Here is a 55,662-nt window from a genome sequence, read left to right on the forward strand (position 1 = left end):
ACTATTACTGGAGAACAACGCATCAAACGACGTTATTCTAACAAACCGCCTTGGTACGGATCCGTATGCCGGGTGGTGTGAGAGGACAGATAGGGAAATAATCCCTATCTTCCTACTCGATTATCAATTTGTTGATTTATTCATATCACAGCCACATCCGGCACCACAACCATTTTTGTTTTTCGATTTTGATGGGATAAATTTTCTTACCACACTTATTACAGCTGCTGCAAATATGATGGCAATAATAATGTATTGAATGGTTAATGACATACTCTTTATTTTAAAATTTGATAAGCTATCAGCGCCGCTATATAGGCTAATGCGGTCATAAATCCAGCTTGGATCAATGTCCATTTCCATGAGCCTGTTTCTTTGCGTACTACACCGATAGTCGCCATACATTGCATGGCAAAAGCATAAAACAATAATAACGAAATACCTGTAGCAAAATTGTACGTTGGCAATCCTGTGTTTCTGTTGATCTCCGATTTCATGCGTTCAAAAAGTGTAGCTTTTTGCGTATCATCTTCGATATCGACATCATCACCCAATGAATATACGACTGCAACAGTACCTACGAAAACCTCACGCGCAGCAAAGGATGCCAATAGACCGATACCAATTTTCCAATCATAGCCGAGTGGTCGGATAGCCGGTTCGATACCCCTTCCTAAATAGCCTAAATAGGAATATTCTGTTTTATAAGCCGATACTTCCAGTTGTATTTCTTCTTCAGATAATTGAGGATTTTCTGCAGCAATATATTTTTCAGGTTCGGAGAAGCGGTCATTAGGTCCGAAATTGCCCAATACCCATAGAATAATGGATATCGCCAAGATAATCTTACCCGCACCGATCAAAAATCCCATGGATTTTTCCCAAACTGTGTTTAAGACATTTTTTACATCTGGTCTTTTGTAGGTTGGTAGTTCAAAGATCAGGAATGAATTACGTACCGACTTGATGATTTTGTTCAATACCAAGGCAGAACCTAAAGCTCCCACAATACCCAGAATATACATAGCAAATAGGGTAATTCCCTGCAGATTGAAACCTAAGAAATCGGAGTCTGGAATCACCAAACCAATGATGACAATATAGATAGGCAGTCTCGCCGAACAGGTCATAAAAGGCGTAACCAACATCGTCAATAGGCGTTCTTTCGGATTTTCGATATTACGGGCAGCCATCACCGCCGGAATAGCACAAGCAGCTCCCGACATCAAAGGAATCACCGATTTACCATTCAGTCCAAAAGGCTTCAACCAGCGGTCCATCAAAAATACCACGCGGCTCATATAGCCCGTCTCCTCCATGATGGCAATAAATAAGAACAAAATGATAATCTGCGGCAAGAAAATAACAATTCCTCCAATACCCGCTATTATACCATTTACCAATAAATCATTCAGAGGGCCCTCTGGAAAATTTGATCCAATAAATTCGCCAATAAAGGCGAAGGACGCATCTACAGCATCCATTACTGGACCGGACCACGCATAGATGGCCTGGAAAATAAAAAATAATATCCCGAAAAAGATCACATAGCCTAGGATAGGGTGCATAAGCACTTCATCTATTTTCTCCGTAACGGATAATTTCTTGTTCTCCGATTTTTGAACGATTGCGGTTAGCGCCTGCTGTACTTTTTCATGACGCAGTATCGCTTCATCCTTTTGTAATTGTTGGGTGGATAATTGATATTTAGCACGGATAGAAGCTAGTTGCTGACTTGTCTCGAGACCGTGCGTATTTTGAGCGTCTAGACCCAAATACATCCAAGTTTTATATTCTGTATCCAATGGAAACAGTTTTTTAGCCTCATTAAGTGCTTGATCGTACTGTTGTGGCAAGGATAGAGAACCGAAATATGGACCTATTTGATTTTCAAATCCAGCAATTAATGTGTCAATTCCTTTGCCGTTACGTGCGTTGGTACGGTATACTTTTGTTTTTAGATAGCTTTCGAGTTTATCGTAATCTATCTTCAAACCTTTGTCAGCCATTTCATCTTCCATATTAATGACGAAGATGGCTGGAAGTCCCAGCTCACGCACTTGCTGATAAATAATGATACCTCTGGTCAGGGTGCTCGGTTCAGATACTACGACTACCAAATCCGGAAAATCTTTATTTTCCTTTTGGAGCAACGTATTGAGCACGACCTCTTCATCCAACGAATTAGGAAAAAGGGTATAGGTGCCCGGAAGGTCAATTATAGTGTATTCTGTTTGGTTAAGTTTGGCTGTTCCTTGTCTTTTTTCGACGGTAATTCCAGGATAATTACCTACTTTTTGGTTGAGTCCTGTGATACGGTTAAAAAGAGAGGTTTTACCCACGTTAGGGTTACCTAGTAAGGCTATAGTCTTTTTTCTCATTATTTTTTACGGGCTAGAATTAAAGCGGCTTCAGATTTACGGATAGCTATTAAGGAGTCGTCATGTAAAATATTGATACATATAGGACCATTAAAAGGAGCTTTGTGCTTTACTTTAATAATAGATCCGGGTGCAAAGCCGAGTTCATAAAACTTAGCAGGCAGTGAGTCATTCGCGAAAGAATCAATGATTGCTTCATCTCCCTTATTCAGCTTATCTAGCGCTATTTTGTCTTGCATTATGCTCGTGTTAAAACAAAAATTAATTGATTTGAAGTCTCAAAGATAAAGAAAATAGATGGAGGGGTAGGAAGGGTTATTGTCAAATCTTTGTTAGTTATTTAGAATGATTTAAAATAATGGGGAGGTAGTGCGAAAAAATAAGTCCAAATCGAAGATTTGGACTTATTTATATATTTTAATGATGATGATCTGAATGGTCATCGTGGTCATGGTCATGATGCTCGTGATTGTGGTCATCATGATTGTGCTCATGCTGATGATCCGGTCCATGATGGCTGTGATCATGCGTAGGAAACAAAAATGTAGTTAAGGACAATGCAATACCCAAAAATACAGCAGCCATTTTTTTCTTATTAAACTTGTGGTGATCCGCAGAACCCGATTCAAATAAAATTGTAGTCGAAATATGTAAAAATATACCGATCACGACAGCCATAATTTTATCAAAATGTTGAGAAATATTGCTGATTTCGCCATTGCTCAAGAAGCTGCTTGTCAGGTAACCCAGCGGAGTCATAGCAGCAAATATCAAAAGCAAAATGATAATGCTATTTTTGGTAAGTCGGGTGTTAAGCAATAAACTACCTAACGCAAATGCTGCAGGAATGTGGTGTATAGCAATCCCAAATACCAATTGCGACTGATGGCCCGCCACCAAAGGCATGCCTTCCAAAAAAGCGTGTAAGCACAAGCTTACCATAATACCCAACGGGAATCCCGAATTTTCATGGTGATGAATATGACCATGTTCGATTCCTTGGGAGAATTGTTCTAATAAAAGTTGAAATATAAATCCCCCCAGAATATATAGTCCGATGACTTCGGGACTTGTATTTCCGTCACTGTACGCATGAGGAATAAGATGCAATACGGTAATTGCAAATAAGTAGGCCCCACTGAATGAAAGTATTAATTTCAAATAGTTGGTGTTGTCACGTTTTACAAAAAATACTGCCAATCCTGCGATGGAGGCAGAGATAAAAAGTATGGCAACAATTAGAAAAGAACTCATATAATTATTCAGAAGTTAAATGCTGTTTTTCGCGGAAGAAAGAAGGGACAAATCGATTAAATAAATAACCCGACGTCAGCCCGATAAGTATTCCCAATGCGGCGCCACAAAGTATATCAAATGGATAATGGACCCCTACATATATTTGCGAAAAAGCGATAGATGCTGCCCATAATATGCATAACCATAAGGTATGCTTCCACTTGCGACGAAATAATATTATCCAAAAGAAAGCCATCGCAAAATGATTCGTAGCATGTGAACTCGTAAAACTATAACCCGAACCACAGCGTACCCTGACATTTACGTCATGTTTGAACTCTATATCATTGCAGGGCCGAATTCTTTTTACACTTTTCTTAATGAGATGCGAAGATACAGCATCCGATATGCCGAAGTTCATCAGCGTGCAAGCCACGATTATAATACCTAGTTTGCCATAATGCTTGATAAAGAAAATTATCAAAAAAAGATATAAAGGAGCCCACGTATAGGGATTCCTTAATATCGGTAGCAACCAATCAAACACCGGATTGCTCAGTCCTTGATTGATAGCCAGAAATATTTCCTTATCTATTTCGATGATCTGTTGTAACATATGCTCGGTTTCTATTGTATATGATAAATTAAAAATACATTATTTTAAGTAAACTGAAACAGCTTTTAATTGCAAAATACACAATGTTGCAACAAAGGTATGTTTTTTGTGATTATTTAGGAATATTATCTTGTCTTTTTTTTATAATGTCTTATTTTTACAAATCATAAACTGCAAATAAAAATATGACTTTAATAAAATCCATTTCAGGAATTCGTGGAACCATAGGTGGCCGTGCATCAGAAGCCCTTACACCTATTGATATTGTGAAGTTTACGGCGGCATTTGGTAAAATTCTTATCAATAAGTCGGGTAACAATAAAATAGTAGTAGGTCGTGATGCCCGTGAATCCGGAGAGATGGTAAGCAACCTGGTCATAGGTACTTTGCAAAGTATTGGCGCCGAAGTCATTAATTTGGGATTGTCTACTACACCTACAGTAGAAATCGCCGTGCCGCTAGAGCAAGCTGCTGGAGGAATTATTTTGACAGCTTCGCACAATCCGGGTCAATGGAATGCGTTGAAATTATTAAATGAAAAGGGTGAATTCATCTCCGATGCCGAGGGCAAGGATGTGTTGACATTAGGTGAGAGCTTGGATTTCGATTTTGCAGAAGTACAGGATTTGGGTAAAGTAATCAACGATGAATCTTATTTGCAAAAACATATCGATGCGGTACTGGCCCTCGAATATGTGGATGTGGAAGCCATAAAAAAAGCAAATTTTAAAGTCGCTGTGGATGCAGTAAACAGTACTGGTGGGATTTTTATCCCTGCCTTGCTCGAAGCATTAGGTGTAGAGACTATTTATAAAATTCACTGTGAGCCCAACGGTAAGTTTCCGCACAATCCAGAACCTTTAAAAGAGCATTTGACAGATTTGTCTGCTGCCGTATTGGAGAATGGAGCGGACTTAGGTATCGCTGTCGATCCAGATGTAGATCGTTTGGTATTCATGATGGAAGATGGTGAGTTGTTTGGTGAGGAATATACTTTAGTGGCTGTTGCCGATTATATTCTTTCCAAGCAAAAAGGTAATACAGTATCCAATTTATCTTCTACCCGTGCTTTGCGTGATGTGACTTTAAAACACGGCGGAGAATATTATGCCGCAGCAGTAGGAGAGGTCAATGTCGTAACAAAAATGAAAGAAGTGGACGCTGTAATCGGTGGTGAAGGTAATGGTGGCGTGATCTACCCAGCTTCACACTATGGTCGTGATGCTTTGGTGGGTGTGGCTATATTATTATCACACTTAGCGGAATTGGGTAAGAAAATGTCAGTTTATCGCGCCGAATTGCCACAGTATTTTATGTCCAAAAACAAAATCACTTTGACTCCTGACTTGGATATCGATGGTTTATTGGATGCTATGCAAAAGAAATATGCGCATGAAAATCATACTACAATTGATGGTTTGAAGATCGATTTTGAAAACGAATGGGTTCATTTACGTAAGTCCAATACAGAGCCTATCATTCGAATCTATTCAGAGGGACCAAGTTCTGAAGCAGCTGAAGCCATAGCGCAGAAGATCATGAACGAAATGCAAGAAATAATTTATAAATAAAGAATAGCCTTCGACAAATGTCGGAGGCTATTTCAATAGAATTAAAAAAAATTAAACTTATTTTATGCTGTAAGCATCTGTTGATAATGTCGTTGCAGTCTTCTCTTGTTTTTGCCATCCAGATGTGACGCTACCGCCCAAATAGCTGCTGGCAACCAACCTATAAGCGTACATTGTAAGATGACGCATACTATTCCTCTCAAAATTTTACCTCTTAGAAAGAAGGACAGCCAAGGAAATATAACTGCAATTAATATCATTTTTCAGTGTATTGTATTAAATAATTTATACTAAAGGATTTGAATCTTCATTTACCGGTTCTGCATTTACTTTTTCTTCGGTTTTCGGCTCCTCGTCTTTACGTTCTACGATAATTTTACAATCGGTAACGATGGCTGCGATAGCACCTACAGCTGCGAAAATTGGAGCCAGGAATAAACCTACTAGACCTAGTGAAACAGGAAAGCTAATAATTTCTCTTTCATTCTTATCAGCGATAGTAATTTTAGTTACGTTAGCTTCGTTAAAAAGCTCTTTTACTTTTTTTAATAAGTTCTCGCCTGAAATATTAAAGGTTTCTTTGTACGCCATGATTTCTTTGTTTTAAATATATACTTAACAATTATTTTTCTGATTATGTTTCAAAAATAACCTATAATTTTTGATGCGATTACTCGATTTAGGCGAACCTAGTTGCTTCTTCGGTAAAACACCGATTTGCTTCGGTTAATAATTACATAGATAAATAGGGTTACGCTAATTTTGTGTAAATCAGCAGATTGACAAGAGACTAAATTATCAAATATACGGCGAAATATAAATTCTGGAGCAGGAAAATGAAATATTAATGAATGTCTAAAAATACAAAAGAGGCTCCAATCGATTAAGCCTCTTTTGTATTTATAACGTTTTCATATCTATCAAATCCCGAATAGCTACTGAGGCGATTGCTCCCCCAAATACTGCGGGAAGGTATGACATCGTGCCGTACGCAGATTTCTTGTAATTGCTGCCGTCGGTGTACAGAAGAGAAGCTTTGTCCGGTAATTCGGTGGAGAAAGCAACTTTTACACCTTTACGGATATCATGTTTGCGGAGTTTTTTGCGTATATGATGTGCTAATTTACAATTGTATGTATCGCTAATATCCGCAATTTTGATTTTAGTAGGATCCACTTTTCCACCTGCACCCATTGAACTTACGAACGGAATTTTGGCCGCATAAGCCTGACGTATCAAAAACAATTTGGGCGTGATGCTATCAATAGCTTCTACAATGTAGTCCGGCTGTTCGGCGATTAATTTTTCTACACGATCAGGGATGACAAACTCTTCATAGACGGTCAAATCCAATTGGGGATTGATATCCAGCAAGCGTTGTTTCATGATTTGCGCTTTGGCTACGCCATGGTTGGTTGCTAATGCGGGCAATTGTCTATTACGGTTTGAAGGGTCTACCGTATCACCATCGATGATGGTCATCTTGCCCACACCTGCACGCGCGATAAATTCGGCAGCAAATGAACCCACGCCACCTAGTCCCAATACCAATACATGCGAATTCGCCAATTTTTCTAAAGCCTCACGACCTATTAAAGCTTCTGTTCTTGACAACCAAGATAAATCTCTCATTAAATATTATAATTTTACCTATTTTACGGTTTAAATATTTGATAATCAAATAATTATGTTACTATAAATATTAGCATCTTGAAAATCATTGCTAAAAATATCAGATATTATTGCTTATTTTGTTTCTATAAAATTTACAAATAATTTACAGCAATATTTACAAAATAAATGGCTTCAATTTCAGCGACTATTCTAAAGCATCATAAAAAACAAAATGGAACTTGGGGGGTGAAAATCAGAATTTCACAAAAAGGTTCCTCTGTATATTTAGATACATCAATTGTTGCAAATAAAGAAGATTTGGACACAAAGTTACGATTAAAAAAAATATTTATTGATAGATTTCTTAGTATAGAACTGAATAGAATGCGCGAAGAAGTGAATGCTCTTGGCGTAAAAGGTGAGGTGATGACTGCTGTTCAACTAAAGCAATATTTTGAAAGGAATGATGAAGTATTAGACCTGTTTGCGTTTTTTAAAGAATGGAAAAATAGATATCAAGGTAGTGCTGGTACAATTCTTAAACTTAGTGACTCAATGAAACGCTTAAAAGAATTTGTAAAAGCTGATAGCCTTTCCCCGTTGGACCTCAATGTAAAATTTCTTCAGGAATTCCAGATATTTCTGCGCATACCAATACGTAAAGATGCAATCGCCCGAGGATCGAGATCAAATCAAACCATTCTCACCACAATAAATAACGTTATGACAATCTTTAATGCAATGAAGGATCAGTATAACGATGAGGATACTGGGCAAATTAAAATTCCCAATGATCCATTTCGTAAGCTTGTTAAGGTTAAAGTAAAACCTTCGGAAAATCGAAATTTGTCATTAGAGCAAATTAAATCCATTAGAGATATAGAGTTAAATATTGAAGCTGATGTAATAGCTAGAGATTTATTTATGTTCTCCTTTTATATGTGTGGTATTAATGCTGCTGATATATTCAACAGTCTTGGGAAGAAGCATGTTGTGAGGTTTAATTACAATAGATCTAAGACTGAAAATAAAAGATCAGATAATGCCTTTATGTCAGTGAAAATTCCAGATGAGGCAAAAAATTATATTATTAAATATTCTGAAAGCTTATTTAGAAGGTACAAAACTATTAAGTCATTAAATAATAGACTTAGCAATTCATTGCGAGACATTGGTGAATTATTAGGAATTGAAAGACTTACTTTTTACCATGCTCGTCATACATTTGCGAGCCTGGCTAGAAACGAATGTAGATTTAGTAAGGATGATGTGGCTGCTGCACTAAACCACTCATCGAATACAATAACTGATGTTTATATTGCCAAAGATTGGCAGATTGTTGATGATGTACAAGAAGGGGTGTTGGCCCTTTTGCGAGAGAAATCTATTTAGTAACTCTTTCTCTGGTTATTTTCTCTGGATCTGATATTTTACGACTTGATAATTTTTCACCAGTCAATAACCAATTTAGGTCCATATTGTATTTTTTAAGCATGTATATCATAAGTTCATGCCCAGGAAGTCTGTTCCCGTTTTCGATCCTTGATACATTTTGCTTTTGCATGATATCTATATCAGTTTGTTTGATATTATGGGTCAAACGGAATTCTTTAAAGCGACGTCCAACCTGTACCTCTAATGAATTAGGATCCTTTTCTTCTTTCATATTAGTTTAAGTTTTGATGTGTGTGTTATATAAAAGGGGCAATTGCCCAGCCATAAATAAGGTGAAATTCTAAATGTCTGAAATTCCATGTTTTGATAGTACCTACGAAATATTAAATTTTTCGTAAGTACAGAATCAATTAGAGTATAATAAAGAAACTCAGTATAATCTAAGACTCTTTCTTTTTCAGTATCTTGGTAATTAAGGTTGACTGACATAATAAATTCTTTTGTTATCCTTTGAAAGGATTCTCTTTTGTGAAGAGTTCCGTTTATTTCGAATAAGTCTAATCGTGAATTTTTTGGTTTTGGTTTTATAAATATTCCGCCGGTGATTTCAATGCCTTTTGATTTAAATTCCGATTTTATTCGATTTTTAACCAAAGTCAATATCCTAATTTCAGCATCAGTATAAACCCAACCAGGTGCCATTTTATTTTAATTCTCTTTTTACCACATTAAAAATCTGGACACAGTCATCTAATTTTATTTCAAAATCGGGATATCTGTCTTTATCCGGATTTAGTGATCTTAAAGTTAAGGTACCTGTTTCTAAGTTTTGTTTTGCAATTTGCTTCGCGACAATACCTTCAGTTTTATGTACAATAATCCAATTTGGCCATTCATGAGTATGAAATTTACTTGTCCAAAGTTCACGCTTTACTTCACGACAGGTTACAATGGTGCCATGAGGTAGAGCATCTTTTATGCTTCCATTGTCCATACTATCTCCAGAAATCTCAAATGCTTTATAGTTTCCTTTTACAAATTTATCTACGGTAATATAATGTTTCGGCAATTCTTCTAAATATTGTTGGTCCATGTATCCAGATAAGTATCCAGCTTGAGCGTATACGGGTACAAGTTCAACTCCCATTCTGTATCGACCAGGAGATATTTCAACAAATTTATTTAAGCCCTCCTCATCATAAATAGTGGCATCACCTAAATCTCTAGCGTTTTGGTGAATAGGTCTAATAACAGTCTGTCTATTAATTCCAAAAACATCTTCTTCTGAGGTCTGAAATTTTGACAATATATTGCTTACGGTTTCTCTTTCTAGAGAGGTTGACTTAAAGTATTGATAAACGGTTTGGCGAGAAACTCCTAATATTTCAGCTGCTTTTGATGCCCCAATGTTTTTAGACTTCAAAAATTCTTTAAATTTTTCTCCTTGATAATCAATCATTTGCAAAATAATTTCACAAAGTAAGTAAAATACTTATTGACACTGTAAGTATTATGTTTACATTTGTACCATACGAACAAAACAAAGGTAATATAATTACTTAATGCAATCAATCACAAAATAGTACCATATGAATAAACAAAAAATATACGCTGGGATGATTGACAAAGGAGCTGAGATTTGGGAGGATTTTGACACAAAAATTCTTTGGTGCTCCCATAATAAGAGACAATATAAGTGGCCATTCTTTCCAAAGAAAGTGATTGACCTAGTCAAGCAGGATATGTTGAATAATCCTGATAAGATAATCTATCTAAATCAATGGCCAAATCTAAGAAGAGAAGATCGAATTTACAGATACATGCTTTGCAATTTCGGCGGTCTGGATGACAAGCCTGATTTTGATAAGCATGGCAATGTGAGCCGGTCAGAATACTACGATTGTGGATTAAGAGGTAAATGTCAATTCGAGGGAAAACTATGTTGCTCAATTAAAGTGTCTAATGGATACCTGAGTAAATCTGAAATTGAAGTTCTAAAGCTTATAAGATTACCCGACAAGCTAATAGCGGACACGCTTCATCGGTCCCCAGAAACTATATCTACGCATTTGCAAAATATTCGGGAGAAGACTGGGGAGTCTGATAAAGTCAATCTTGCGCTCTTCGCGTTAAGCATCGGGATAACATTAAATAAACCAACTAAAACTTATAAAAATGGAAATCATAAAAATAGATAAACAACCCTCAGTAACAGATTATATCGCTCAGATGGACCCAAATGGTGAATCTGTGAAAAGATTTCATTTACAACATATAAAGGCTGTACGCGAAGCAGCTGGACGTAAAATGAAATTTGAAAAACCCAATTATAAATATGAAACCACCGTTAACGCAATCGATGATGGTGGATACATTGAAGTTGTAGTATCCGAAAAGAAAAGGAGCGCAAATAAAAGTAGGAGGAATAATGAGATCAGTATTTGATTATGAATTGCGCAACATGCTTACATCAGCAGCTGAGCTGGGTGCAACAAAAGCATTATCTGAAACAGGAGCGATTAAACCCTATATCAATAAATCCGAAGCTTACAGGACATATGGTCGCGCTAAAGTAGACAACTGGATAAAAGATGGCCTGATAACCCCTCGAGGAGAAATAGGCAAGTCTTGGCAAATCGATAGAGTGGAAATCCAAGCCTTAGCTGCATCAAGAACTGTCGCTGAATATATAAATAGCCAATACTTCAAAGATAAAGGTGTAAAGATAAATGCAAAATAGAAAGATATGCTGACACATGAGAAATTGAAAAGTCTTGGATTTAAAAAGTTTGAATGGCAGGACGACGACGGTGATCAGGTAGTTGATTACAAATTAAAGAAAGGTAATGTGGTGATTGAAATAACGAATCTTCAAACAGTTGAAATTACTACTCAGGGAAACTACATCAACCTTCCAAAAATCAATGATGACAAAAAACTGGAGCAATTAATAAATCTATTATCATAATTAAAAGAATATGAATATCCTAATCAAAACACTTACAATGGTCAACTTTAAAGGAGTAAAGAACTTCTCAGTTGATTTTAAATTTATCACCAATATCTATGGTGCCAATGCGTCTGGAAAAACTACAATTTTTGATGCCTTTACCTGGTTACTCTTTGGAAAGGATTCCTCCGATCGTAAGGATTTTAATGTAAAACCCTTGGATAACAAAGGTGAAACTAAAAACCGTACGGAAAATGAAGTGTCAGCAATTATTGAAGTCGATGGACAAGATATTTCTATCCGCCATATACAAAAAGAAAAATGGACGAAGAAAAGAGGTGAAGAAGTCGCAGAATTCACTGGTAATGAGCATCTATATTTTTGGAATGAAGTTCCGGTAAATGCGGGTGAGTTTCAAGCCAAAGTAAATGATTTATTGCCAGAAAATGTGTTCAAGCTAATCACGAATCCGCTATACTTTAATTCTCAAAAATGGCAAGATCAAAGAGCTGTATTATCCGAATTGGCCGGCGAAATTACAGATGATTTTTTAGTAGGTAAATATCCAGAATTACAACAGTTATTAAAATCTCTGGACGGCAAGAGCCTAAAGGAATTTAAAGCAATGGTGGCTCTTAATAAAAAGAATCTTAAGGATGCTTTATCCTCTATTCCATCACGAATCGACGAAGCGGAAAGAAGTAAACCTGAACCAATTGATGAAGACTCTATTAATAATCGTATAGCTGAACTTCAAACGCAATACGACGCTTTGGAGCAGGCTATTGTTGATAAGAATGCAGCAAATGAAAGTGAGAATAAAAGAATTCAAAAGGTTCAGCAAGATATCCATGCATTAAAGCTAGAAATTCAGAATATCGAAGCAGATCATCGCAGTGCGTATAATTCTGAAATAAACCAAGCTAATTCCGGAGTGAATGAAGATAAAGCAAAGCTCGCTAACCTTGAATCACAATTAAGAATCCAGGAAAGCCAACTAAAACAACTAGAATCTTCACATGCGGACCAGCTTGCAAGAATTGAACGCGATAAGCAAGATATAAATGATAGGCTTGCGAGTCTTAGAATACTATTTGCTTCTGTAAATGGGCGCACTTTAAATCCTGAAGATAAGATTTGTAAAGAATGTGGTAGAGAACATGAAGAGGATAACATCAATGGATTACAAGCTAAGTTTGATTTTATAAAACGTAAAGAATTAGAATCTATTAATGAGCAGGGGAAAGGCTTGAAAAGTGATCTAAACAAACGTGAAGATGATATTAAGCATGCTGTAGACCAATTTGAGTTAACTAAATCAGCCCTTCTTACATCAATAAGTAATCTTAAAATTTCCATAGGAGAGGTTACTCGCCGTATTGAAAATTCAGCGAACAACAAAGTGGAGGTAGTTTCATTTGAAGATCGTGTTCAATTGGATGATCGAATTAAGCATAACAATTCTAAAATTTCTGAATTGGAAACGCAGCTTGAATCTATACCTGTAGATTATGGTGATTTAAGAATTCGGAAAGCGACTATCAATGCGGAGCTTGATTCTGAGAAAAGAAAGCTAAATAATAGTGATCAAATAGCAAAAATTGATTTACGTATCCTGGAACTTAAAGACCAAGAGAAATCAATGTCGCGGGAACTGGCTTCCCTAGAAAAACAAGAATTCATTGCTGAGAAATACGAAAGGGCAAAATCTGAAGAATTAGAAAATCGCGTGAACAGTATGTTCAAGTTTGCAAAATTCAAATTATTCAAACCATTAATTAATGGAGGTGAGGAGCCAACATGTCAAACTACTTACAATGGTGTACCATTTTCGGATCTAAATACTGCAGGTAAAATTCTAGTCGGAATAGATATCATCAATACACTATCTGCTCATTATGGAGTAGTCGCGCCGGTATTCCTGGATAACCGTGAATCTGTATCTGCAATTCCTGATACAGCAGCACAAACCATAAATCTTATTGTTTCACCTCAAGATGAGAAATTAAGAGTGGCGTAATGGCAAAAAAAGTAGTCGCGCCTACATCCATACCTAAAGTGTCATGCTCGGGATGTAAATATAAAATCCCGGGCGAACACATAGCCTTAATGTACTGCGATAAAATCAAAATGCCAATGCCATCAAACCAACTAAATCATTGTATTTATAAATCAATAAAATAATATATCATGTCAAATCAAAATTTAGCAACAACTTCTAACAATCAAGTTGCCCCTCAACAAGAATCACAATCAGAGCGTTTTACCCATGCAGTAATGCGTGAATTTACAACTAATGCAGGCTCATTGGAAGTAACAAACTTCCAAAAGAAACTTATCCAAAATTACTTTATCAAGTTGGATATGACTTTAAAGGATAATGAAATTAAAAGGTTATCAAAAAGAGATTCAGACCCATTAGAATTTGCATGGAAAAACGTTAATATGTCTCAATTAGCATTGGATGTAGTAGCTTATTCAAGTATAGGATTGGACCCGCTTCAGGATAACCACATCAATTTAATTCCGTACAAAAATAATAAGACAAGTAAATTCGATATTGGGTTTATTATTGGTTATGAAGGGATGAAAATTAAAGCTATAAAATATGGTTTTGAAGTTCCTGATGATGTGATTGTTGAGGTCGTTTACTCAAATGACAAATTCAAGTCTTATAAAAAGAATAAAGACAACAAAATTGAATCCTATGATTTTGAGATAGTAAATGACTTTGACCGCGGTGAGATTATAGGCGGGTTCTATTACCATGTATTCCACAGCAATCCTGAAAAGAATCGTCTAAAAGTTATGACGATGAAGGATATCGAAAAACGTAAACCTAAATACGCGTCTGCTGAGTTTTGGGGTGGGGAAAAGAAAAAGTACAATTCAAATGAAACCGAGCATATTGAAGGTTGGTTTGAGGAAATGGTGGAGAAAACAATTAAACGTGCTGCATATAATTCAATTACTATTGACAGCGAGAAAATTGATGAGCACCTTGTTAAAATGATGCAACAGGAGGCGATAACTCTTACTGGAAGTGATCAAACTCTTCTTCAAGTTAAATCTGATATCTCAAATAATGCTAATAAGCTTGAGATAGGTTTTGAAGATGCTAATGTTGTAGAAGAAAAACCTAGGTATATAGAGCCGGAGAAACAAGCCCCTGCTGCAAGTGTAATGCAGCCCAACGAAAACCCTGTCGATGATACGCCAACTTTAGGATTCTAAAATGAGGCTGAACATCATAAATAGCAATAGTGATGGAAACTGCTACCTTTTCACCGACAATAATGGGGAAACTCTTATTGTCGAGTGCGGGGTAAGGTTTGAAAAGGTCAAACAAGCATTGAATTTTGATTTAAGCAATGTTGTTGGCTGTTTGGTTACCCATGAGCATGGTGATCATTGCAAAGGCGTCAAGGACTTGGTTAAATCGGGGATTGATGTCTATGCATCTGCCGGAACTATAAAAGGTTTTAAATTTCAGAGCCATAGACTTAATCCTATTGTTAAAAACAAGAAATTTTCAATAGGTCCATTTGATATCATAGGATTTGATGTGCATCATGATGTTATTGAGCCATTAGGCTTTTTAATTCGACACAATGAAATGGGAACTACGTTATTTTTAACGGATACAATCTATTGTGATTATAGGTTTCCTGGTCTAACCAATGTTTTAATTGAAGCCAATTATAGCCAAGATATAATTGATCGGCAATTGGCAGAAAATCAATTTCTACGCAATAGAGTTTTAAAATCACACATGAGCGTGGAAACAGCTATCAAAACACTTAAAGCCAATGATCTATCAATGGTTAATAATATAGTGCTTATACACTTGTCTGATAGAAACTCAGATGCAAAAATCTTCAAAAAGAGAATTGAAGATGCAACATTAAAAACAGTCACGATTGCAACATCAGGGCTGGTATTAGAAAATTTTAATATTTATCCTTTTTAGTTATGACCGACAACGAAAAAATAAATGACATGTTTCTTCGCATTCAGAACTTTGATTTTCCATCATGCGATAATCCACAATTTATTCAGCTTGTATCAGAAGTTAAAGAAGGCTTTGATATCATACTTAAGGGAGTACGTGCTGGAGCCTATAATATCAAAGCAAATAGCAGGACTGAAGCTTTAGAAAAAGTGCAAGCAGAACCTTTACAAGTTAAACCAGGTGTATTTGATATTGCTCCCGATAAAATAGAATTAGGGTTTTAATTGTTAAATACAAGTAATCTATTTGGATAACTTGTATTTATATTGTACATTTGATGTACCAATTGTATCGTCTCACATTAATACAATTAATAAGACATTTTAGCCCTTGTTAGGATGAACCAGAAGTGAGACGCTGGGGATTCCTGATGAGGGCTTTTTAATTTTAAGAGATATGATTGTTGAATTAAAAAAGGTGAAGATTACTAAATCAATTTTAGGTCAGCTGACATCGCCACAGTTTAAAGATATATCCAATTACGAAGTGTTGGGGTGGGTATTTGATAAGTCAAAATATATTCTTCTCTATAATAAAGAAAATAAAACTCTTTCAAAAATGAGAGTGTTATTCGGTCTTCGCATTGATAGCCAAAAACCTAATCAGGTCCTTTATACCCAAAATGGATTAGCATCATTTAAAGTATTTCATTCAAATCAAGAAGCATTAAACTGGTGTGCATTAATTAATACTATTCAATCACAAGCCATCATACAAGGCCAATTATTTATATAGATATGAAAATTAAACCAATACTATTTAGTACTCCTATGGTAGATGCTATACTAAAGGGAAGAAAAACACAGACTAGACGGATAATTAAAAGCCGTCATGAAAGTGGTTTGTTTCGAATTGGGCAAACAAAGGATGGATTAATTACAGAAGTAACTTCATTAGATTGGGATGAAAGACCTAAAAATGATAATTGCAATGACATTAAGCCCATTGCTAATGTAGATGATATTCTTTGGGTACGAGAGACATGGAGGTGGAGTGATGATCTAGAAGATTTTTGTTATAAAGCAAATTCAGAAAATCCTGACTTGAGTAAATGGAAACCTTCGATATTCATGCCTAAAGAGGCAGCAAGGATTTTCTTAAAAGTGACTAATGTACGAGCAGAGAGACTGCAGGATATTACACAAGATGATGCGATAGCTGAAGGTTTGAATCCTTTACTCATGAGTAGACTACAATTAGCTTCACAAGGACAATTGTATCAAAATTACTTAGATAATAACAAGCTATTTAATGATGGTCTGCCTCCATATTGGTCATTCAATTCTTTGTGGTGTAAAATTAATGGTGCAGATTCATGGGATTCTAATCCCTGGGTATGGGTGTATGAATTTGAAAAGGTTGAAAGACCAGCTAATTTTTTAGGAGAAAGTAAGGAGGTAGAATGAGAAAGTGTATAAGATGTGGGGATTCACATGACAATAAAAAAATATGCAATTCCTGCCTTTCTAATTGGTCAGATATGAGAGGTGTAATTTGGGATACTATGATGATTGTTTACGGTTATTTTAGCCCTTCAACTCACAAGGGATGGGTAAAAGAGACTAAAAGACTAGAAGCTATTTGGCGTAAAAACAAAGCAGAATTTGAAAAAGAGATTGAACTTATTAAATCTGATCATGAATAATCTAATGATGTGGTGTAACAGATCGGACATATTTTAAAAATAATCAACGTAGGATATATCCAATTGAATATTTTGTATCCTCTTTTATCCCAGTTCCTGTTAGCAAAAAAGAAATTGATAGTTTACGTCCAGTAATTGAAGATGTAATTAATAAAAAGTATAAAAACAACTAGTTATGATTTGTTGTAATGTAAAAAAGGCTTCTATAAAATAGAATCCTTTTTTAGTTATCATACATTTAAGTTAAAATTCATTGTTGTATATTAGGACAATTTTTAACTTAAATATTGTTATGAAAAATATACTTTTACAAGCTGCCGCTGGAACAGGTATCGGAAGCTTGGTTTACTTTACTATTGTAATCGCAGTTATTGTTGTATTATTTGTTGTTTTTAGAAATCTTATATTATGGTATTACAAATTAGATGTTATAGTTTCTAATCAGCAAAAGCAAATTGAACAGAATAACAAAATAATAGATCAACAGGGCATAATAATAGATGGCTTGGTGGCAATAAAAAACAGTGTAGAAGGAAAAATAACTGAGGGGATTTAATATGAATCATAAATATTATCCCCTATTAAAATGGGCTGCTATAATTCTTGTTATTATATTTATTATGGATCAGTGTTTTAAATCGTATAAACAGCAAAGTGATTATGAAGCTAATGATCCCAAAGGTAGAATAGAAAGACATTTTTCTAAATATGACGGTTCATACACAAAATTTAGAAACTATATAAAGGATAATTTAAACGATCCCTCAAGCTTTGAACATGTGGAAACAAGGTATACAGATAATAAAGATGGCACTGTAAACGTGATTATGAAATATAGAGGTAAAAATGCATTTGGAGGTATAATTACTAAATATGCTAAATGCACATTGAATACTTCTACAGGTGATTTTTCAGATGTAGTAACGGAATAAAAAATTAATTTGCATAATTCAAATTAGTTTAGCTATATTTGTGATAGCGAAATAAATTAAAGTGGACAGTAAAGGCACTTCTTCCAAAAAACTTTACTAAAAATATTTTCAAGCACAAGGTGCTTTGCTATACAGGTAAACCCTGTCGATGTGGTTTCAATTTCGAGTTCTTTACTCACTTTGATTTATTTCGCGACCCACACGGCAGGGCTTTTTTGTTGCCGTTAATTTTGAATAAAATGCGAAATAAATCAAAATTCCCAACAATGCCAATTACGGCAAACTCTATCGGTTCAAAAATTGAAGAGATCCAAAGCGCTATTAATTCTTTAGAAGCTTTAATTGAAAAGTTCTACAATCACCCAGATCACCTTGTAGCGGAAGAATACAATCCAGAAATATTCGAAGCAGTATGCGAACTGCGTGAGGTATTATGGTATCTAAATAATTCCCAAATTTCTAAAGCAGCGTAACCATGGTTCATAAAGAAATCAACGCAGGTAATGTCAACGAGGTTGATGTTATCAGGGAAGACCTACGCCTAATTTTTGATAACGCGAGCAAGTATGGGTCAGAATATGGCTATGAGGTATCAATGTTCATATCGATTATTGGGAGGCAAATAAACGCGCTTTATGACTTTTCTGAACTAATTGAAAATGAAAGCTTACAATCAAAGATAATTGATATTATAGGCGAAATAGAATTGCTTCTAAAGACGCTTTCAAGTAAAGTTAACAACCAAGTATTCATTGAAATAAGCGATGCTATTTACACGGCTAAAAAATATTTAATAAAATAAAAAAAAGTTATCCATTAGGATTACTTAAAATAAGTTGTAAATTTGGATTACTTAATATATCGAACCGCCATTCGAAAGAAGATATTCATAGCCTTATCTAAGGGAGGAGCTGGCGGGCTCTAACCTTGGTAAGGCTTTTTTAATCAAAAAAAATTACTAATCATGAAAATTTTGGAAAAAGATTTGAAAAAACTTGTCAGGGAAGCAGATTTAACGGAATTGAGAGAAAGAGGTTTTCCAGTAGCACTCCCTAGCAAAAGAATAAAAGACTTGCGAGTTGGAAACTATGGGTCAGTTGATATGATTTTTGTCGATAGGGTAGACGGACATTTTAATATTTCTTTATTCTTCTTCAAAGAAGGTAAGATCGGTTTATCTGCTTTTCTTGAATCTATTAAATTAAGACGAGGGATGGAGCGGTACCTAAGAAAAAGAACGGGAGCTATAAAAGAACGGATGAAAATCCGCATTTATTTAATAGGGAATGAAGTAGACACATCTGGAAGATTCTGTTATCTTACTGACATTTATTGTGATATTGGTTTCTATATCTATTCTTTTGATTTACATGGAGTTTCATTTAAAGAGTCAAGGGGATATTACTTATCTGACGAAGGTTTCTAATTATGGCAGCTACAAAGAAGGTTATAGGGGATAACAATAGTATCAATGGTTATCAGCTCACCAGAGCGTGGTTTGATTTTGCCTTTGAAAAAATTGAGGCAAAAGCAATTCATACCGCGTTATTTATGTGGATCCTTGAGCTTAACAATAGGTTAAATTGGAAAAAGCACTTCGGCTTACCTACTCAAGACACAATGGAAGGTCTTTCAATAGGGAATAAAAAAACCTACTTAACAGCTTTAAAGGATTTATCTGACTGGGGTTTTATTAAGATAATCCAAGAGAGTAAGAACCAATATAGTGCATGTATTATTGAAATATGCCGTGTCAAAAATGCAACAGCACAGCATACAGCATTGAGCCCAGCATTGCGACAACATTCAATACTGCCGTATCAAAAAAGCAACGGCATTGATAATAGCACCGACCACAGCATTGACTTTAGCATTGATTCTAGCACTGGCTCTAGCACTGCACCCATAGATAAACCAATAAACAATGAAACAAAGAAACCAATAAACAATGAAAGTATGATAGAAAATGAAAATCTTCCACCTTCCATTCAAGAAGTTGATTTAGATAAAATTTTACCTGATGCAGTTATCAGTGTTGAAACTGTTATCAAACTATTGAAATCTGAAAGATGGGGAGCATGGAGAGATAGATTTGGAATGAAAAATTCAGTCTTACCTGATAAAATGTTTATACTCCTTGATTTGTTTGAAGAGCATCTTAAAGATCAAAACCAATTCACTAAATCCACAAGGGATGCCCAACTGCATTTTGTTTCATGGTATGGTAAAGTTTATTTAAAAAACGTTCAAAAGGAATCAGCGCTGAGTAAAGATGTTGGTGAAAAACCAACCCATGAAGGAGTAGACAAAGAGATTGTTGGAAAGTGGATTTGGAGATTTGGCGATTGGCGTGATACTACAACTTTAACAGCCGATCAAAAGAAAAGAAACGGATTGAAATGAGAAAAGAAAAGGATTGGTTAGGGAAGCTGCCGCCAATGGCTCTGGATTTGGAGCAAACAGTTTTGGGTTCAATTTTATCAGAAAGCACTGCTTTGATGTTTGTGGCTGATATTCTGAGACCTGAAATGTTTTACAAAGAAGCTCATCAGCTGATTTACAAAGCCGCTCAGGAAGTTTCAATTTCGGGTGATCCTTTGGATTTGATGGTTGTGATGCAGAAACTTCGAAAGACTGGAGACTTAGAAAAAGTTGGAGGAGCTTACTATCTCACTGAACTTACTGATCGGGTGGTGAACTCTGTAAACATCGAATTTCATTCTAGAATTATCGCTCAAAAATTCATGCAACGTGAATTGATTAGGTTATCTAGCATCACGATAAATGACTGTTATGATGAAACAAAAGATGTTTTTGATATCCTTTCAACTTACGAAACTGAGCGCGATGGATTGGTAAATCATGTTTCAAGTCGCAAAGAAGTAAGTCAGAAACAAGCATTAAATGAAGTGCTTGCTGATATGGCTAAAAAAGCCGCAATGGGAGTAAAAGATGTAACGGGTGTAGATACAGGCAATGACCAAATGAACGCTTTAACCGGTGGCTGGCAACCTTCGGATTTGATTATCTTAGCCGCACGCCCTGCTATGGGAAAGACGGCATATGCACTCAAGAAAGCAATAAATGCTGCGAAAGCAGGTAAACCCGTTGCTATTTTTTCTCTTGAAATGGCTAAGGAGCAATTGATTCATCGAATTCTATCATTCGAAACAGGGATTGCGCTTGAGAGAATTAAGAAATTAAATCTTGCTGATCACGAGTGGCAACAACTTCATTCCAAAGCTGCAATACTTGCAGAATTACCAATTCATTGGGATGATACCCCTGGATTGACATTGATCGAATTATCTTCTAAAGCTAAACGTCTTAGACGATTGCACGGAATTGAAATTATTGTAATCGATTATCTTCAGCTTATCACTGTTCATGGAAAATCCCGATTTGATGCAGTGAGCGATATTTCTAGGGGATTAAAAATTTTAGCAAAAGAACTGAATATTCCGATAATTGCTTTATCACAATTGAGCCGTGCCGTAGAATCTCGTCCAGGGAATAATAAGCGGCCAATGCTTTCAGATTTGCGCGAATCAGGATCTATCGAGCAAGATGCTGATATGGTTTGCTTCCTTTACCGCCCAGAATATTACGGTTTAACAGAAGATGAAGAAGGGCGATCCACGGCCGGAATGGCAGAGGTTATTGTTGCAAAACATCGCAATGGATCAACTGATACTGTGCTTATGAATTTTGAGGGAAAGACAACTAATTTCACACAATGGGATGAAACAGGGTTTGGAAATTCGCAAGATGGAGTTATTACAGATTTCTCATTTCTCGAGAATAAGCCAAGCATTCAGAGCACAAATCTTAATGCACATGCAAACTGGAATTTTGGAAAAGATGAAATGCCCGATGATTCTCCATTTTGATTTTTATGTAATCCATTTGGATTACTAAAATTTTGTATATAGATTTGCTTTCATGGAAAAATTCATTTTGAAGTTGGCTCAAAAATTTAATCCTCAGATTCCATTTGATGATTATCGCTCCGCATTGACGTCTCAAAAGTTAGATGAATCCATTGTTAAATCTATTTACAACAAAATCAAGCCTGATCCGAAAAAGTACAATTCTGAAATTCTGTTTACTGCATCGGTGCTTCTACTTTTTTCTCCAAAGTCTATTTTGCTAAGTGAAAAAGTTGAGAACGGCATATGTTTTACTATCAAAAAGAATCTAGGAATCAATCAGCAGAGTGCATCTTATCGCATTAAAGTGGCTCGTGAAGTCTATCAGGTTGACAAAGTTTTCAAAGCTCAAGTGGATGGAATTGTGAAGGAGGTATGTAATGAGTGAAGATAATAAATCTACTTTAACTGCTAAGCAACAGTTGTTTGTCGATGATTACTTAATTCATTTTAATGCTACAAGAGCTGCTAAGACTGCTGGATATTCAGAAAAAACAGCTTATTCACAAGGTCAGCGTCTGTTGAAGAATGTTGAGATTTCCGCCATTGTTGAGACTCGTTTGAAAGAATCAAGAATGAATTCGGATGAGGTTATGAAGATGATGAAGGACATTGCAGGCTCGAACATCAATGATTACATGAAGATTGTCCAGCGAGAGCGAATAAAGCATGTTCCTAAATCTTTAACCTTGTTGATCGAAAGAAAGCATCTTGAAATCAAAAAGCATGCAATGTACATCGAGCGTAAAGGTCTAACTGATGAAATACGTGATAACTATGTCGAGCAAAATATTATGCCTTTAGAGGACGCTATTTTGAGAGCGGAGATAGATTTAGAATTAGATCCATTGGCAACTTTTGACGATAGTGAGGTTGAGGCATATGAAACGATTGAACTTGATTTAGTAAAACTTGCGAAGGACAAAGAAGGGGGAAAGATAAAGTCATTTGAATGGAAAGAATTTGGTCCTAAAGTCGAAATGTATGCTGTAGATGGAATGCTTGATAAACTTGCGCGTGTTAACGGCATGTATTCGGATACACTCATTGTGGATGATAAAAATAAGATTGATCCAAATGAACTTAGTGATGAAGCAATTCGCGAATTAATGAGAGCAACCAAGAGGGGAGAGTAATGGACGTCACTGCAATATTATCAAATCTTGATGTAAGAGATCTTCAAGGTATATCCTTCAAACGAGGGATATTTGATTTTATTGTCGAAACTCCAAAAGGTAGGCATGAAAAGCAAGAAGAGGCACTTAAAATTCTAACGGATAATATCACTGAAGAATTTCTATATGGTGGTGCAGCAGGAGGCGCTAAATCATGGACCGGTTGCTGTTGGCTCATGTTTCAATGTTGGAATTATCCTGGTACCAGATGGTTTATTGGACGTGAGGAATTAAAGCGTATAACAGAATCGACTTTGATTACTTTTTTCAAAGTGGCCACGGCATATGGTATGCGAAATGGAATTGATTTTCGCTACAACGGACAAAAGAACTTTATTCAATTTAAGAATGGTAGTCGAATCGATTTACTTGAATTGAAGTTTAAACCATCAGATCCAGTTTATGAAAGATTTGGTTCTACAGAATATACTGGAGGTTGGATTGAAGAAGGTGGAGAGATTGATTTTGGTGCTTATGATGTTTTAAAAACACGTATTGGCCGACAATACAATGAAAAATATAATCTCATAGGTAAGCTTTTCATCACCTGTAACCCTAAAAAGAACTGGATGTACACTACTTTTTATCTTCCAAATAAGAAGGGTGCTCTTCCAGAGATAATGAAATACTTAGCTGCTTTTGTTCAAGATAATCCACATATCGATAGTGGATATATTGAGAGATTACGAAGAACAAAAGATAAGGCTAAAAAGGAGCGTCTACTTCACGGTAATTGGGAGTATGATGATGATCCTAATGCGATGTGTAAGTACGATGATATCATTGCGATGTTCTCAAACACTCATATTTGGGAGAAGTATCAAAATATGATTGAAAAGCCTAATTGGTATATCACCGCGGATATTGCAAGGTTCGGTTCAGATAAGGCTCGTATTGGTGTTTGGTGGGGATGGATTTTAATGGAGTGCCATTCATTTGATAAATCATCAACAACAGAGATACAGGCATGCATTAATGCAATGCGTGCAAAATGGAGTATTCCGGCACATCATTGTATCGCCGATGAGGATGGCGTAGGAGGTGGAGTGGTAGATATGTGTGGTATTCTTGGGTTTGTAAATAATGCTAAGCCACTCATAACAGATGAAGCGCGTGAGAATGATAATCGATTTTATGGTGATAGTAGAAAAGATCTTCCACAAAATGAAAACTATCAGAATCTCCAAACACAATGCGCTTATCTCTTAGCTGACGATATCGCGGGGCATAATATTCTTCTTAAATGCATCGAATCAGAATCGGAACAGCAAGAAATTCAAGAGGAGTTTTCTTGGTTAAAAACATATAAATCTGATGAGGATAATAAACTAAGGATTCTCCCAAAGAAAGAAGTGAAAAAGGAAATAGGACGTTCTCCCGATTGGCGCGATTTGATACTCATGCGTAAATATTTTGATTTAATATCTGTGACTGAAGAAGTCGACGATTCAATATTTGATTTATTTTAAACCCTAACCGCTAATAAAATTAAGATGGCAAAGGACAAAAAAGAAACTAAAACCGAGGTTCAATTACCAACTCCTGCATTACCTGCTATTGTGCAAGCTGTTGGGGCAATTGTAGCACCTACATATGCTACAGCACAAAAAGAATATGATGTAACGCAGCATGATATTTTTAATGAAGGCGAAGGGTTTAGACCTAAGAAGAAAGTAAGAACATTACGTAAAGATTCTGAAGGTAAACCAATTTTAGATAAAGCAGGAAAAAGGATTTACGATACCAAAAGAATTGAGGTTAATAGAATCGGTGTACCTCTCCAGGAGTTGATCGTAAAACGTCGGGTGTCTTTTATGAATGTCTCTAAAATACAGCTCGAAGCTAATCCGAAAAATGATCAAGAGCAGCGCCTTTACGATATGGTAAAGAAAATGCGCGATGATAATAAGATCAGTTTCATTGAAAAAGAGATTGCGCGACGAATGTTAAGTGAACTTCAGGTTGCCAAACTTTGGTATTCTGAACCAGTTGATCCAGGATACTGGGGAGAGATTGCTCCTAGAGGTAAATTCAAAATGCGTTGTAAGATATTGTCTCCCGATTTGGGAGATACTCTTTTACCTGTATTCGATGATTTTGGTAAGATGGTTTATTTCGGCCGTGTCTATGAATCATCAAGAAGCTTTACTGATTTAATTGCTGATCCTAATTTCTCAGGCCTTACAACTGATAAAGAGCAAAGATTTGATATCTATTCAGCGACTCATATCTATAAATTTAGGAAGGCCAGAGCAGGTGAGGATGTTGTATCAATTGCTAATAATAATGGATGGATAGTTGATTCTATATTATCACATTCCTACGGGAAAATTCCGGTTACTTATTATTCAAAACCATTACCACCATGGGCGCCGGTTCAAGCGGCTATTGCACGTATTGAAACATTGATATCTAACGTAGGTGATACCAACGATTATCATGCGTCGCCGGTATTTGCGATGTTTGGTAAAGTTGGTGCAAAAATGCTTGAGAAAGGTGAGCAAGGCAAATCATTACAGATTGAGGGTGAAGGCGCGGATGCTCGCTATGTTACTTGGGAGCAAGCTACTGAGGCAGTAGAATTCGAATTAAATACATTGATGAATTTCATTTTCACTGCTACTCAAACTCCGCAAATGGCCATGGAAGATTTAAAAGGTCTTGGCGCTTTATCCGGGGTTGCTTTTGATCGTGTGTTCATGGATGCACACTTAGCAGCACGTGATGAAATTGACGGTGAATATGGAATGAGTACACAGCGCGACATCAATTTACAAATTGCATTTTGTGGTGCTATTGATACTTCGCTAATTCCTGCTACTAAGTCCTTATCTATTGGTTTTGATATTCCGCTTTATCGTATTAATGATGATAGTGAGACCGTAGGTTTACTTCAAAAAGCTGCAGGAGGTGCAAAAGTTATTTCTCAAAAAACTGCTATTGAATATTCTCCATTAACGAAGAATGCTGAGGATGAAATAAAACAGATTCAGGAAGAGGAAGTGGAACAAGCGAAACTGGAAGCGGCTAAGGTGAAGGAGGTTCAAAAAGAATAAAAAAAATAGTCCCCCAGCATATTTAAATAGTTTCTGACACTATTGTTTGAAATGTATTAAATTATTTATATGAAAGATTATTATTAAATTTACATTTGTGTTAGCTTATAAAAATTTGGATTAATATTGACAGTTTAAATGGATAAAAATGAAAAGATAAGAACTAGCCCTTTCGATGCATCAAAACTTCAGATTAGAAATGATGAAATTTATGCATTTCAAAAAATTTATGGATTAACAAATGTTGAATTCAGAATATTAGAAACATCTGAATCAAAGTGGAAAGAATGGCATAAAAGATTTTATCTTATTTTGATTGGTTTAATTCTAACTGTTGTGAGTAAGGGAGTGTTTTTCTTAATCAAATTCAATAATTCTAATTCAGAAGAAAGAGCAAGTTTAAATATTGATATTAATGCTTGGGAATTAATTTATTTAGGTATTGGTCTTTTTTTATCTGTAACATGCTATTTGTTATCTGAAAGTAAGTGGGCTAAAAATGAAAAGTCTGAATTAGTAAACAAAATTAAAGAACATTTTAAAAATGCAGGCAACTAAAACACAAATAGAAAATTATCCAATTATTTATTTTTGTAGTAATAAGTTGATTGAGGTAAATAACATTATTAATGATAATGGGATATTCCCTATCGAAATAAAAAAGGATCAAAATCACAAACCTCTAATATCTTTAACTATTAATCATAAAGGTGAACCAATTACGGTTGTGAAAAATAATAAAATTCTATATTCTGGTTTTAGTGTCAATAAATATTTGAATGATAGCAAAATTGAGGTGCTATTTAGTAATGTAGAAGGAAAATATATTATCATGGAATTAATTATTGAGGGAGACATTCCTCATATAAATAAATTTGATTTAAAACCTTTAGGCTATAATATTTATGGTGATGAAAATGGTTTGAATATAGGGGAAATGACTCTTGCAAATAATTCATTCCAATCTAATACATTTATAAATATTTAATTTAAAATTTATGTAAATAATATTTCTATAAGCCACAAATATTTTTTGTGGCTTATTTCTTTCTGTAATCTCCCAAATTACAAAATACACTGTGTTTAATTGGTAATCTAATTGGATTACTTTTGATTTTAAAAGTATTAACCGAGGATGGCACGGATTAGCTCTCCGGACTGCACTCTATTAAACACAAATCAAATGTCATTAAAATCAAAAATCATTTCCAAATTGAAAGAGAAAGCAACCGCTTTGGGTGTCAATCTTTCTAATGTACGAATCAACGGACTAGCGGACAAGTTAGATAGCTTAATAACTAATGAGGACGATATCGACGGTGAAATCGACAAACTAGATCAAGTATTAGGCTTCAAAGAATTGGCAGCATTGGATGATGCTAAGCGAAATGCTGATAAAAGAGCAGCAGAGGAAGAGGATAAAGACAAAGATCCTGAGAAAAAAGATCCTGTTGAACCAGAGAAGCAAGACCCAGAGAAAAAGGACGAAGCGCCAGCTTGGTTTAAACAACATGTAGAGAATCAAAATAAAGTTATTGAGACTTTGACAACTACTGTTGCTAATCTTCAAAAAGGCAATACCATCCAAACGCGTCGCCAACAACTTGAAGCCAAATTAAAAGACGCTCCTGAAAAATTCAAGCAAAGAACTCTTCGTGATTTCGATAGACTAAAAATTGATAGTGATGATGACTTCACTAGTTATTTAGCGGATGTTGAGCAAGATGTTGCTGATGAAGTTCAGGCGCAAAGTGATGCTGGTTTAGGAAATGATTCTCCTGTAAGAGGAGCTAGTGGCGGGAAATTGAAGGATGACGAGGTGTCTCCTGCAATGAAAGAAATTGTTGAACAGCGTAAAGCAGAGGCGGCAGCCAAAGCTGGAGCATAAAAAAATCTTTAAATGGGATTGAAAGGTGTAAAAAGATCAGGTACTCAAGGTTTTCAAAAAGTTGTTTTTGAAAACGTTGTAGATACTCTTCCTGGTGGTTTGATCCTGGATGTTGATAAAACGGATTATCCTGATGGATATGTGCCTGAAGGTTCTTTGGTTGGTAGAGATGCCGCCACGGGAGTAGGAGAAGTTTTATCTGTAACAGATGGAGCAATCAAGCCAATTGGATTAACCCACAGACCATCTGAAGTTTCAGATGGTGGTAATACTTACGCCAATGGTGTAGTAATTAGTGGAACAGTGAGAATTAAAGCATTGCCAACAGCACTACAAGCAATTGTAAATGATTTACGTACGGCTTTGCCAAGAATCACTTTTGTTTAATAACAGAATTTTTAATTAAACATAATCATATACAATGATAAATGTACAAGAATTAGTGCCGGAATTCCGTAGAGCAGACGCACAGGCTTATGTTGAAACGTATCCATTCGATACACTTCAATATCAAGGTGCATTTCCTTTGCAATTTCAGCCTACTTTAAAATGGTTCGCTATTGAGGCTCAATTTGGTGCTAAAGTAATGGCGTCGGTTGTGGATTTCAACAGTCGCGCGCCTAGATTTGGACGTAACCTTCCAACAAAAATAGAAGGTGATATTCCAAAGCTTGAGATTGCACGTGATAAAGTTGAAACAGACTTTATTACTCTTATGGACCTTCAAGATGCTGTTCGAAGATTACCTGCAGGTGCTACTCGTAGAGAAGCGGCTCAGCGTGTTATGGATTGGCATTATGAAGATCAAGTTTTCGCTCGTAATGGTGTTGAAGCTCGTCTGGAATGGTTGTCGAAAAGAATTGCATCAACTGGTGGTTACAAATTAACTCAGATAAATAACGAGCAAGGTATTCAATCTACTGTTGATATTGATTTTGCTATTCCAACTTCTAATAAAGTAAATGCTGATAAGGATTGGAGCGATCCTTCTGCTGATATCATCGGTGATATCAAGAAAATCAAACGCATGGCCAAGCTTGCTAATCTACCTATGCCAAAATTCATGTGGTGTGAAGAGGAAACTATTCAGCAAGTAGCTCAAAATGCAGGCGTTCAAAAATTCGCTGCTACTTATGTTGCAAATGCTTTGGGATTACAGCAAGAACCAGGTTTAGTTGAAATCAATAGAGCTTTAAGTTCTAAAGGTTTGCCAATTTTCAAGGTTTGGGAATCAGTAATGATTCAAGAATCTAAAAGCGGGGATCAAACTGTCGTTTCAGGTTGGGAACCAGGTGTAGTTACTTTCTCAGTAACTGAGCAGTTGGGTAATACACAACATACTACTTCAGCAGATGAGTATGTTACAGCAGGTGTAGCTCAAAAAACTAAATCAGGGATTGTACTTATCAAAACTTGGGGTATTGAAGATCCTATCACTGTAGTGACTAAAGGAACTGCATACACTACTCCGGTATTGAATAATGCAAAATCTATTTATTTACTAAAAACTATCTTACCAGGTGGCTAACGAAAATAAAGACGGGAAAGCTGGAGAAACAACTCCAGCTACTCCTTCTAAAGTAGAAGGAACTCAAGAAACCAAAAAGGCTGATTCAGTGAATCAAGAAGAAGTTAATACTTCTTTAGCTGCAAAAGATGCTGAGATTGAAAAATTGAAAGCTGAGCATCAAGAATTCAAGGATAAACTCAAGCCTGAAATCGAAAAGATTACAGAAGAAAATAAAGCCTTGAAAGCTGAGAATACTAAGCTTAAAGCGGCTTTGGATAAGGCTACAGCTAAATCGAAAGCGAAAAAAGGTGATCCAAAATACATTGTAATCAATGCATTTAGAGGTACAAAAGATGGTGAAGGAATCTTTGAATTAGAATCAGATGTTTCTCATTTAGATTCTGACCGTTTGGATAGCCTTATTGAACGTGGATTAGTAAAGAAAGTATAACATGACTAATAGAGAAGCGCTGCTAAGTGGGATAAATGATATCCCTGTAAAAGATATTTCGGTTACGAAGGTGTTGTTGGATCAGGATTTAAATCCTGATGGTGAGTATCAACCGAAGGATATCGATAATAGGAGAGGTGTAGATTTGGCATTAGCAGCGCTGATCTTAGTTATATCACTTTCTAATAAATCCATTAAGGAATTAGACTTCCAAATTACTCAGCATGATATTGATCAGCTCCTTATTCTTCGTAATGGTATTTTAAGAAAATGGAATGTCGATGATGAGATGGAAGAGTCAGCAACAATTACTGATATCTCTGATTTATGGTAAATGATTTAATATATCCGGATACACTTGTCTATGAAGGACCAGAAGGTAATGTAGAAGTTCAATGCAGGTTTAGGCCTGTAAAGAATAACACATTCCGTAAAAAGCAAGATGGTACTGATGTTCAAGTTTCTCATGACATCGCTTTTCCCGTAGGTACTCCTTCTATACTTTTAGGAACTGTGTTTAATGCCATAAATGAGCGAGGTGAAATATTTATTTACGAGCAGGAATTGCTGTCATTTCATGTAGGCAAATTTCACTGTTTAGGTAGTTGCTAATATGAAATTCGGATTCGAGATTACAACTGACATGAAAGCTCTGAGTAGAGAGATTGAAAAGGAAATTGAAAAAGAAGCTTTAACGCTATTAATAGATGCTATTGAAACATCTGTTGAGCGTGTAAGAAAAAAGCAGTTAAATCAACCATATCAAGATCATACAGGCAATCTTCTAAGCTCTACTGGATTTATCATTTATAAAGATGGAAAAGTAGTGCATAAGAATTTTAAAGAGAGTCCTATTGGAACAGATAAAGCAACAGGTTTAGAGGAAGGGTTGAAAGCTGCATTGTCGGAGTTAAGAGAATCCACCGGATGGGGTGTTGTTATGGTTGCTGGAATGGATTATGCGAGTTGGGTGGAAGGCAAGAGCTATACAGTGATTCTTGATGCTACAACCGACATAGACGACTTCATTACTGAATCATTTAGAAAATTTGGAATTATTGAATAATGAGTAAGATTTTAAAAACGGCAATTGAGTCAGTAAATGATGTAAAGTCATTGCTAGATCAAGCGGATGTTTCTTCGAATGTTGGGCTTACTGGTGAGATTAGATTAATCAATCTAAAGCTTAATTCAACATTGGAAGATGTTGTTGTTTTCTGCAACGGGTCAGGTTCAAGTCAAATCACCGAGAATATTATTCATATAAATATTCACGTTCCTAATTTAAAAAATCAGCCATCTGGAGTACCAAATAGTGCCGATAACACGCAGCCTAATGTTGCTCGTATGGAGGAGATCGGAAAGGCTATTATGAATGTTGTTGATGACTATCGAGGATACGATTTCTTTATAAAGCTTGAGAATTCAGGTGAAGTTATTCCTAATGGAAGTAAGTGGTATTACAATGTTGTACTACGCTATTACTATTTACGTAGAGATCAAAATTAACAGAATAATTAACGGTCCAAGGACCACAATAAAAATATTATGTCAGCAGTTACAGGCGTAGAAAGTTTAGAGTTTGCTCCGATGGGTGCGAACGGAGCGATCCCAACTACTGGTTGGGTAAAAATAAAAGACATCGAGGATGGTGGTATTACCATGAACATCCCAGAGCTTACTACTATTGATGTTCGCGTTGAAGATGTTACCGGTATTCGTTTTGTCCTTCCAGGGGATGAAGAGCCAGCAACAATTTCAGGAGCATCATTAGATTTATCCGTTGATAATGCGAATTTATTATTCAATGGGCAAGTAACTACAGATGCAACTGAATTCAGTGCTTTAGGTCGCAAAATTCATTATTTGGCGGTCAGATTGACATCTAAGCCTTTTCAAGGGAAACAGTTTCAATTTGTTGCACCTGCATTAGCTATGTCGGCTGGTTTTAAAAATAACCTTGGTCGTGCAGGTTTTTTAGCATTAAGCTTTAGTGGCAAAACTACAACTCCAGTAAATGCAGCTGGAGCTCAAGTTTCACCTTGGGGCTATAAATTCATTGATGCTGTTCTCCCAGAAGGATAGTGAGATTGAGATTAGATTTATAAATACTAAGCCTGAAAGCCGAGGTTAGGCGGTGAGTAGGGCTTTTTAATCCTAGCCCAAATGAATACAAACACGATATCCAATAACCCTATTGGAAAGGAAATGGCTGATGCTATTTCGGATAAAACCACATTCTTTAAAAAGGTAAAAGTTAACTATCCTTATTGGTGGCAAAGAGTCTTTGCTTTTCTTTGTATTCTTCCTAGAACCAAAAGCATTATTCTTTCTGAGTTACATCCAGCAACAGTTTATCGGTTGCTTTCGGTTCTAATTGATTTGAGGGTGAAAGGTGATGAAGGGGATACGGAGGAATTATCTTTCTATAAAATCATCCAGAGCAATCTTCCGTTATTAACTGATTACATCGCCATTGCATTAAATAATAGGGTAGAAGAGCCACCAAAATGGCTATATCAAGCTATTAATTACCAACTATCACCAAAAGATTTAGAATACCTTGTAAATGACATCTACCGGAGGTTAGATGTAGAAACTTTTTTCGGCATCTTGGCATCACTTCGAAAAGTACAGGAAATAGGAGCTACCCTGGATCCAGAAGTCCATACGCATTCATAGGTAATGCATGTAAATATTACGGTTGGGATGAACAGGCTGTAAAATGGAAAATATCTTGGAGAAATTTAATAATGTATAATTCTGTCATTCCTGATATCGATTCTTCAGATGATGCTGGAAATGACGGAAGTTCAAATTCTAAAAAAGTAAACGGCTCAATTTCCTTGTTTGACATCGGCGAAAGATTAGCAGCAGGAAAGGGAGTTTAAAATATTATGAAAGGCTGGGGCACGGCATTACTCAAAGATTTGAAATCTCGCGGTTACGTAGATATTAATGGCGTGCTCTTTCCACCTTCATCTAAAGAAGCTAAATCTATTATATCTAAACCAAAGAAGCGTACCAAAACGCTTAAAACAGGTGACACCGACGATACTCGTAATATCAAAAACAAATTAAAATATTGCGATTCATTTATTCAATTTATAAAGCAGGAACTAGGTATTGAATTATGGCCGGAATTCTATTTTTGCACCGAGCGACAATTTCGAATAGATTACGCTATTCCGCAATACAAAATTGCCATTGAACAGGAGGGAGGTATTTATATGAAAGGCAATAGTGGCCATTCCTCTGGTACCGGAATAGCACGCGATATGGAAAAGAATAACCTTCTAGTTTCTAAAGGATGGAAGCTTATAAGAAGGCAGCCAAATGAGATGCTGACTTTGGATACAATTGAGCTTATTAGGCCCTTGATAGACTTATGATTTATTTCCTTTTCTTATCTAAAGTTTTTAATTCTGCTGTACCAATTACTTGAAAATTGAAAGTTTGAGTAACCTTTTGATCACCAACATTAACTACCATAATTAATTTTTCTATTGGTCTAGCCTCCCCAGCTTTGAAGGCTTTGTTTGCTCGCTTGTTGCTGAGCATTGGTCTTATAAAATTAAAATCTCTTGAATGTAGTGATTTAGTAATTTTTGTGCCGGGAGCTATTATATCGTTTGGGATTTCAGCATTGATTTCTTTCATGTAAGTTACTTCTGGAATAACCCTAGAGGTAGTGCCATCTACGGCGAAATATGAATCGGAATAATTAACTGTAGTCATCACATCAGAATTGTTATGAATTTCCAGCGTTATATAGGTATCTGTAAGATGTTTTATTTTAAATAATACGTTTTTATTTTCGATTTCATATCCCTTAGGATCTTGACCTTCTATAGATACACGAAATGTACGCATCAGTTGGCGCCCGTTTTCGTTAACCTCTTGAGCAAATGCAGTAAGTGAAGTTAAAATGAGTATAATAGTAAAGAGGTGTTTCATACATCTAATTTATAGAGTAAATATAGTAATAAGCTTTGAAATAGAATGGGGAATCATCCAGGGGTAGTATTAAATTAAGCACATTTAATGTGCGTCCTCCTCAAAACCTTCTCAATCCCCTGGGTTTAATAATTTCAACCTTATTATACTCTTCGAGATCAGATTTTTTATAATATTTTTTAGTGCCAATTTTACGGTACGGGATTATTCCTTCACGCTTCCATCTATGCAATGTGCTACTTGTAATCTTAAGAAACTTTACAGCTTCATCAAAAGTTAAAAGCTCGTCATGATTTTCATTGTTATTTTCATTGCTAACTACACTTAAACGCTCCTTAATAGAAATAATTTCAGCCTCTAATCTCTTTACTGTTTTTAGAATCACTTCTACAGCTGCAGGCAGAGTATCGAAAGTGATATTTTCGAAATCGTTGTTGTCTTTATTAATTTCCATGATGCAATATTTATGAAATACTAACCACTTCGTCGATAATTATTTTCTCTAGTAAATTTAATTGCATTGTAAGTTCCATGGTGTTCATTTTTTTTGGTTATATATTAATTGCAATTTAATATCTTAAGAGAAGATATAAGGACGAGACTGTAAGAATACATATTCCCAGAATGTTAAAAAATGCTAATGTAATACCACTTCTGGCAATTTATGGGTAAATTGAGAAATAAATAAATTGAAGAACTATGAAATGTCCTAACTGTGATGAAACGCTATTAATGACGGTACGTCAAAATGTTGAAATTGATTATTGTCCTAAATGCAGAGGTATTTGGTTAGATAAAGGAGAACTGGATAAATTATTGGAATATTCTGATAGTCAAAGTACAGAGGTGAATTATAGTAGAAATCAGTCTTTTGATGACGATCGAAGGACTCATCCACAAGAGTACGATAGAGACGATAGATATTCCCACCCACAGCATAGAAAGAAAAAGAAATCTTTCCTATCTGATTTTTTTGATTTTGATTAAGATTTAAATATTCTACAATTGTGTTAATAGTATTGAGCCCATATCGATTAGGATGTGGGCTTTTTTAATTAGTGGTGGGTTGATGGTAATATTGGGAGGGGGATTTTTAGGTGCACGTGGCTTAGGATTGGTTTTTATGGTGAATGAAAGGTTAATGCAAAACTTAAGTTTGATTATAGATATTGTTTTTGCTATATATAATTTATATCTTGTCGAAGTCAGATTTATAAAATATTGATGATATAGGGCTTATCAATTATTAAGGATTAACCAATAAAAAATTAACCAGTGACCACCTTTAATAATAAAGAAATTCATCAAACTGTATACATTAATGGAAAAATTAATATTAATCCATCTATTACAATTTTACATACCCCGTACTTGCTCGAGAAGTATGATTTTGATAAAGTTATAAACGGAAAGCATTTCTTTAGTGATCTTAGTACAGTACTAAAAGGAATATGGATTGGACTTACAATAAACACCGTTGCAAAATTTATAGGTAATTTAGTTGATAAAAATATTTCTTTCGATAAGTGGGAAGTTTATGCAGTTTTAATTTCATTGTTTTGCTATTTTATCTGCTTGATAATAGAAAGGTTTATACCCACGGAAAGAAAAAGAATTATTAATGATATTAAATCACATTTCAACATTAAATAGCAATGGAAACCGCTCTGTCAAATTATATTCAAAATTATTCTCCATTAGAAGAGTTGATTATCTGTTCAAATAAAATTATAGGAGGAGGGCAATTAATTAAAATTCAAGACTATTCACCTTTAGTTGTGGGTCGTGGAGAAATCCCTCTAATTTGGTTAAATGTAAAAAATAACAATAAAATAATAGAATTAATAAAAGAAAATAAAAGCTTTAATTCTAATCTTAATGTTGAAAAAAGCATTACAAACAGAACGACTATAATAAAAGTTAATAACAGCATAATTATACACGCAAAAATGCGTGAAGAAAATTCTTGTATAATTTCCAAAATAGATTTAAGACCAATAGGACTTGACATAGTTGGGGATTCACAAAAATTAAAAATTGCTGGGAATACCCTTTCGGGAAATACATTTTCTGGAGCGCAATACTTAATTGGTATGGAATAAAATTATATATATTATTCCAATTGAATAATAATTAAAATATATTCAAGCCCCTTCCTTAATTGGTAGGGGCTTTCTAAATTATATTGTGAGATCCACTTAGTTAATTTATAATTTATTTTTACTGTTTCCAAATATTAATTTCGATATCAAAAACAGGGAGTATATTATATCATACATAGCGTAAGAAGAAATTATAAAAAGAAATACGTTTAGTGTTTTTGGTATTTCTAAATATTCTACATCCATGCCAAAGGGATTTTGAGTTGTGCCTAAAAGAGCAGATACAAATACGAATACAATTGAAAAAAACATTACTTTTATATTATCTTCTATTTCAGAAAACATGTCTTTTAAGTAATTTTTTATAACTACCTTTTTCTTCTTATCTCTAAATTTCAGTAAATTTATACTTTTGTAAACATCTTTTATTATTGTTAAACCAAAGGTATACAATGTTAAAGAAAACCCTAATAATACTCCAATAAAAGTTATTAACTCAGTGGTTTCGAAAAACTTAACATCCCTTATCCCAGTGTAATTAACTAGAATAATTGATAATAACATTCCTAAAAATAAAAAGATTATTGTTTTTTTCATTCCCTAGTCTTCAACGTACTTATTTTCTCAATTTTATCTTTTACATATTCTTTAGATTCAGTGCTTGAAAAATTATCACTGATATCCAAATTTGTTGAAAATTTATCATCCGAACTTTTAAAATACCTAAACTTTTCATTAGCAATTATTTTAAATTTCATCATATATTGCCCACCAACTTCTCTTATGTAATCAATAAATTTACCCAGCCCATTTTCATCAACATTTAATTCCCCCTTAGAGTTCTTAAATGATATATCCAATTCGTCATTGTTTGTTTCATTATGAATAATTTTAAGAATTTGTTGTGCCTTTTTTTTACCAAAAAAAGCCATGTTTGGCGCATTTAATTCAAGCTTTATATCATATATTAGTTCCGCATTATTAACCACATTCCAGAATTTGTCTGGTGTTGCTAAAGGGAAAATATTAATAATATAACTTTTACTATTTATTTTCTCATTTAAATAGTATTTAAGCAACTTGCTTACTGTCAGAGTATTTGCAAACACACTTTTATTTGATTCAATCAAAACTATTTGATGAATTTGATCAATTATTAAATAAACAAATTTAGGTTCAGTTATACCTCTTCGAACAATATCATTTTCAACCTCTTCATTTATAAAATTATTACTTTCTCTTGCAAATTTTAAAAAATATAAATTCTCATAAGTATCTATTCCGGTGAAGATATATTTGGAATCAGAATTATCCCATGTAATTTTTTTTGCTTCTTTTAAATTATTTAAAACTTCCTTAACTAGCTGCTCTTTATTGATTTCTTCACCGAATAAATCGTATTGAGAACTATTTTTCGTTATTAAATAACGAAATGCAAAAAATGTTCTTTCCATATAATTAGCATAACATAGTTGGTTATTCAATATTACAAAAAAATAAATAAATGGAATGCATTTTTAAAAAACCGCTCATATCACCTGGCGATGTTGAGCGGCTACTAACCAATTATAAACCTAAATTATGAAAAGACTTTAAAGTAAGGGTGATATAGCACACCCTTGAAGCTTGTTAGGCTACAGCTCTAAGCTGAGAACCAAACATGTTTTTAACGTTGCCGTTTGTTGTTTAAAAAATACTCAATAATACCTAGTTACGTCATGTCAATTCCAAGCATCCCCAATGGCGAATGTAGGCTGTAGCATTCGGCTACTATTACACTTTACGCTACCTACTGAAAGCTACGTTTAGCTTTTTGTGGAGATGGAGGGAGTCGAACCCTCGTCCATTTACGCTTTAAATATTATGTCAATGTACTTTTCGCAGACGATATGAGACTCGAACTCATGACCTATCGGATAAATCCAGATGCTCTAACCAACTGAGCTAATCGTCTATTTAAACCACCCAACATAGTAAACTAACAGGGTGGTAGCCTATCCCTTGTGAACGTCTTCTCAGGGGTTGCATTTCCGTTGAGGTGACAGGATTCGAACCTATACGATTAACACCTCATCTCTACAACCAACTCGTTAATCTTTCCCTTAGCGTCTACCAATTCCGCCATCTCTCCATTTTCAAGCAGATAAAAGAACGATTTTGGAATAACCTGCTTTAGTTGTAATTAAAAATTCTTTAAGGCTCTTTGCTACTAATTCTATATTTCTTGATTTGAAAACCATTAGTGCTATAATTTTACGATCACCCTCCACTAACCGAGACCAACAAACTTTTTTCAAGAGCATCAGCAATACTATTAATCGCCATCTTTCAAATCAATACTTTAAAGAACCAAGAGCCTTTCTCTCAATAAGCGTTGTGGAGAAGAGTGGATTCGAACCACTGACCTGAGTGCCCTCTGCTCTAGCCTGACTGAGCTACTTCCCCAAATTATGCTGGCTATCTCATGACCACCAGCATCTAACCAATTAACCTAAATTATGAAGTGGAGCGCAACGGTTTCGAACCGACACCACCTGCCCATATGCAGTAGCATCCCATTAAAACAAGCCAAAATATATAAGAACGAATAATCTTGAATTTTGGCTTAACACCAGCATAGCGTTTTATTCGCTAGTGTCTTATTTCTTACACCCAACCGACTACGTGTCGTTAATCTTCTCGAAAATTGGGTATGTTTTATTCCAGAATCAAATTCGATAAGCAATATTATAAATAAATATTAAGTAATCCAAATAGATTATTTAATATTTTGTAATTAGTTTATTTACAGAATAGAATAGTTTAGTTCAAATATGGCTTAAAGTACCTTTGAAAGAGTATGGCGGAGGTAAAATTTAAGTTTGTTGGTGATGATTCGGAGCTAAGAAAAAAGCTTGCTAATCTTTCTAAAATTCAATCAGAAATGACTGATAAGTTTAGTAAAGATTTGAATGAAGCTCTTTCAAATTCAAAATCTCAGGTCTTTAAAGATATTACTAAAGAGGCTGCGAATGCTGCAATACAAACGGAACGCCTAAATAAAATTGCTGCGAATAAAGCTATTGTTAATGCCAAGCTTGAACAGATTGAATCTATTCGTCGATTGCGCGAGGAACGATCAAAAGAAATTTCAGAATTAAATAACCTGAAAAAAGTAGAGCAAGAGCATAAAGCTAATCTTGCATTACAAAAAAATGAGGTACAGTCCTTAATTCAGCAGGAAAAGGAGCTAAACCTTCAATACAAAAAAGGTCAAATTGCTTCTCAAGAATATAATAGAATCCTTAAAGAACAAGCTGAAGAAAGACGAAAAGCCAATCAAGCAGAGAAGGAAGCTGAAAAAGCTCTAAAAGCTTCAGAAAAGGCAAGAAAAGACGCCGAGCGCGAAGCTGCAAAACAAGCAAAAGAAACAGAGAAGCGGAAAAAACAATTAGAGCAGGAGAGTAGCGAGTATTACAAATTAAACAAAGCCCTTGGTGCTGTACGAAAAGAAGCAAAAGACGTGTTAGCAGAAATGTTCCGTATGGAGCGTCAAGGTCATGCAAATACGCTTGGTTATGAAGCTTTACGTAAGAAATCTGAAGGAATTACCAGACAAACACAACTCTTAGATCAGGGAATTAAAAAAATTGATGCTAGCCTTGGTTTACATCAACGTAATGTTGGTAATTATGGGAGCGCAATTGAATTGCTAGGACCTCAATTTGAGTCTATTAATCAAAAACTTTCTTTGTTTGGAACTTCTATTGATGATTTAGCTAGTAAGCCAAATTCATTTAAAGAACTAGGAACTGCAGTTGCAGGATTAGGCAAACAGCTATGGGCTTTAGTCATGACCCCAGTTGGAGCTTTTGTAGCTGCATTGGGAGCCATTTTCGCGTTATACCAGTCCAACAAACAAACAGTAATAGATTTTAATGCAGGCCTTCGTGACGTTTCTAAAACTACTGGAATAGCTGGTGACGATTTAAATGATTTCGGTGATGCAATCATTGATTTGTCAATGAAACTAAAAGTAATTGATGCTTCTAAATTACTAGAATATGCAACTATTGCCGGTCAGTTAGGTATTAAAGGTCGAGCTGATATACTTGCTTTTACTGAAGCATTAGCTATGCTTGAGACAGCGTCAGATATTTCCGGTGAAGAGGGAGGCAGAGAAATTGCGAGAATGCTTACCCTGGTAGATGGTGGCGTTCAAAATGTAAAGCAATTTGGAGACGAGATTGTTAATCTTGGTAATAATTTCGCTGCGACTGAAAAGGAAATTCTTTCTAACGCTGAGCAGATCGCTCAAAACGTAGGTATCTATAAAATAGGACGTCAGGATGTATTAGCATTTGCTACAGCGACAAAAGCAGTCGGTTTAGAAGCAGAATTAGTCGGGTCTACCTTCTCTCGTACTTTAGGTGAATTTGAGAAAACTATACGTTCTGGTAAAGGTGTAGCTGACTTGCTTAAAGTAATAGGAGGAACATCTGCTGAGCTATCTAAGCGCTTTAAAGACGATGCTGCAGGTGTATTTGTTGATTATGTACGCGGCCTAAATGAAATTAATAAATCAGGTGGATCGGTTAATGAAGCTTTAGAACGTACAGGAATAATTGCTGTGCGTGACCAGCGTGTCATCGCTTCTCTTGCAACCAATGGATATGATGTACTTACCGATGCTTTAGAAAAAGTAACTACCGCTCAAGGGGCTATGCAAGCAGAGTTTGAGAATGGAGCAGGAAAACTCGAACAACAATCAAAACGCATGGGCATCGCCTGGGACAACTTCGTGCTTAGCATCGAAAATGGTGAGGGTGCTATCGGTAGATCTGTTGTTGCTATTACAGGATTTTTCGCTAGCCTCCTGGATCAAATAAATAAGACGTTCAATCCGACATCAATAGATGAGTTTTTAGCCAGGCTTACAAGTTTTGAAAAGGCTGATAAAATCAGGGAATTGAATATTGCATTCGATACAGGTAGTAAATCACTTAATAGTTTAACTAATACAACTCCGAATTCTTCTAATATTAATAATCTTCTTAAGGAAACAGAGTCATCCATAAAAACTATTTCTGAAGCTTATAATAAATATAAAGATGATGTTAATAAGGGGTTATTAACTGAAAGCGGAAAGGCAAGTCTAAAGGATTATGAAAACTTATTAAATAATCTTGCCTCTAAACAATATCAGCTTAAATTATTAGGAGCAGGAAAAGAAGCAAATAAATCGCCAGTAAAAACATTTGAGGAAACGGAATCGGAAAAACGCAAGAGAGAATCTGATCAGAAAGCAGCTGAACGCAAAGCCGAACAGGCACGCCGGGCTGTAGAAAGTCAACGCTCCCTGCAAGGAAAAATTGACGCCTTAGCAAATCAATCTACACGAAATCAATTAAGCCGTGATGAAGAAGAAATCGAGTCTATAAAAGACAAATACGCTAAGATGCGTGAAGAGGTCCGTAAGTTTTATGCTGATCCCAAGAATAAAGGCTTGAAAGTCGATGAAGGAAAGTTAAAGCAAGCTGAATCATTTGAAATTAGTGAGGCCAAAACACGTCAAGGTACAACCGCATTGATGAAGCAGCTTAATGAGCAAAAAGCCATCTACGATCAATATAATGCTTATGTAGAGCAAAATGGTATTGATGCTGCTGAAAGGATGTTTGGAGAACAAGCTGATTTAGCGAAGGATTATAGAGATAAGCTTCAAAGAGAATATTTAGCCATAGCTTCATTACAAAAATCGGCTGCCCTTGCGCCTTTTACTGGGGTAAATATTAAGTTAACTCAAGCCCAAGAAGAAAGAGCAAAAGAACTAAAACAAATGCTTGATGCATTGGAAAAAGAGGACGCCGCCAAAGCTCGTGCAAGATATGCTGAAGCATTACAATTAGCAAAAACTTTTACACAGAAAGAATTCGAAATTCGTAAACGTCATAACGAGGCTCTTTCAGCTCTGGGTAAAGAAGCTACTGATGATCAAAGGAAAAGATTAGAACAGGCATTATTAGAAGATTTGGCTACTCTCGTTGAATCTGAGCCGGAATTTAAAAAAGCAATTGAGAATATCAATACTGCTAGCCAAGGAATGTTAGCTGATGCCTTCAAAACTGGTAAAGCTACCATGCTGAGTTTGATTGATGGTCTTGAAAGTGCATCATCAAGTGAAAAGGACTCATTGCGCAAATTATTCAGCAAGTTTTTTGACGACGGTATTAAAGATGCGGAATTAGGAAACTTGGAGAACATAGGTAGCCTCGTTAGTAATTTTGATCAGTTAGTCTCTACCTCTTTGCAATTTGCGGGAAACATCGACAATGGCGTAGATGCCATCCGTGATATGCTAAGTATATCAGGCCAATTAGTTAATGTACTTGGCTCCTTAAGCAAAAACGAATCTTTTAGTAAGCTAGCTGGTAAAATAGCAGGTTCTTTAGGAATCGTAGGTGCGTTCGGCGGAATTCTAAGTTCCGTAACAACTTTCTTTGCTCAAAAACGAGCTCAAGAAGATCAAGAAAGGACTGCAGCTGCTGATAATGCTACCAAAACTCAACTAAGAGCCACCGAGGCAATAACGCGTGCGCTTGAGAAGCAGGTTGAGCTGATGAATGAGATTTATGGTGCCGAAAGACTTGACAAGTACAATTCTACTCTTAAAGAAATCGAAGGTACTTGGAAGCAGGTAAATAGCCAGTTGAGCGGCAAATACATGCTTTCGGGTGATGCTAAGACCGATGAAATCATTGCCAAAATGAATAATGGAATGTCTCGTAGTGAAATAGCAAAAGGCGTTTCTCCGATGTCAAAGGAAATGACTTTCATCTATGAAACGTTTGCCAAAATAGAGAAGGGCACTTACGGAATTTTCAAACCGCTTTCTGGTGATCTTGCAAAAGCTAAGGAGCAACTTATCCAACTTGAAAGGCAGTCTTATGGCAAAGCAGATGAAAATACACAAAATATCATCAATCAGTTACGTGAGCAAATTGATCTTTATGAAAAAACTCTCAACAAACTAGCTGAAGAAAAAACGGGTAATGCTTTTTCTTCTTTACTGAGCGATGTTACTAATCTATTTTTTAATGAGGGTGAGAACTCCGCAGAGGCATGGTCCCAAGGCTTTGATAAGATTCTTGAAAACTACCTAATGCAAAAGTTTTCTCGTGAATTTTTACAAGAGAGAATGCAGGGCTGGTACAATATGATGAATGAATTTGCCGGTGATGGAATTGATGCAAGTGAACGCGATACACTTAAAAAAGAGTGGGATGCAATTCAAAAAGCAGGTGAGGATAGATTGAACCAGATGAAGGATATACTTGGATTGGATGGAGGGGATACTACTTCCGGTGGATCTCTAAAATCCGAAGGAATTGAACGTATTTCCGAGCAATCTGCGAATGAATTTATTGGATTAAGCCGCGCTCAATTAGATATTCACAAACGTCAATTAACAGCTCTCCAATCATTACAAACTAACGGGGTTAATTATTTGGCTATTGCTAATAATCAGTTAACACAATTGAATGCAATTAATACAAATACGGCTCAAACGGTGCAGAGGTTGGATTCTGTTGTAGTTGAATTGAAGGAAATAAAAAAGAGGTGGGGATAATGTTCGAAATAAACGATATACAAACATCCGGAATCGGAATTTACTTCAAACGTGGGGCATTGCTTAGCGAGCTTATGAAATTGCCTGATCCAAAGCCTAGCTATTCTTATGACTGGGGTGATGAGCATGGTATTGAATACGATGATAGCGCACCGATGGTTTTCGCTCCACTACAGTATGATGTGACTGTATATATCACGGCAAACTCTCCTTCTGCTTTAATGGACGTGCGCACAGCATTGCTAAATATCCTTAGTGATCCAGCTGGTTTTTCGTTGAATGTATTGCCACTTGAAAGAGAGTACAAATTACGCTATAAAGGATCAAGCGGTACGCGATTAATTAGCCCCATATACTCCAACGGTCAGCAGTGGTGCGAAATAGGATTAAAGCTTGAAAACAACTTCGATGAGGTTAGAACAATGCTTTATCTAGCAGATATGAATGGATTATTAGCTGCAACATCCGATGACGAACTAATATTGGTAACTGATACAAGACAGTTATTTTAATTGGCAATTGAGCAACTGATAAATGAATAGAACAAAAGTACATAGAGGTTTAATTGAAATAGCAGAATTGCCGCTTAATTCATCAGTATTTGATAAATACTTGATGGGCAGGCATGAGCTTGCTTTCAATTTCACTTCTCCTGTTAAATTGGACTTGAGAGTTGGCGATACGATAGAATATAAGGGTGAATTGATGACCATCAATAAAGAGCCTGATATTACGATTAATCATCTGTTTGGTTATTCGGTTTCTTTCCAAGGTCACAGACACACTTTAGAACGTTTTATTCTAAAAGATGAAGGCTCTTTAGTATTTGATTATACAGGGCAATTAGATGATTTCATGTTTATGTTCTTGGAGTCGGTTAATTCGGTTGATAGTGGATGGGCGCTTTGGGAAATTGAACCTGAAACGGAGCTTACTACAATATCCTTTAATAAATCTGACAGCCTATCTGCTCTTAGTGATATTGCACAAGCTTTCGGATGCGAATGGCAAATTATAGGTAAAGAAATAAGCGTTGTTAAATCTGTCGGCAATGCTACTACTCTAGAATTTTCTTATGGTAAAGGCAATGGCTTATACAGTCTATCCCAATTGCGTAACGATCAATCCAAAATAGTAACACGTGCTTATGCAGTTGGTGGAGTTAATAACTTGCCTGCTGGGTATGCTCGCAAGCAATTAACCCTTGATGGATTCATTGAAGACGCTACGGCCGTTGAATTATATGGTATTCGTGAAGGAGTATTTGAAGATGAGAATATCTTTCCTAATCGTACTTCCACAGCAACTGCTGTAAGTAAAATCAACGATAAAACTTATACGCTAACTGATTCGACGATTGATTTTGATTTAAATGGTCAGCGTATCGATGGACAAGAAGCTTACATAGTTTTCAAATCTGGAATGCTTAATGGCCAGCAGTTTAAAATTACTCAGTATAACAACGCGACAAAGACGATACGCTATGAAGCTAATGAAGATTCCAATGGGAATTTAATTCCTTACAGCGCAACAGTAGCGGAGGTTGGCGACTCGTACACATTGATTGGTATAAGAATGCCATCTACTTATGTAGATGCAGCATATGCTTCGTTAGGGATTAAGCGAGCGGAATATCTTAATGAAAACAAGCACCCTAAAGTGCGTTACGAATTGGACGTAGATATCCTTCATTTGAAACGTTTAGGTGTGGAGCCACAAGAAGGCGATTTAATACGACTGATAGATGATAGATTTAATATTGATGTTGAAGTACGAATTACATCCATCAGCTATCCCGGACAATACGATCCCACACAAACGGATAATTTGCTTACCAATGACATCAAATTCAAATGTGAGCTTTCAAATGATATTCACTACTACCGAGTGCAGCGTATAGAGAAGGAGATAAAAGCAGTAAAGAATATATCTGTAAGCACATCTACAGCATTGACTGAATTTAACCGTGTACAATCAGTAGCATTGAGCCAATTTAAGAACATGGTATTTGATCCAGATGGTAATGCTTCTCAAGTGCTAATTGATGCCCTAGGTGCAATATTCGGGGCAGATTCGCAAAACTTCGATTTGCAAGGTGTTGTATTCAACTTTAATGTTGAAGGCGGCAAGGTTTCAGCTACTGCAGGCCAATTAGTTCACCACGCATACAGCATTTCTTTAGGCAATACTTGGGCTATTCCTGCCTTTGAATCTGTTGCCCTAGATCCGCTTAAAAGTTATTATCTCTCTGCTAAATGTAGCACTACGTCATTGACTGGAGAGTGGGTGTTAAGTGAAACTCCAATAGGTACAAACGATGAAGCAGGATTTTATCATTTCAATTTAGGAGTTATTTCCAGCGAGATAAACGGTGAAAGGTTCGCTTCAATTACTAAAGGCTACACGCTAATTACTGGTGGTCAAATATTGACTGAAAGATTGATAACGCAATATCTAAGACTTCCGTACATGACTATTGGTCACCAAGGAGAGAATGTTCAAAGGTTTTACTACGACCTAGCGCAAACAAAGACAGCAGTAGCATTCGGTGTGGTAAACGGAAAACCTCAGTTAGTATGGTACGATGAATCGGGAGTAGAGATATGGAATGCATCCAAGCAAGGTATAGTTTATGTTACGGCCACCCCTGAAACCATTACTCAAGTTGGGATGAGAATGCTGACTTCCATAGGTACGCAAGATGAGGAGATTGATACAGCAATATTGCATGATCAAATAATTCTTAATGCAATTCGTGACAGCCCTAATTCAGCTCATATTGGGAACGAAACTATATACTTCGAATATCTTGCTGGAGCTAACGACAACACCACAGCTAATGCAATTTACGAAGGATATCATATCTCAGCCGATAAGACATCCTCATTCATACCTAATGGTATGTATGTTTTCACAGGAATCTCTCCTAATTACGATCTGATATTAGAGAATCCCGACACACATGAATTTACTGCTCATGTATATAGAATTTGGCAAGGAAAAGTGTTAGGAAACCCAATTGAAATAGATTTTACATTACCTGTATAAAATTAATAAGATGGCAATAGAAGAAGACAAAATAGTAAGATTTCCCGAAGGAACGCAAGATGTTCCATTTGAGGATGTAAACTATGTGATGGCGGCAGGTCCGGACGGAAAATTTAAAAGGATTTCCAAGAATGCGCTTAAAATTGGGTTGACAATAGAAAATGGCCGGATGCAATCTGTGGCCCCAGGCGCATTACCTGCAGGTCCTACTGGCCAAACTCGTTACATGGAAGTAACAGCAGTAGGTACATGGACTTATGGAGGTGTAGAAATTGGTAGCAACGCAGAAGGCTATCAAACTACATTTTGGTGGGATGGCACTTCGTGGAGCAAAGTGGAAGAGGCTAAGATGCCGATGCCTGAAGGGGTAGATCATGTGACGGAAACTGGTACTGGGATTCCGATAGAGAAAGCGGTATTCAGAACCGTTAAATCGGTTGATGACAAGGTTTCCGCAATAGCAGAAACGGAAATTATTGAAGATGCCGTATTTGATGGTGGTACAGGTGATATCCTTTATGATGATGATGTTTTCCGTGGGTGGGGTACCAACTACGGGGTGCTTAAGAACTTCAACAGGTTGAAGATACACCATAAGGATATTTCTTCCATCATCAAGGTCACAAAGCTTAGATATAGGGTATGCGAGAACGACAGGAACGGGGCGGTACTTGCCAACGGTGAAGTAGATGTTGATTTTTCGGATGGTCAGATCGGATTCATTACGATAGACCTATCAAGCAAGGTATCCAATCCCAACAACTCCAATATTTGGTTGGAGTTCTGGGGGAACGGAAATATGGCCTTTATCAAAACAGATAATTCATATTCTACCAGGAAGATCAGGTATCAGACAACGTCCATGTCCTACAATGATGATTTCTCGCAGGATTCGATACAAACGTCGGTTGATTTCACAGAGATCCCCGATGTCAAGTTCATCCTATTGAGGAACAAGGCTTCGGTTACCGACGAATTTGCGAATGAGGTTCTTTCAAAGGATGCCCAGGGGAGGGTTGAAACCGGCAACAGAAAAGCTGTTTCGGGCGATGAGGTAAAATTGGTTGTAAAACCTTTTGAAGATCTTATTTCCGATGAATTCATTTCTGAAAGAACGGAGGTCATTTCAGGCGATTCGATAGTGAACAACAGTTCCACGTTTGCAGGTTGGGGTCAGGATATCGGAATCAGAAGGGATTTCAATGCAATATCATACGATCTTGTGGCATATGATAACGAAAACCTACCTACCTACTTGGAAATGAGGATAAGGAACGGCAGCAGTTCAGGAGCGGTGCTTTTCACGGTCAGGGTTGATGTTGCCCCGCAGGTGAATATCCGTACACCTGTCGTATTTGAGCTTCCGTCAATCTTCACAAATCCATCAAATCTAAACCTTTTCGTACAGTTCAATTCCGATGGCTATTTTGCGTCCATTGGTTCCAATTCTGGATCACCTGTCGGATCGGTCAAATATACGACAACAAAAGGCGCGAATGTCGTTGAAATGAGTTCATCCACGCAACAATCATTGGGCATGAAGCTACTCGATGGAAGTTATAGCGGTGTACTGACCAGTAGGGCAATCCAGCAGATAAAGAACGATATAGGTACAGAAGGTGCGCCAAGACTTTTGTTGACTTCAAGGGTATGGCTCTATCCCGGATTGGAATATAACGTTTTCGATAGGAACGTCTGTGTTCCCGAATATGGCGATAACATCCATAACTATCGACTTGATTATAATGGAAGCACCGGCAACCAGTTCAAACGTGGATATAGATTGAATCCCGTACCTGCATCCCTTGATAAGTCCATATCGTTGATATTGAGAAAAGGCAAGAAGGATATTGCTACCAGGACACAAAGGATGTTGTCTGCCGCAATAAATGCAGGATCGGGAATAACGAGGAAGATCCTTCAGATAGGTGACAGTACGATCCTATCATCCAAGATAGGCATTCCATTAAAAGCGATCTTTGAGTCCGATGTTATGAACCTTGTACCCATCGGTACCATAATCGATGATACCTGGAGACATGAGGGAAGGGGAGGTTATACAATAGATGACTATTATGGGTATGGAAGGATTCTATATAGGATCAATGTTTCCGGTTTGACTACCACTCCAACCAAAGGAACCGAATATTCACAGGGGTCGTCCCTCTACATCATCGAGGAGGTAAATATTACATCAGGTAGCGGTTATTTTTCCATTAGGGTAGTCAGTGGAATTGAACCTGCACCAAGTGGAACATTGACCAAGAGCGGAGGAACGGGTGATGATGTGATCAATTATACATCCATGGAACAGACATCCGCCAATGTTTTCAGATCGCCGGTAACAAACAGATTTGATATTGGGTACTACCTTTCCACTACTGGTCAGACATTGTCCGACAATGATTGGATCACGTTCCAATTGGGGATAAATGACGTGTTCGGGTTAACAAATTCCACAGATGCGACTAATAAGGTCAATAGCATGATCTATCAGCTCAAGGAGATGATATCCAACATAAGGTCATACAATCCGCTTATCAGGATTGGTATAGTGGTAACTTTCCCCCCTGCAGATCAGGACGCCTTCGGTGATAATGATGGCTTGTCACAGACTTATGAGACCTACCTAAAGATCGGATTGGCCGCTTGGCAATCGAGATTGATAGCAGAATTCGATAACGATACATCAATCAACAATCGAATCTACCTTATATCTGCCCATTTAAATCTTGATGCGGAATACAATTACCCAAGCGCGGAATCATTGCCGAACGCAAGATATACCGGAACAAGGCGTATCAATATGCAGACCAATGGTGTACATCCAAATTCGGACGGTAATGCACAGATAGCGGACATGTATGCAGGATTGATCAAATATTTTGGATAGGAACTAACAGCCCCTATCTCGGTAGGGGCATAATACAAGTGAGAGATGACAAGAACAGAGAGGATAAAGGAGATACAGCGATCGGTCGGGGCGGATGCTGATGGAGTGATCGGAAATGAGACATTGACCAAGTTCCAATGCAGGTACGGTATTCCGAGCAAGGCGATGGTGGCATTGTTCTTCGGTACGATTGCCCATGAGAGCAGAGACTTTACCATAGTGGAGGAAAGCGGTATGTATTCTGCGGAACGTCTCCGTGCGATATTCCCTAAGTATTTCCCTACAATGGATGTGGCTAAGCAGTACGCCTACAAACCCGAGGCGATATTCAATAAGACCTACGGCGGAAGGATGGGCAACAATTCCCCGGGAGATGGATATAAGTTCCGTGGCCGTGGGTACATGCAGACAACGGGGAAGTATTCATATGACAGATTGGGCAAGCATATCGGAGTGGATCTATTGAATAATCCCGACCTCGTAGCCACCAAATACCCGATGGATAGCGCATTGTTCTACTTCACGGACAATAAGCTGTGGGGGTTGGTGTCGGACGTGAGCGAGGAAAGCATACGTTTGATCCGTAAACGGGTGAATGGCGGCTACAACGGATTGGATGATTTCCGCAGTAAGGTAAAGAAGTATTATAGTTTGATGAAGTAACAATGAGCGAGGTTAAGCAAGATATGATCGATAGAAAGGTCGACGGGGTAGTAAAGATATTTGGACTTGCGTACAAGGATGTTGTGGCTTTGGTTGCGACGTTATCCATCTTGCTCAATGTCTACCTGGTGTATAAAATCATCACCATGAATGAAGATCTAAACGCTAAGATAGTCGACGAAGTACGCAGGCAAGTGCCAAAAGCAGTAAATGAATCCGTACCAGTGGAAGTTGACCGTAAACTTGAAGGCGTGCGTGAGGGAGTTGATAAAGCCCTTAATAAAGTGGATACTATCGTTCAAAAGATTGGAGGTAGAGAATGAAAAAGTTATTAATTCTTATGATGTTGTTTCTATGGGGCATAGTGACTTCATCCAAGCAAAATAAGTACATCGAGCCAGTCATTAAAGCTCCGATTATTCAGTCACTTGACAGCTTAAATAATTCATTGGACAAACTAAATAAAGTATTAGATGAAAGGGATTAGAATTATAGCAATGGCGTGCGTAGTGTGCGTCCTTGCTTCTTGTGGTTCACTCCGCAATAAAAGCAAGCAATCTGCAAGCCTTGAAGTTGTAGAAGGCGCCAAAGTCGAGCAGACTATCAATGAGCAGTCGGGTAGCAATGTAGACATCAAAGAAGTTGAAAAGGACAAAGGAGTCATTACCACCGAAAGAGAAACTACCACAACTACTGTAAAAGAAGGCAGCAAATCCAAAGTGGTTATCAAAAAAGATGACCTTAAGCCAGGCGAAAACTTTCTTAAAGATTCAGCCGGTCAGCAAGTAAAAGCGGTACTCGATACACTTAATAAAACGCTTACTATCGAAGTAACGAGTAAAGATGAAACAACTACTACCAATGTAAAAGAACGCATCACTGATCAGCGCGATTTAAGTAAAGAGCGCCATGAGAGTAAACAGGACAGCACCAATAAGCAAGTAGCTAATGCGCAGGAAGTCAATAGGCGAGTAAGTGAGGAAAGTTCTGCAAGCGAAAGTAAGCCTAATGTGTGGGCTGTATTTGTTAGTAAGATAGGTTGGGGTGTGGCTTTCTTGATTATTTTGTTGGGGGTGCTCTGGTGGTTTTTTAGGGGGGCAAAGCGATGGTAAAGGTGTCGAATTAGACAGGTTTAAAATTAAGTAAGCAAGAATGACGCAGAAAATTTCAAAAGAAAAGACAAAAAATATGGTAAAAATGTTGATAGTATTATGGGTAATTGCAGTAAACATTATCTTAGGAATAATTGAGATAGAAAACAATTTGCCTATAGAATATTTCTTTTTTAAAATTTTATTAATACTTTCAATAATTTATATACCAAAATTATGGAAAGGAAAGGTCAAGTAAATGAAAGTGATTTTAGACGGGCTATTGCTTTATGTCCAAATTGCACAGCATTATTTAAAACAAATGTTCACATTCAATACAAAAATGTTAGGGGCCTGAAATTTATGGCAATGCCTGAAATTTATGGTACAATAATTTGCCCAATCTGCAAGTATCCAGTAGAATCAACTAAAAATTCCATGTATGATTTTGTTGAGGATACATTTAAATATTTGAAAAGTCTCGGTCAACCTGAGTTGATATTTTTAAGAGATGCAATTATAAGCTTTAAAGAAAGTGCGAAAACTGAAAATGATCAACATGAACTTAAAGATAAAGTTTTTAAGGTTGCACCTAAGCTTTTTACTTTTGATAGTTTTATTCCGAAAAATTCAGGTGAATGGGCTGGATGGCTCTCCCTTGTTACAACAATTGTATTTGGAATTCTAGGCTATTTGCAAAATAATCAGACAACAAATACAATAGTTATATTAAACAATGTTGGTAACACAGAAGTTGTGGTTCCAAAAGTTATACCGGATACTTCACGAAGGGTTGTCGGCCGGAATGATTCGTGTCCTTGCGGAAGTAGCAAGAAATTTAAAAATTGTCACGGAAAATGATTTGTCAACTCTTATCAATTAAGCTTTACTTTGTACTTTGAGCTATAAACTTTCCAATGTTATATCCAAAGAAATAACAGGCTAGTACAAATAATACAATAGCAGCTATAATGATGTATTGGTTTTTCTTTTTCATACCTCTAATTTAAGGAAATCTATATTAATTGATTGCGCTCCCCACACACATCTAAAGTGGGTGGATATCCTCTAAAGAACAATAATTTTTAGCATTATGCGTTTATTAATAGACCAATTCGAAGGTAACATAATATTCTTCTTAGCGTGACATAGGGATAATGTCAATTCGCTACCTTGTTGAATCATAAATCCAAATATTATGAAAACAACATTTGTAAACGAGGGCCATATTGGTCAAATAAATCAGGGTTATACACTCTCAAATGGAAAGATTATTAAGTCAGTATTATTTACTGATGATTGTCAATCTCCTATCCGGTACTATCTTAAATATTATTACCAGAATTTGGAAATAACGAGAGAAATGTTTGAAATTTATAAACGCACGTTAGGCGTGGTATAAATAGAAAATCCACTTAAATTAAGTAGAGGGCTTTCTAGAGTTGATATTTTTTATTTGAAGAAATATTTAAATTGTAATAAAAGCCTGCCTAGTTTAATGAGCAGGCTTTATATTCCCAAAAGATAGTATAATTAAAAACTTATATACAAATTAATTTCATACAATTATAAAAAACTCTAACTTTTAATTACAATCACAAATGGTTTAATTGTAGAGAAACATATACATTCAATAGATCTAAATAATTAATTAAATAGTTTCGAACTATTACTATTAAACATTGTTAATTGAATATTATGATTAAGAATCATATAGTAGATGTAGGCCTACTCTTCATGGGGTAGGCTTTTTTTATAAGAGTAATTTTGTAAATAAAAAACCTACCCTAATATTTAGAGTAGGCTCCACACCTATAATTATGAAAAAAAATCACTTTATACATTAGGTAACGGAAATATAATATATTTATTATCTCTAAGGGCATTGTAACATTTTAAAATTCTATATCTATTTTACTAAAAATATTAGTAAAATTGTATCATTATGAATGGCGGATGGAATAATAGAGCTAAGAATGTACCTTCGAATATCGATAAGATAATTTCGGAAGCAAGGGTGGGTAATTGTTGGATTTACATTCAATCATTGAAAGCGTTTTACACACCGGAGGAACTGGATGAGCAGTGGGATACGCTTTATAAAGAAGGGAACAAAACAAACAACTTTAGTGACTTTAAAATCGTGACTCCGATGTACGCCATCCGATTAGCTTCGCAATGGGTCAATGTGGCCAATGCGAAGCTGCAGGAAATCATAGATAAATCAAATAAGTATAATACGGACTTTAAGGTTAAGAAGAAATAGGTTGCTGAATTTCGGGCGTATTAGTGTCAACTCCTCGAGCTCCGGTCACGCGGTATACTTGATGTGATCCTAACTCGCCATCGTATGGTTTCATTAGTGATTGAATCTCTTCTCTGCCCTCAGCAAATAACCAGGCATCGCGGTTACCCTCAGGTATAATTAAAGGCATCCGCTTCTTTTCGTTATGGATCTCTTCAAGTAGAGGATTTGCAGCAGTAGTTATGATGCTAAATGTAGGATAAGTTTCTCCGGTATCTTGATCCGTGAAATCAGAATAGACTATGCCCAGGGTGAATATTTCCTTATTAGGTGCGTATATAAAGTAATTATCTGTTTCCTTTTGGCCTTTCACTTTGTGGGGTTCATAGAATCCGGTGACGTAAAGCAGACCACGATTTTTGCCAATGTAATTTTTATAGGATGCTTTTTCGAAGATGGATTCTGATTCTGCATTAAGTGTATTAGCATATTTAGCACCATCCGCTTCCGTTTTTACCCAAAATGGTAGCAACTTCCACCTAGCTGAAACAATACTATCAGCATCCTTGTTCAGAGTTACAGGTAGGTAGGGACGAGCGAAGCCACTGACGTGATATATTTCGTCTGAGCTGTAGTTGATTTTCTTTTTCGGATAACGCTTTTGCAGTTCCGGATGAGAAGGGGTTCCGACATGATAGCACATAATATTTGCAGTTATGAGGTTTGAAAAATTAACGCATTTTCAGTTAAAGATATTAAAATCTAAGGGATATAATATACTTACCTCCAATCACAAGTTGACAGAGGAGAAGGTAGTGTGGTTCCCGGAGCGCGTGGAGGATGTAATGACATATTTACTTTCTTTGGATACATCGGGTAAAATGGTGCCATTCAAAGAACCTAATCTATTGGTGATTGATGACGCTATTAAAAATATAAGAGAAGAAGATTTAATTGGAGAAGTATTTATATGAAAGAAAAATTCACAGTCGAAGAAGCAATGCAGCATTGCAAAGATAGAGGTGTAAATATGCTTTTATCAGATATTAATTGGTTAGAAGAAGATGCTGTATTTAAATTATGTAAGATAGCACAAAAAAATATGATGTTTTATCTGGAGGATAGTGTTGAAGATCCTGATCATAATTTTATTACTCCAGCTGATTTGCAAGTGCGCAATATCGATCATGTGTGGTTAGACACAAATAAGGTCATAAAAGTGACTAATCAACCAGTTGAGGAACTGTATAATACATAAGCATCCTCGATTTAATTGGATGCCCGATTGGTTATATAATAGCTTAATGTGGGGGTTATCTGTATTAGTTATAATTGGACTGATTAAATGGATTATAGAAAGCCTAACGGTTAGGTTAGGCTTAAAAAATTAATCGTGACCACTAGTTTTGACAATCTTGTTATAGATGCCCAATATGAGGAATGGCGCTGCCCATTGACCTACAAACAACGCATCCTTGTCATCTTTTCCTCTAATACATTTCAAGGCTGCAGATACTCCCATAGCTAATAATGCTGCACCTAAAAATACGACTGATGGGATTTTTGAAGTTTCACTCTCAATCATTTTTGAAACTTTGTCTTCGTTTGCTATGTCAAATGCCATAATCTAAAAATTTAAAAAAGTTTATATTTATTAGTGAGAATTCTTATTCTGATTAATATGGTACGTGTA

The 55,662-nt window shown here is 36.2% G+C and carries 68 protein-coding genes and 2 tRNA genes; 52 read left to right on the plus strand and 18 right to left on the minus strand.

The features are described 5' to 3' along the window. Window positions 1-123: 123 nt before the first annotated feature. The 5 genes from EDC17_RS17565 to EDC17_RS05670 form a co-directional block, all read right to left on the minus strand. The gene (locus EDC17_RS17565) at window positions 124-363 is read right to left on the minus strand and encodes a FeoB-associated Cys-rich membrane protein (RefSeq protein ID WP_132777176.1); all 240 of its coding nucleotides are present in this window, start codon (window positions 361-363) and stop codon (window positions 124-126) included. Continuing rightward, on the minus strand, window positions 279-2,381 hold the full coding sequence (gene feoB / locus EDC17_RS05655; protein WP_132777177.1) for a ferrous iron transport protein B: 2,103 nt from the start codon (window positions 2,379-2,381) through the stop codon (window positions 279-281). Before feoB ends, EDC17_RS17565 begins: the two co-directional genes overlap by 85 nt. Next, a complete protein-coding gene (locus tag EDC17_RS05660) occupies window positions 2,381-2,620 on the minus strand; it encodes a FeoA family protein (protein ID WP_132777178.1) in 240 nt (79 codons plus the stop codon). The genes feoB and EDC17_RS05660 overlap by 1 nt, the downstream gene beginning before the upstream one ends. Window positions 2,621-2,798: 178 nt before the next feature. Further along, window positions 2,799-3,635 carry a ZIP family metal transporter gene (locus EDC17_RS05665; RefSeq protein WP_132777179.1) on the minus strand — a complete coding sequence of 279 codons (837 nt, stop codon included), beginning with the start codon at window positions 3,633-3,635 and terminating at the stop codon, window positions 2,799-2,801. Window positions 3,636-3,639: 4 nt separating this feature from the next. Next, complete coding sequence (locus EDC17_RS05670) at window positions 3,640-4,233, minus strand: phosphatase PAP2 family protein (RefSeq protein ID WP_132777180.1); 594 nt, start codon at window positions 4,231-4,233, stop codon at window positions 3,640-3,642. Between the two features lie 185 nt (window positions 4,234-4,418). Here EDC17_RS05670 and glmM point away from each other — a divergent pair, with 185 nt between their 5' ends. Further along, window positions 4,419-5,804: a phosphoglucosamine mutase gene (glmM, locus tag EDC17_RS05675; RefSeq protein WP_132777181.1), complete on the plus strand. Its 1,386-nt coding sequence runs from the start codon at window positions 4,419-4,421 to the stop codon at window positions 5,802-5,804. 62 nt (window positions 5,805-5,866) lie between these two features. Here the strand turns inward: glmM and EDC17_RS05680 are convergent, their stop codons facing one another. The 3 genes from EDC17_RS05680 to EDC17_RS05690 all read right to left on the minus strand — a co-directional run bounded on the left by EDC17_RS05680 (window position 5,867) and on the right by EDC17_RS05690 (window position 7,436). Continuing rightward, window positions 5,867-6,064 carry a YqaE/Pmp3 family membrane protein gene (locus EDC17_RS05680; protein WP_132777182.1) on the minus strand — a complete coding sequence of 66 codons (198 nt, stop codon included), beginning with the start codon at window positions 6,062-6,064 and terminating at the stop codon, window positions 5,867-5,869. Window positions 6,065-6,089: 25 nt separating this feature from the next. Then, on the minus strand, window positions 6,090-6,395 hold the full coding sequence (locus EDC17_RS05685) for a DUF4342 domain-containing protein (RefSeq protein WP_132777183.1): 306 nt from the start codon (window positions 6,393-6,395) through the stop codon (window positions 6,090-6,092). Between the two features lie 309 nt (window positions 6,396-6,704). After that, window positions 6,705-7,436 carry a tRNA threonylcarbamoyladenosine dehydratase gene (locus EDC17_RS05690; protein WP_132777184.1) on the minus strand — a complete coding sequence of 244 codons (732 nt, stop codon included), beginning with the start codon at window positions 7,434-7,436 and terminating at the stop codon, window positions 6,705-6,707. Between the two features lie 168 nt (window positions 7,437-7,604). Here EDC17_RS05690 and EDC17_RS05695 point away from each other — a divergent pair, with 168 nt between their 5' ends. Then, window positions 7,605-8,810 (plus strand): tyrosine-type recombinase/integrase, encoded by a 1,206-nt coding sequence (locus tag EDC17_RS05695; RefSeq protein WP_132777185.1) that lies wholly within the window; start codon window positions 7,605-7,607, stop codon window positions 8,808-8,810. Here the strand turns inward: EDC17_RS05695 and EDC17_RS05700 are convergent. Continuing rightward, complete coding sequence (locus EDC17_RS05700; RefSeq protein ID WP_132777186.1) at window positions 8,803-9,084, minus strand: helix-turn-helix domain-containing protein; 282 nt, start codon at window positions 9,082-9,084, stop codon at window positions 8,803-8,805. The genes EDC17_RS05695 and EDC17_RS05700 overlap by 8 nt on opposite strands. A gap of 432 nt (window positions 9,085-9,516) precedes the next feature. Then, a complete protein-coding gene (locus tag EDC17_RS05705; RefSeq protein ID WP_132777187.1) occupies window positions 9,517-10,272 on the minus strand; it encodes an XRE family transcriptional regulator in 756 nt (251 codons plus the stop codon). Between the two features lie 130 nt (window positions 10,273-10,402). Here EDC17_RS05705 and EDC17_RS05710 point away from each other — a divergent pair, with 130 nt between their 5' ends. The 36 genes from EDC17_RS05710 to EDC17_RS05875 all read left to right on the plus strand — a co-directional run bounded on the left by EDC17_RS05710 (window position 10,403) and on the right by EDC17_RS05875 (window position 33,753). Continuing rightward, window positions 10,403-11,011: a helix-turn-helix transcriptional regulator gene (locus EDC17_RS05710; protein ID WP_132777188.1), complete on the plus strand. Its 609-nt coding sequence runs from the start codon at window positions 10,403-10,405 to the stop codon at window positions 11,009-11,011. Beyond that, the gene (locus tag EDC17_RS05715; RefSeq protein ID WP_132777189.1) at window positions 10,989-11,258 is read left to right on the plus strand and encodes a hypothetical protein; all 270 of its coding nucleotides are present in this window, start codon (window positions 10,989-10,991) and stop codon (window positions 11,256-11,258) included. The genes EDC17_RS05710 and EDC17_RS05715 overlap by 23 nt, the downstream gene beginning before the upstream one ends. Then, complete coding sequence (locus tag EDC17_RS05720; protein ID WP_207895698.1) at window positions 11,242-11,553, plus strand: hypothetical protein; 312 nt, start codon at window positions 11,242-11,244, stop codon at window positions 11,551-11,553. Before EDC17_RS05715 ends, EDC17_RS05720 begins: the two co-directional genes overlap by 17 nt. Before the next feature lie 6 nt (window positions 11,554-11,559). After that, complete coding sequence (locus EDC17_RS05725; RefSeq protein WP_132777190.1) at window positions 11,560-11,781, plus strand: hypothetical protein; 222 nt, start codon at window positions 11,560-11,562, stop codon at window positions 11,779-11,781. A gap of 10 nt (window positions 11,782-11,791) precedes the next feature. Continuing rightward, window positions 11,792-13,783 (plus strand): AAA family ATPase, encoded by a 1,992-nt coding sequence (locus EDC17_RS05730; RefSeq protein ID WP_132777191.1) that lies wholly within the window; start codon window positions 11,792-11,794, stop codon window positions 13,781-13,783. 170 nt (window positions 13,784-13,953) lie between these two features. Continuing rightward, on the plus strand, window positions 13,954-14,997 hold the full coding sequence (locus EDC17_RS05735) for a recombinase RecT (RefSeq protein ID WP_132777192.1): 1,044 nt from the start codon (window positions 13,954-13,956) through the stop codon (window positions 14,995-14,997). Window position 14,998: 1 nt separating this feature from the next. Continuing rightward, the gene (locus tag EDC17_RS05740) at window positions 14,999-15,733 is read left to right on the plus strand and encodes an MBL fold metallo-hydrolase (protein WP_132777193.1); all 735 of its coding nucleotides are present in this window, start codon (window positions 14,999-15,001) and stop codon (window positions 15,731-15,733) included. 2 nt (window positions 15,734-15,735) lie between these two features. Continuing rightward, on the plus strand, window positions 15,736-15,999 hold the full coding sequence (locus tag EDC17_RS05745) for a hypothetical protein (RefSeq protein ID WP_132777194.1): 264 nt from the start codon (window positions 15,736-15,738) through the stop codon (window positions 15,997-15,999). A 172-nt stretch (window positions 16,000-16,171) separates the two neighbouring features. Further along, window positions 16,172-16,510: a hypothetical protein gene (locus tag EDC17_RS05750; RefSeq protein WP_132777195.1), complete on the plus strand. Its 339-nt coding sequence runs from the start codon at window positions 16,172-16,174 to the stop codon at window positions 16,508-16,510. Window positions 16,511-16,512: 2 nt separating this feature from the next. After that, a complete protein-coding gene (locus EDC17_RS05755; protein ID WP_132777196.1) occupies window positions 16,513-17,181 on the plus strand; it encodes an ASCH domain-containing protein in 669 nt (222 codons plus the stop codon). A gap of 74 nt (window positions 17,182-17,255) precedes the next feature. Next, on the plus strand, window positions 17,256-17,420 hold the full coding sequence (locus EDC17_RS16820; protein WP_165894370.1) for a hypothetical protein: 165 nt from the start codon (window positions 17,256-17,258) through the stop codon (window positions 17,418-17,420). A gap of 292 nt (window positions 17,421-17,712) precedes the next feature. Next, window positions 17,713-17,976 carry a hypothetical protein gene (locus tag EDC17_RS05760; protein WP_132777197.1) on the plus strand — a complete coding sequence of 88 codons (264 nt, stop codon included), beginning with the start codon at window positions 17,713-17,715 and terminating at the stop codon, window positions 17,974-17,976. 1 nt (window position 17,977) lies between these two features. After that, complete coding sequence (locus EDC17_RS05765) at window positions 17,978-18,352, plus strand: hypothetical protein (RefSeq protein WP_132777198.1); 375 nt, start codon at window positions 17,978-17,980, stop codon at window positions 18,350-18,352. Window positions 18,353-18,591: 239 nt separating this feature from the next. After that, window positions 18,592-18,825, plus strand: a complete 234-nt coding sequence (locus EDC17_RS05770; RefSeq protein WP_132777199.1) for a hypothetical protein — start codon at window positions 18,592-18,594, stop codon at window positions 18,823-18,825. A 2-nt stretch (window positions 18,826-18,827) separates the two neighbouring features. Next, window positions 18,828-19,154: a hypothetical protein gene (locus tag EDC17_RS05775; RefSeq protein WP_132777200.1), complete on the plus strand. Its 327-nt coding sequence runs from the start codon at window positions 18,828-18,830 to the stop codon at window positions 19,152-19,154. A gap of 162 nt (window positions 19,155-19,316) precedes the next feature. After that, entirely contained in the window at window positions 19,317-19,778 is a 462-nt protein-coding gene (locus EDC17_RS05780) for a hypothetical protein (protein WP_132777201.1), read from the plus strand. A gap of 2 nt (window positions 19,779-19,780) precedes the next feature. Continuing rightward, window positions 19,781-20,755, plus strand: a complete 975-nt coding sequence (locus tag EDC17_RS05785; RefSeq protein WP_132777202.1) for a hypothetical protein — start codon at window positions 19,781-19,783, stop codon at window positions 20,753-20,755. Beyond that, a complete protein-coding gene (gene dnaB, locus EDC17_RS05790) occupies window positions 20,752-22,242 on the plus strand; it encodes a replicative DNA helicase (protein ID WP_132777203.1) in 1,491 nt (496 codons plus the stop codon). The genes EDC17_RS05785 and dnaB overlap by 4 nt, the downstream gene beginning before the upstream one ends. Before the next feature lie 52 nt (window positions 22,243-22,294). Next, window positions 22,295-22,669, plus strand: coding sequence for a hypothetical protein (locus EDC17_RS05795; protein ID WP_132777204.1), 375 nt, complete (start codon window positions 22,295-22,297; stop codon window positions 22,667-22,669). Further along, window positions 22,662-23,417 carry a terminase small subunit gene (locus EDC17_RS17005; RefSeq protein ID WP_207895700.1) on the plus strand — a complete coding sequence of 252 codons (756 nt, stop codon included), beginning with the start codon at window positions 22,662-22,664 and terminating at the stop codon, window positions 23,415-23,417. The genes EDC17_RS05795 and EDC17_RS17005 overlap by 8 nt, the downstream gene beginning before the upstream one ends. After that, window positions 23,417-24,925 carry a terminase large subunit domain-containing protein gene (locus tag EDC17_RS05805; protein ID WP_132777205.1) on the plus strand — a complete coding sequence of 503 codons (1,509 nt, stop codon included), beginning with the start codon at window positions 23,417-23,419 and terminating at the stop codon, window positions 24,923-24,925. Before EDC17_RS17005 ends, EDC17_RS05805 begins: the two co-directional genes overlap by 1 nt. Window positions 24,926-24,949: 24 nt before the next feature. Next, window positions 24,950-26,512 carry a phage portal protein gene (locus tag EDC17_RS05810; RefSeq protein ID WP_132777206.1) on the plus strand — a complete coding sequence of 521 codons (1,563 nt, stop codon included), beginning with the start codon at window positions 24,950-24,952 and terminating at the stop codon, window positions 26,510-26,512. 138 nt (window positions 26,513-26,650) lie between these two features. Next, window positions 26,651-27,070 carry a hypothetical protein gene (locus tag EDC17_RS05815; RefSeq protein WP_132777207.1) on the plus strand — a complete coding sequence of 140 codons (420 nt, stop codon included), beginning with the start codon at window positions 26,651-26,653 and terminating at the stop codon, window positions 27,068-27,070. Then, entirely contained in the window at window positions 27,057-27,500 is a 444-nt protein-coding gene (locus EDC17_RS05820) for a hypothetical protein (protein WP_132777208.1), read from the plus strand. The genes EDC17_RS05815 and EDC17_RS05820 overlap by 14 nt, the downstream gene beginning before the upstream one ends. 195 nt (window positions 27,501-27,695) lie before the next feature. Next, entirely contained in the window at window positions 27,696-28,400 is a 705-nt protein-coding gene (locus EDC17_RS05825; RefSeq protein ID WP_132777209.1) for a hypothetical protein, read from the plus strand. A gap of 12 nt (window positions 28,401-28,412) precedes the next feature. Beyond that, window positions 28,413-28,787, plus strand: a complete 375-nt coding sequence (locus EDC17_RS05830) for a hypothetical protein (RefSeq protein ID WP_132777210.1) — start codon at window positions 28,413-28,415, stop codon at window positions 28,785-28,787. A 55-nt stretch (window positions 28,788-28,842) separates the two neighbouring features. Further along, window positions 28,843-29,928 carry a major capsid protein gene (locus tag EDC17_RS05835; RefSeq protein WP_165894371.1) on the plus strand — a complete coding sequence of 362 codons (1,086 nt, stop codon included), beginning with the start codon at window positions 28,843-28,845 and terminating at the stop codon, window positions 29,926-29,928. Further along, entirely contained in the window at window positions 29,921-30,361 is a 441-nt protein-coding gene (locus tag EDC17_RS05840; RefSeq protein WP_132777212.1) for a hypothetical protein, read from the plus strand. The genes EDC17_RS05835 and EDC17_RS05840 overlap by 8 nt, the downstream gene beginning before the upstream one ends. Window position 30,362: 1 nt before the next feature. Further along, window positions 30,363-30,695: a DUF6706 family protein gene (locus tag EDC17_RS05845; protein ID WP_132777213.1), complete on the plus strand. Its 333-nt coding sequence runs from the start codon at window positions 30,363-30,365 to the stop codon at window positions 30,693-30,695. Next, window positions 30,689-30,973 (plus strand): hypothetical protein, encoded by a 285-nt coding sequence (locus tag EDC17_RS05850; protein WP_132777214.1) that lies wholly within the window; start codon window positions 30,689-30,691, stop codon window positions 30,971-30,973. Before EDC17_RS05845 ends, EDC17_RS05850 begins: the two co-directional genes overlap by 7 nt. Window position 30,974: 1 nt before the next feature. Beyond that, window positions 30,975-31,427 (plus strand): hypothetical protein, encoded by a 453-nt coding sequence (locus tag EDC17_RS05855; protein ID WP_132777215.1) that lies wholly within the window; start codon window positions 30,975-30,977, stop codon window positions 31,425-31,427. Further along, a complete protein-coding gene (locus EDC17_RS05860; RefSeq protein ID WP_132777216.1) occupies window positions 31,427-31,870 on the plus strand; it encodes a hypothetical protein in 444 nt (147 codons plus the stop codon). The genes EDC17_RS05855 and EDC17_RS05860 overlap by 1 nt, the downstream gene beginning before the upstream one ends. A 39-nt stretch (window positions 31,871-31,909) precedes the next feature. Further along, window positions 31,910-32,446 carry a hypothetical protein gene (locus tag EDC17_RS05865; RefSeq protein ID WP_132777217.1) on the plus strand — a complete coding sequence of 179 codons (537 nt, stop codon included), beginning with the start codon at window positions 31,910-31,912 and terminating at the stop codon, window positions 32,444-32,446. Window positions 32,447-32,527: 81 nt separating this feature from the next. Beyond that, window positions 32,528-33,043: a hypothetical protein gene (locus tag EDC17_RS05870; protein ID WP_132777218.1), complete on the plus strand. Its 516-nt coding sequence runs from the start codon at window positions 32,528-32,530 to the stop codon at window positions 33,041-33,043. Between the two features lie 71 nt (window positions 33,044-33,114). Then, the gene (locus EDC17_RS16825) at window positions 33,115-33,252 is read left to right on the plus strand and encodes a hypothetical protein (RefSeq protein ID WP_165894372.1); all 138 of its coding nucleotides are present in this window, start codon (window positions 33,115-33,117) and stop codon (window positions 33,250-33,252) included. A 6-nt stretch (window positions 33,253-33,258) separates the two neighbouring features. After that, the gene (locus EDC17_RS05875; RefSeq protein WP_132777219.1) at window positions 33,259-33,753 is read left to right on the plus strand and encodes a hypothetical protein; all 495 of its coding nucleotides are present in this window, start codon (window positions 33,259-33,261) and stop codon (window positions 33,751-33,753) included. A gap of 1 nt (window position 33,754) precedes the next feature. On the opposite strand, the gene EDC17_RS05880 is transcribed toward EDC17_RS05875, so the two are convergent. Further along, the gene (locus EDC17_RS05880; protein WP_132777220.1) at window positions 33,755-34,318 is read right to left on the minus strand and encodes a hypothetical protein; all 564 of its coding nucleotides are present in this window, start codon (window positions 34,316-34,318) and stop codon (window positions 33,755-33,757) included. 100 nt (window positions 34,319-34,418) lie between these two features. Next, window positions 34,419-34,772: a helix-turn-helix domain-containing protein gene (locus EDC17_RS05885; protein WP_132777221.1), complete on the minus strand. Its 354-nt coding sequence runs from the start codon at window positions 34,770-34,772 to the stop codon at window positions 34,419-34,421. A gap of 245 nt (window positions 34,773-35,017) precedes the next feature. On the opposite strand from EDC17_RS05885, the gene EDC17_RS05890 reads away from it, so the two are divergent. Together EDC17_RS05890 and EDC17_RS05895 are read left to right on the plus strand one after the other, a co-directional pair. Further along, entirely contained in the window at window positions 35,018-35,305 is a 288-nt protein-coding gene (locus EDC17_RS05890) for a TFIIB-type zinc ribbon-containing protein (RefSeq protein WP_132777222.1), read from the plus strand. Between the two features lie 668 nt (window positions 35,306-35,973). Next, entirely contained in the window at window positions 35,974-36,420 is a 447-nt protein-coding gene (locus EDC17_RS05895; RefSeq protein ID WP_132777223.1) for a hypothetical protein, read from the plus strand. A gap of 105 nt (window positions 36,421-36,525) precedes the next feature. On the opposite strand, the gene EDC17_RS05900 is transcribed toward EDC17_RS05895, so the two are convergent. From EDC17_RS05900 to EDC17_RS05915, 4 genes are all read right to left on the minus strand, one after another. Then, a complete protein-coding gene (locus tag EDC17_RS05900; protein WP_132777224.1) occupies window positions 36,526-37,017 on the minus strand; it encodes a hypothetical protein in 492 nt (163 codons plus the stop codon). After that, window positions 37,014-37,874, minus strand: a complete 861-nt coding sequence (locus EDC17_RS05905; protein WP_132777225.1) for a hypothetical protein — start codon at window positions 37,872-37,874, stop codon at window positions 37,014-37,016. Before EDC17_RS05905 ends, EDC17_RS05900 begins: the two co-directional genes overlap by 4 nt. Window positions 37,875-38,301: 427 nt before the next feature. Then, window positions 38,302-38,374 (minus strand) — tRNA-OTHER (locus tag EDC17_RS05910). Window positions 38,375-38,797: 423 nt separating this feature from the next. Then, a tRNA-OTHER gene (locus tag EDC17_RS05915) sits at window positions 38,798-38,865 on the minus strand. Between the two features lie 394 nt (window positions 38,866-39,259). Here EDC17_RS05915 and EDC17_RS05920 point away from each other — a divergent pair. The 10 genes from EDC17_RS05920 to EDC17_RS05960 all read left to right on the plus strand — a co-directional run bounded on the left by EDC17_RS05920 (window position 39,260) and on the right by EDC17_RS05960 (window position 53,990). Then, window positions 39,260-44,029: a phage tail tape measure protein gene (locus EDC17_RS05920; RefSeq protein WP_132777226.1), complete on the plus strand. Its 4,770-nt coding sequence runs from the start codon at window positions 39,260-39,262 to the stop codon at window positions 44,027-44,029. Continuing rightward, window positions 44,029-44,541, plus strand: a complete 513-nt coding sequence (locus EDC17_RS05925; protein ID WP_132777227.1) for a hypothetical protein — start codon at window positions 44,029-44,031, stop codon at window positions 44,539-44,541. The genes EDC17_RS05920 and EDC17_RS05925 overlap by 1 nt, the downstream gene beginning before the upstream one ends. A gap of 22 nt (window positions 44,542-44,563) precedes the next feature. Continuing rightward, window positions 44,564-47,077, plus strand: coding sequence for a phage tail protein (locus EDC17_RS05930; protein WP_132777228.1), 2,514 nt, complete (start codon window positions 44,564-44,566; stop codon window positions 47,075-47,077). A 10-nt stretch (window positions 47,078-47,087) separates the two neighbouring features. After that, window positions 47,088-49,970, plus strand: coding sequence for an SGNH/GDSL hydrolase family protein (locus tag EDC17_RS05935; protein WP_132777229.1), 2,883 nt, complete (start codon window positions 47,088-47,090; stop codon window positions 49,968-49,970). 45 nt (window positions 49,971-50,015) lie between these two features. Beyond that, complete coding sequence (locus EDC17_RS05940; protein WP_132777230.1) at window positions 50,016-50,633, plus strand: glycoside hydrolase family 19 protein; 618 nt, start codon at window positions 50,016-50,018, stop codon at window positions 50,631-50,633. 2 nt (window positions 50,634-50,635) lie between these two features. Then, the gene (locus tag EDC17_RS05945) at window positions 50,636-50,956 is read left to right on the plus strand and encodes a hypothetical protein (protein WP_132777231.1); all 321 of its coding nucleotides are present in this window, start codon (window positions 50,636-50,638) and stop codon (window positions 50,954-50,956) included. Then, window positions 50,953-51,120, plus strand: coding sequence for a hypothetical protein (locus tag EDC17_RS16830; RefSeq protein ID WP_165894373.1), 168 nt, complete (start codon window positions 50,953-50,955; stop codon window positions 51,118-51,120). Before EDC17_RS05945 ends, EDC17_RS16830 begins: the two co-directional genes overlap by 4 nt. Further along, complete coding sequence (locus EDC17_RS05950; protein WP_132777232.1) at window positions 51,107-51,745, plus strand: hypothetical protein; 639 nt, start codon at window positions 51,107-51,109, stop codon at window positions 51,743-51,745. Before EDC17_RS16830 ends, EDC17_RS05950 begins: the two co-directional genes overlap by 14 nt. Window positions 51,746-51,961: 216 nt before the next feature. Further along, the gene (locus EDC17_RS05955; RefSeq protein ID WP_132777233.1) at window positions 51,962-52,585 is read left to right on the plus strand and encodes an SEC-C metal-binding domain-containing protein; all 624 of its coding nucleotides are present in this window, start codon (window positions 51,962-51,964) and stop codon (window positions 52,583-52,585) included. 1,084 nt (window positions 52,586-53,669) lie between these two features. Beyond that, window positions 53,670-53,990 (plus strand): hypothetical protein, encoded by a 321-nt coding sequence (locus EDC17_RS05960; protein ID WP_132777234.1) that lies wholly within the window; start codon window positions 53,670-53,672, stop codon window positions 53,988-53,990. On the opposite strand, the gene EDC17_RS05965 is transcribed toward EDC17_RS05960, so the two are convergent. Continuing rightward, window positions 53,977-54,672 carry an SOS response-associated peptidase gene (locus tag EDC17_RS05965; RefSeq protein ID WP_132777235.1) on the minus strand — a complete coding sequence of 232 codons (696 nt, stop codon included), beginning with the start codon at window positions 54,670-54,672 and terminating at the stop codon, window positions 53,977-53,979. The genes EDC17_RS05960 and EDC17_RS05965 overlap by 14 nt on opposite strands. Window positions 54,673-54,685: 13 nt before the next feature. Here EDC17_RS05965 and EDC17_RS05970 point away from each other — a divergent pair, with 13 nt between their 5' ends. Next, window positions 54,686-54,943, plus strand: a complete 258-nt coding sequence (locus EDC17_RS05970) for a hypothetical protein (RefSeq protein ID WP_132777236.1) — start codon at window positions 54,686-54,688, stop codon at window positions 54,941-54,943. Further along, complete coding sequence (locus tag EDC17_RS05975) at window positions 54,940-55,227, plus strand: hypothetical protein (RefSeq protein WP_132777237.1); 288 nt, start codon at window positions 54,940-54,942, stop codon at window positions 55,225-55,227. Before EDC17_RS05970 ends, EDC17_RS05975 begins: the two co-directional genes overlap by 4 nt. Before the next feature lie 129 nt (window positions 55,228-55,356). Here the strand turns inward: EDC17_RS05975 and EDC17_RS05980 are convergent, their stop codons facing one another. After that, window positions 55,357-55,593 carry a hypothetical protein gene (locus EDC17_RS05980; protein WP_132777238.1) on the minus strand — a complete coding sequence of 79 codons (237 nt, stop codon included), beginning with the start codon at window positions 55,591-55,593 and terminating at the stop codon, window positions 55,357-55,359. Window positions 55,594-55,662: the final 69 nt, after the last annotated feature.

Origin of the sequence: Sphingobacterium alimentarium (assembly GCF_004342685.1) — a bacterium.
Taxonomy (GTDB): Bacteria; Bacteroidota; Bacteroidia; order Sphingobacteriales; family Sphingobacteriaceae; genus Sphingobacterium; species Sphingobacterium alimentarium.

Coding starts and splice junctions, on each gene's coding strand:
- EDC17_RS17565 (WP_132777176.1), bottom strand. CDS start 363: ATGGAAATGGACATTGATCCAAGCTGGATTTATGACCGCATTAGCCTA.
- feoB (WP_132777177.1), bottom strand. CDS start 2,381: ATGAGAAAAAAGACTATAGCCTTACTAGGTAACCCTAACGTGGGTAAA.
- EDC17_RS05660 (WP_132777178.1), bottom strand. CDS start 2,620: ATGCAAGACAAAATAGCGCTAGATAAGCTGAATAAGGGAGATGAAGCA.
- EDC17_RS05665 (WP_132777179.1), bottom strand. CDS start 3,635: ATGAGTTCTTTTCTAATTGTTGCCATACTTTTTATCTCTGCCTCCATC.
- EDC17_RS05670 (WP_132777180.1), bottom strand. CDS start 4,233: ATGTTACAACAGATCATCGAAATAGATAAGGAAATATTTCTGGCTATC.
- glmM (WP_132777181.1), top strand. CDS start 4,419: ATGACTTTAATAAAATCCATTTCAGGAATTCGTGGAACCATAGGTGGC.
- EDC17_RS05680 (WP_132777182.1), bottom strand. CDS start 6,064: ATGATATTAATTGCAGTTATATTTCCTTGGCTGTCCTTCTTTCTAAGA.
- EDC17_RS05685 (WP_132777183.1), bottom strand. CDS start 6,395: ATGGCGTACAAAGAAACCTTTAATATTTCAGGCGAGAACTTATTAAAA.
- EDC17_RS05690 (WP_132777184.1), bottom strand. CDS start 7,436: ATGAGAGATTTATCTTGGTTGTCAAGAACAGAAGCTTTAATAGGTCGT.
- EDC17_RS05695 (WP_132777185.1), top strand. CDS start 7,605: ATGGCTTCAATTTCAGCGACTATTCTAAAGCATCATAAAAAACAAAAT.
- EDC17_RS05700 (WP_132777186.1), bottom strand. CDS start 9,084: ATGAAAGAAGAAAAGGATCCTAATTCATTAGAGGTACAGGTTGGACGT.
- EDC17_RS05705 (WP_132777187.1), bottom strand. CDS start 10,272: ATGATTGATTATCAAGGAGAAAAATTTAAAGAATTTTTGAAGTCTAAA.
- EDC17_RS05710 (WP_132777188.1), top strand. CDS start 10,403: ATGAATAAACAAAAAATATACGCTGGGATGATTGACAAAGGAGCTGAG.
- EDC17_RS05715 (WP_132777189.1), top strand. CDS start 10,989: ATGGAAATCATAAAAATAGATAAACAACCCTCAGTAACAGATTATATC.
- EDC17_RS05720 (WP_207895698.1), top strand. CDS start 11,242: ATGAGATCAGTATTTGATTATGAATTGCGCAACATGCTTACATCAGCA.
- EDC17_RS05725 (WP_132777190.1), top strand. CDS start 11,560: ATGCTGACACATGAGAAATTGAAAAGTCTTGGATTTAAAAAGTTTGAA.
- EDC17_RS05730 (WP_132777191.1), top strand. CDS start 11,792: ATGAATATCCTAATCAAAACACTTACAATGGTCAACTTTAAAGGAGTA.
- EDC17_RS05735 (WP_132777192.1), top strand. CDS start 13,954: ATGTCAAATCAAAATTTAGCAACAACTTCTAACAATCAAGTTGCCCCT.
- EDC17_RS05740 (WP_132777193.1), top strand. CDS start 14,999: ATGAGGCTGAACATCATAAATAGCAATAGTGATGGAAACTGCTACCTT.
- EDC17_RS05745 (WP_132777194.1), top strand. CDS start 15,736: ATGACCGACAACGAAAAAATAAATGACATGTTTCTTCGCATTCAGAAC.
- EDC17_RS05750 (WP_132777195.1), top strand. CDS start 16,172: ATGATTGTTGAATTAAAAAAGGTGAAGATTACTAAATCAATTTTAGGT.
- EDC17_RS05755 (WP_132777196.1), top strand. CDS start 16,513: ATGAAAATTAAACCAATACTATTTAGTACTCCTATGGTAGATGCTATA.
- EDC17_RS16820 (WP_165894370.1), top strand. CDS start 17,256: ATGAGAGGTGTAATTTGGGATACTATGATGATTGTTTACGGTTATTTT.
- EDC17_RS05760 (WP_132777197.1), top strand. CDS start 17,713: ATGAAAAATATACTTTTACAAGCTGCCGCTGGAACAGGTATCGGAAGC.
- EDC17_RS05765 (WP_132777198.1), top strand. CDS start 17,978: ATGAATCATAAATATTATCCCCTATTAAAATGGGCTGCTATAATTCTT.
- EDC17_RS05770 (WP_132777199.1), top strand. CDS start 18,592: ATGCGAAATAAATCAAAATTCCCAACAATGCCAATTACGGCAAACTCT.
- EDC17_RS05775 (WP_132777200.1), top strand. CDS start 18,828: ATGGTTCATAAAGAAATCAACGCAGGTAATGTCAACGAGGTTGATGTT.
- EDC17_RS05780 (WP_132777201.1), top strand. CDS start 19,317: ATGAAAATTTTGGAAAAAGATTTGAAAAAACTTGTCAGGGAAGCAGAT.
- EDC17_RS05785 (WP_132777202.1), top strand. CDS start 19,781: ATGGCAGCTACAAAGAAGGTTATAGGGGATAACAATAGTATCAATGGT.
- dnaB (WP_132777203.1), top strand. CDS start 20,752: ATGAGAAAAGAAAAGGATTGGTTAGGGAAGCTGCCGCCAATGGCTCTG.
- EDC17_RS05795 (WP_132777204.1), top strand. CDS start 22,295: ATGGAAAAATTCATTTTGAAGTTGGCTCAAAAATTTAATCCTCAGATT.
- EDC17_RS17005 (WP_207895700.1), top strand. CDS start 22,662: ATGAGTGAAGATAATAAATCTACTTTAACTGCTAAGCAACAGTTGTTT.
- EDC17_RS05805 (WP_132777205.1), top strand. CDS start 23,417: ATGGACGTCACTGCAATATTATCAAATCTTGATGTAAGAGATCTTCAA.
- EDC17_RS05810 (WP_132777206.1), top strand. CDS start 24,950: ATGGCAAAGGACAAAAAAGAAACTAAAACCGAGGTTCAATTACCAACT.
- EDC17_RS05815 (WP_132777207.1), top strand. CDS start 26,651: ATGGATAAAAATGAAAAGATAAGAACTAGCCCTTTCGATGCATCAAAA.
- EDC17_RS05820 (WP_132777208.1), top strand. CDS start 27,057: ATGCAGGCAACTAAAACACAAATAGAAAATTATCCAATTATTTATTTT.
- EDC17_RS05825 (WP_132777209.1), top strand. CDS start 27,696: ATGTCATTAAAATCAAAAATCATTTCCAAATTGAAAGAGAAAGCAACC.
- EDC17_RS05830 (WP_132777210.1), top strand. CDS start 28,413: ATGGGATTGAAAGGTGTAAAAAGATCAGGTACTCAAGGTTTTCAAAAA.
- EDC17_RS05845 (WP_132777213.1), top strand. CDS start 30,363: ATGACTAATAGAGAAGCGCTGCTAAGTGGGATAAATGATATCCCTGTA.
- EDC17_RS05850 (WP_132777214.1), top strand. CDS start 30,689: ATGGTAAATGATTTAATATATCCGGATACACTTGTCTATGAAGGACCA.
- EDC17_RS05855 (WP_132777215.1), top strand. CDS start 30,975: ATGAAATTCGGATTCGAGATTACAACTGACATGAAAGCTCTGAGTAGA.
- EDC17_RS05860 (WP_132777216.1), top strand. CDS start 31,427: ATGAGTAAGATTTTAAAAACGGCAATTGAGTCAGTAAATGATGTAAAG.
- EDC17_RS05865 (WP_132777217.1), top strand. CDS start 31,910: ATGTCAGCAGTTACAGGCGTAGAAAGTTTAGAGTTTGCTCCGATGGGT.
- EDC17_RS05870 (WP_132777218.1), top strand. CDS start 32,528: ATGAATACAAACACGATATCCAATAACCCTATTGGAAAGGAAATGGCT.
- EDC17_RS16825 (WP_165894372.1), top strand. CDS start 33,115: ATGTATAATTCTGTCATTCCTGATATCGATTCTTCAGATGATGCTGGA.
- EDC17_RS05875 (WP_132777219.1), top strand. CDS start 33,259: ATGAAAGGCTGGGGCACGGCATTACTCAAAGATTTGAAATCTCGCGGT.
- EDC17_RS05880 (WP_132777220.1), bottom strand. CDS start 34,318: ATGAAACACCTCTTTACTATTATACTCATTTTAACTTCACTTACTGCA.
- EDC17_RS05885 (WP_132777221.1), bottom strand. CDS start 34,772: ATGGAAATTAATAAAGACAACAACGATTTCGAAAATATCACTTTCGAT.
- EDC17_RS05890 (WP_132777222.1), top strand. CDS start 35,018: ATGAAATGTCCTAACTGTGATGAAACGCTATTAATGACGGTACGTCAA.
- EDC17_RS05895 (WP_132777223.1), top strand. CDS start 35,974: ATGGAAACCGCTCTGTCAAATTATATTCAAAATTATTCTCCATTAGAA.
- EDC17_RS05900 (WP_132777224.1), bottom strand. CDS start 37,017: ATGAAAAAAACAATAATCTTTTTATTTTTAGGAATGTTATTATCAATT.
- EDC17_RS05905 (WP_132777225.1), bottom strand. CDS start 37,874: ATGGAAAGAACATTTTTTGCATTTCGTTATTTAATAACGAAAAATAGT.
- EDC17_RS05920 (WP_132777226.1), top strand. CDS start 39,260: ATGGCGGAGGTAAAATTTAAGTTTGTTGGTGATGATTCGGAGCTAAGA.
- EDC17_RS05925 (WP_132777227.1), top strand. CDS start 44,029: ATGTTCGAAATAAACGATATACAAACATCCGGAATCGGAATTTACTTC.
- EDC17_RS05930 (WP_132777228.1), top strand. CDS start 44,564: ATGAATAGAACAAAAGTACATAGAGGTTTAATTGAAATAGCAGAATTG.
- EDC17_RS05935 (WP_132777229.1), top strand. CDS start 47,088: ATGGCAATAGAAGAAGACAAAATAGTAAGATTTCCCGAAGGAACGCAA.
- EDC17_RS05940 (WP_132777230.1), top strand. CDS start 50,016: ATGACAAGAACAGAGAGGATAAAGGAGATACAGCGATCGGTCGGGGCG.
- EDC17_RS05945 (WP_132777231.1), top strand. CDS start 50,636: ATGAGCGAGGTTAAGCAAGATATGATCGATAGAAAGGTCGACGGGGTA.
- EDC17_RS16830 (WP_165894373.1), top strand. CDS start 50,953: ATGAAAAAGTTATTAATTCTTATGATGTTGTTTCTATGGGGCATAGTG.
- EDC17_RS05950 (WP_132777232.1), top strand. CDS start 51,107: ATGAAAGGGATTAGAATTATAGCAATGGCGTGCGTAGTGTGCGTCCTT.
- EDC17_RS05955 (WP_132777233.1), top strand. CDS start 51,962: ATGGAAAGGAAAGGTCAAGTAAATGAAAGTGATTTTAGACGGGCTATT.
- EDC17_RS05960 (WP_132777234.1), top strand. CDS start 53,670: ATGAATGGCGGATGGAATAATAGAGCTAAGAATGTACCTTCGAATATC.
- EDC17_RS05965 (WP_132777235.1), bottom strand. CDS start 54,672: ATGTGCTATCATGTCGGAACCCCTTCTCATCCGGAACTGCAAAAGCGT.
- EDC17_RS05970 (WP_132777236.1), top strand. CDS start 54,686: ATGAGGTTTGAAAAATTAACGCATTTTCAGTTAAAGATATTAAAATCT.
- EDC17_RS05975 (WP_132777237.1), top strand. CDS start 54,940: ATGAAAGAAAAATTCACAGTCGAAGAAGCAATGCAGCATTGCAAAGAT.
- EDC17_RS05980 (WP_132777238.1), bottom strand. CDS start 55,593: ATGGCATTTGACATAGCAAACGAAGACAAAGTTTCAAAAATGATTGAG.